This window comes from Shewanella abyssi, from assembly GCF_023284025.1.
Lineage (GTDB): Bacteria > Pseudomonadota > Gammaproteobacteria > Enterobacterales > Shewanellaceae > Shewanella > Shewanella abyssi.
The window spans coordinates 1-41,469 of the sequence record NZ_JAKIKR010000048.1 but is presented as its reverse complement, the minus strand read 5'-3'; the positions used below and the strand labels follow the sequence as shown (position 1 = coordinate 41,469).

General features: G+C 43.8%; 39 protein-coding genes. 25 read left to right on the top strand and 14 right to left on the bottom strand.

The genetic code is table 11. The annotated features are described in order from the left end of the window. Positions 1 to 425, top strand: a 425-nt coding sequence (locus L2755_RS17450; protein WP_248981955.1) for a hypothetical protein, incomplete at its 5' end; no start/stop codon positions are given. Between the two features lie 55 nt (positions 426 to 480). On the opposite strand, the gene L2755_RS17445 is transcribed toward L2755_RS17450, so the two are convergent. Both L2755_RS17445 and L2755_RS17440 read right to left on the bottom strand, forming a co-directional pair. Further along, the gene (locus L2755_RS17445) at positions 481 to 1,614 is read right to left on the bottom strand and encodes an aminotransferase class V-fold PLP-dependent enzyme (RefSeq protein WP_248981954.1); all 1,134 of its coding nucleotides are present in this window, start codon (positions 1,612 to 1,614) and stop codon (positions 481 to 483) included. 1 nt (position 1,615) lies between these two features. After that, positions 1,616 to 2,791 carry a PrnB family protein gene (locus tag L2755_RS17440; protein WP_248981953.1) on the bottom strand — a complete coding sequence of 392 codons (1,176 nt, stop codon included), beginning with the start codon at positions 2,789 to 2,791 and terminating at the stop codon, positions 1,616 to 1,618. 165 nt (positions 2,792 to 2,956) lie between these two features. Here L2755_RS17440 and L2755_RS17435 point away from each other — a divergent pair, with 165 nt between their 5' ends. From L2755_RS17435 to L2755_RS17415, 5 genes are all read left to right on the top strand, one after another. Continuing rightward, a complete protein-coding gene (locus tag L2755_RS17435) occupies positions 2,957 to 3,412 on the top strand; it encodes an Lrp/AsnC family transcriptional regulator (RefSeq protein WP_248981952.1) in 456 nt (151 codons plus the stop codon). Between the two features lie 119 nt (positions 3,413 to 3,531). Then, a complete protein-coding gene (locus L2755_RS17430) occupies positions 3,532 to 4,134 on the top strand; it encodes a TetR/AcrR family transcriptional regulator (RefSeq protein ID WP_248981951.1) in 603 nt (200 codons plus the stop codon). A 123-nt stretch (positions 4,135 to 4,257) separates the two neighbouring features. Further along, positions 4,258 to 5,415, top strand: a complete 1,158-nt coding sequence (locus tag L2755_RS17425; protein ID WP_248981950.1) for an iron-containing alcohol dehydrogenase — start codon at positions 4,258 to 4,260, stop codon at positions 5,413 to 5,415. Between the two features lie 109 nt (positions 5,416 to 5,524). Further along, positions 5,525 to 6,202, top strand: coding sequence for a type 1 glutamine amidotransferase domain-containing protein (locus L2755_RS17420; RefSeq protein WP_248981949.1), 678 nt, complete (start codon positions 5,525 to 5,527; stop codon positions 6,200 to 6,202). 92 nt (positions 6,203 to 6,294) lie between these two features. Beyond that, positions 6,295 to 6,918: a glutathione S-transferase family protein gene (locus L2755_RS17415; protein WP_248981948.1), complete on the top strand. Its 624-nt coding sequence runs from the start codon at positions 6,295 to 6,297 to the stop codon at positions 6,916 to 6,918. 54 nt (positions 6,919 to 6,972) lie between these two features. On the opposite strand, the gene L2755_RS22245 is transcribed toward L2755_RS17415, so the two are convergent. Further along, a complete protein-coding gene (locus L2755_RS22245) occupies positions 6,973 to 7,548 on the bottom strand; it encodes a pilus assembly FimT family protein (protein WP_346348102.1) in 576 nt (191 codons plus the stop codon). Between the two features lie 212 nt (positions 7,549 to 7,760). Here L2755_RS22245 and L2755_RS17405 point away from each other — a divergent pair, with 212 nt between their 5' ends. The 3 genes from L2755_RS17405 (at position 7,761) to glnG (ending at position 10,926) form a co-directional block, all read left to right on the top strand. Beyond that, positions 7,761 to 8,279, top strand: a complete 519-nt coding sequence (locus tag L2755_RS17405; protein WP_248981947.1) for a DUF4124 domain-containing protein — start codon at positions 7,761 to 7,763, stop codon at positions 8,277 to 8,279. Between the two features lie 179 nt (positions 8,280 to 8,458). Next, a complete protein-coding gene (gene glnL, locus L2755_RS17400) occupies positions 8,459 to 9,499 on the top strand; it encodes a nitrogen regulation protein NR(II) (RefSeq protein WP_248981946.1) in 1,041 nt (346 codons plus the stop codon). A gap of 17 nt (positions 9,500 to 9,516) precedes the next feature. Then, the gene (gene glnG / locus L2755_RS17395; protein ID WP_248981945.1) at positions 9,517 to 10,926 is read left to right on the top strand and encodes a nitrogen regulation protein NR(I); all 1,410 of its coding nucleotides are present in this window, start codon (positions 9,517 to 9,519) and stop codon (positions 10,924 to 10,926) included. A gap of 90 nt (positions 10,927 to 11,016) precedes the next feature. On the opposite strand, the gene L2755_RS17390 is transcribed toward glnG, so the two are convergent. From L2755_RS17390 to L2755_RS17380, 3 genes are all read right to left on the bottom strand, one after another. Continuing rightward, the gene (locus L2755_RS17390; RefSeq protein WP_248981956.1) at positions 11,017 to 11,550 is read right to left on the bottom strand and encodes a porin family protein; all 534 of its coding nucleotides are present in this window, start codon (positions 11,548 to 11,550) and stop codon (positions 11,017 to 11,019) included. A gap of 156 nt (positions 11,551 to 11,706) precedes the next feature. Beyond that, entirely contained in the window at positions 11,707 to 12,576 is an 870-nt protein-coding gene (gene fieF, locus L2755_RS17385) for a cation efflux pump FieF (protein WP_248981944.1), read from the bottom strand. 106 nt (positions 12,577 to 12,682) lie between these two features. Next, on the bottom strand, positions 12,683 to 13,165 hold the full coding sequence (locus L2755_RS17380; RefSeq protein ID WP_248981943.1) for a Spy/CpxP family protein refolding chaperone: 483 nt from the start codon (positions 13,163 to 13,165) through the stop codon (positions 12,683 to 12,685). 270 nt (positions 13,166 to 13,435) lie between these two features. Between L2755_RS17380 and L2755_RS17375 the strand changes: the two genes are divergently transcribed. Together L2755_RS17375 and L2755_RS17370 are read left to right on the top strand one after the other, a co-directional pair. Further along, entirely contained in the window at positions 13,436 to 14,119 is a 684-nt protein-coding gene (locus tag L2755_RS17375; protein WP_248981942.1) for a response regulator, read from the top strand. Further along, positions 14,120 to 15,487 (top strand): ATP-binding protein, encoded by a 1,368-nt coding sequence (locus tag L2755_RS17370; protein ID WP_248981941.1) that lies wholly within the window; start codon positions 14,120 to 14,122, stop codon positions 15,485 to 15,487. A gap of 22 nt (positions 15,488 to 15,509) precedes the next feature. Here L2755_RS17370 and L2755_RS17365 read toward each other — a convergent pair whose 3' ends face one another. After that, entirely contained in the window at positions 15,510 to 16,547 is a 1,038-nt protein-coding gene (locus L2755_RS17365) for a helix-turn-helix domain-containing protein (protein ID WP_248981940.1), read from the bottom strand. Positions 16,548 to 16,591: 44 nt separating this feature from the next. Continuing rightward, the gene (locus tag L2755_RS17360; protein ID WP_248981939.1) at positions 16,592 to 18,193 is read right to left on the bottom strand and encodes an SLC13 family permease; all 1,602 of its coding nucleotides are present in this window, start codon (positions 18,191 to 18,193) and stop codon (positions 16,592 to 16,594) included. 323 nt (positions 18,194 to 18,516) lie between these two features. On the opposite strand from L2755_RS17360, the gene L2755_RS17355 reads away from it, so the two are divergent. The 8 genes from L2755_RS17355 to L2755_RS17320 all read left to right on the top strand — a co-directional run bounded on the left by L2755_RS17355 (position 18,517) and on the right by L2755_RS17320 (position 27,259). After that, on the top strand, positions 18,517 to 19,152 hold the full coding sequence (locus L2755_RS17355) for a hypothetical protein (RefSeq protein ID WP_248981938.1): 636 nt from the start codon (positions 18,517 to 18,519) through the stop codon (positions 19,150 to 19,152). A gap of 21 nt (positions 19,153 to 19,173) precedes the next feature. Next, positions 19,174 to 19,644, top strand: coding sequence for a CYTH domain-containing protein (locus L2755_RS17350; protein ID WP_248981937.1), 471 nt, complete (start codon positions 19,174 to 19,176; stop codon positions 19,642 to 19,644). A gap of 5 nt (positions 19,645 to 19,649) precedes the next feature. Further along, on the top strand, positions 19,650 to 20,993 hold the full coding sequence (locus L2755_RS17345; RefSeq protein ID WP_248981936.1) for a hypothetical protein: 1,344 nt from the start codon (positions 19,650 to 19,652) through the stop codon (positions 20,991 to 20,993). 286 nt (positions 20,994 to 21,279) lie between these two features. After that, positions 21,280 to 22,632 carry an OprO/OprP family phosphate-selective porin gene (locus L2755_RS17340; protein ID WP_248981935.1) on the top strand — a complete coding sequence of 451 codons (1,353 nt, stop codon included), beginning with the start codon at positions 21,280 to 21,282 and terminating at the stop codon, positions 22,630 to 22,632. 13 nt (positions 22,633 to 22,645) lie between these two features. Then, a complete protein-coding gene (locus tag L2755_RS17335) occupies positions 22,646 to 23,473 on the top strand; it encodes a hypothetical protein (protein ID WP_248981934.1) in 828 nt (275 codons plus the stop codon). A gap of 99 nt (positions 23,474 to 23,572) precedes the next feature. Next, positions 23,573 to 24,241: a DUF47 domain-containing protein gene (locus L2755_RS17330; protein ID WP_248981933.1), complete on the top strand. Its 669-nt coding sequence runs from the start codon at positions 23,573 to 23,575 to the stop codon at positions 24,239 to 24,241. Positions 24,242 to 24,252: 11 nt separating this feature from the next. Continuing rightward, a complete protein-coding gene (locus L2755_RS17325; protein WP_248981932.1) occupies positions 24,253 to 25,296 on the top strand; it encodes an inorganic phosphate transporter in 1,044 nt (347 codons plus the stop codon). Positions 25,297 to 25,339: 43 nt separating this feature from the next. Further along, positions 25,340 to 27,259 carry a methyl-accepting chemotaxis protein gene (locus L2755_RS17320; RefSeq protein WP_248981931.1) on the top strand — a complete coding sequence of 640 codons (1,920 nt, stop codon included), beginning with the start codon at positions 25,340 to 25,342 and terminating at the stop codon, positions 27,257 to 27,259. A gap of 48 nt (positions 27,260 to 27,307) precedes the next feature. Here L2755_RS17320 and L2755_RS17315 read toward each other — a convergent pair whose 3' ends face one another. After that, positions 27,308 to 27,955 (bottom strand): TetR/AcrR family transcriptional regulator, encoded by a 648-nt coding sequence (locus L2755_RS17315; protein ID WP_248981930.1) that lies wholly within the window; start codon positions 27,953 to 27,955, stop codon positions 27,308 to 27,310. Positions 27,956 to 28,076: 121 nt separating this feature from the next. On the opposite strand from L2755_RS17315, the gene L2755_RS17310 reads away from it, so the two are divergent. Beyond that, on the top strand, positions 28,077 to 28,940 hold the full coding sequence (locus L2755_RS17310) for a LysR family transcriptional regulator (protein WP_248981929.1): 864 nt from the start codon (positions 28,077 to 28,079) through the stop codon (positions 28,938 to 28,940). Positions 28,941 to 29,040: 100 nt separating this feature from the next. On the opposite strand, the gene L2755_RS17305 is transcribed toward L2755_RS17310, so the two are convergent. The 3 genes from L2755_RS17305 to ardA all read right to left on the bottom strand — a co-directional run bounded on the left by L2755_RS17305 (position 29,041) and on the right by ardA (position 32,433). Continuing rightward, complete coding sequence (locus L2755_RS17305) at positions 29,041 to 30,249, bottom strand: DcaP family trimeric outer membrane transporter (RefSeq protein ID WP_248981928.1); 1,209 nt, start codon at positions 30,247 to 30,249, stop codon at positions 29,041 to 29,043. A gap of 281 nt (positions 30,250 to 30,530) precedes the next feature. Next, positions 30,531 to 30,884, bottom strand: coding sequence for an acrylate reductase cytochrome subunit ArdB (ardB, locus tag L2755_RS17300; RefSeq protein WP_248981927.1), 354 nt, complete (start codon positions 30,882 to 30,884; stop codon positions 30,531 to 30,533). 28 nt (positions 30,885 to 30,912) lie between these two features. Continuing rightward, the gene (ardA, locus tag L2755_RS17295) at positions 30,913 to 32,433 is read right to left on the bottom strand and encodes an acrylate reductase flavoprotein subunit ArdA (RefSeq protein WP_248981926.1); all 1,521 of its coding nucleotides are present in this window, start codon (positions 32,431 to 32,433) and stop codon (positions 30,913 to 30,915) included. Between the two features lie 464 nt (positions 32,434 to 32,897). Between ardA and L2755_RS17290 the strand changes: the two genes are divergently transcribed. Further along, the gene (locus L2755_RS17290) at positions 32,898 to 33,830 is read left to right on the top strand and encodes a LysR family transcriptional regulator (RefSeq protein ID WP_248981925.1); all 933 of its coding nucleotides are present in this window, start codon (positions 32,898 to 32,900) and stop codon (positions 33,828 to 33,830) included. Between the two features lie 84 nt (positions 33,831 to 33,914). On the opposite strand, the gene acuI is transcribed toward L2755_RS17290, so the two are convergent. Further along, positions 33,915 to 34,895 (bottom strand): acrylyl-CoA reductase (NADPH), encoded by a 981-nt coding sequence (acuI, locus tag L2755_RS17285; protein WP_248981924.1) that lies wholly within the window; start codon positions 34,893 to 34,895, stop codon positions 33,915 to 33,917. A gap of 236 nt (positions 34,896 to 35,131) precedes the next feature. Between acuI and exaC the strand changes: the two genes are divergently transcribed. The 3 genes from exaC to L2755_RS17270 all read left to right on the top strand — a co-directional run bounded on the left by exaC (position 35,132) and on the right by L2755_RS17270 (position 39,296). Beyond that, a complete protein-coding gene (gene exaC, locus L2755_RS17280; RefSeq protein WP_248981923.1) occupies positions 35,132 to 36,652 on the top strand; it encodes an acetaldehyde dehydrogenase ExaC in 1,521 nt (506 codons plus the stop codon). A gap of 207 nt (positions 36,653 to 36,859) precedes the next feature. Further along, positions 36,860 to 38,413 carry a YjjI family glycine radical enzyme gene (locus L2755_RS17275; RefSeq protein WP_248981922.1) on the top strand — a complete coding sequence of 518 codons (1,554 nt, stop codon included), beginning with the start codon at positions 36,860 to 36,862 and terminating at the stop codon, positions 38,411 to 38,413. A 7-nt stretch (positions 38,414 to 38,420) separates the two neighbouring features. Beyond that, positions 38,421 to 39,296, top strand: coding sequence for a YjjW family glycine radical enzyme activase (locus L2755_RS17270; protein WP_248981921.1), 876 nt, complete (start codon positions 38,421 to 38,423; stop codon positions 39,294 to 39,296). Between the two features lie 16 nt (positions 39,297 to 39,312). Here L2755_RS17270 and L2755_RS17265 read toward each other — a convergent pair whose 3' ends face one another. Further along, positions 39,313 to 40,245: a LysR family transcriptional regulator gene (locus L2755_RS17265; protein ID WP_248981920.1), complete on the bottom strand. Its 933-nt coding sequence runs from the start codon at positions 40,243 to 40,245 to the stop codon at positions 39,313 to 39,315. 234 nt (positions 40,246 to 40,479) lie between these two features. Here L2755_RS17265 and trmL point away from each other — a divergent pair, with 234 nt between their 5' ends. Beyond that, positions 40,480 to 40,941 (top strand): tRNA (uridine(34)/cytosine(34)/5-carboxymethylaminomethyluridine(34)-2'-O)-methyltransferase TrmL, encoded by a 462-nt coding sequence (gene trmL / locus L2755_RS17260; protein WP_248981919.1) that lies wholly within the window; start codon positions 40,480 to 40,482, stop codon positions 40,939 to 40,941. Positions 40,942 to 41,469 lie beyond the last annotated feature (528 nt).

Genomic DNA, 41,469 nt, shown 5'->3' with positions numbered 1-41,469 from the left:
CTGCGAAGCTTGACGCGGAAAAGAGTAAGCTTGCCATCATTAATGAAGTCGTAAGGTTTTTTCTCATTATTCTACCCTTGATAAAGTGTGACGTGTGTCACATTTTTATCAAGGGTAGAATAATGAGAAAAAACCTTACGACTTCATTAATGATGGCAAGCTTACTCTTTTCCGCGTCAAGCTTCGCAGAGATGAACTCGGTAGCACAATGTAACGACTGCTCTAATACAGCAGCATTAGAAGCGGCAACAGCACTTAAAAGTGATAATGTTTATGTGGTTGATTTTGTAAATAGAACCGCTAAAAAGTATGTCTCTGACAATAACGGAAATACTGTCGCTGCCAATATGAGTTTAGGTGAAATCACCCGCTTAAATCAGCGGTTTGATTATCGTAAAAGCTATCTTCATGCTGTTAAGCACTAATGTAAAAGTTGGCCTATTTGCTCTTTTGCCTTTGGCTAGAGAGCAATAATCCTAATCACTTAACTGCTGTTCTTACTAATTCCAATAACCGCAAGATATCCGCTTCATCATTGTAAATATGCGGTGACACTCTTATACCTTGGCTACGCGCATCAACACTGATGTTGGCACTTTTCAGGGTCGACATTACCTGTGGCTGCCGCTGACCAAAATTCAGGATCATAGTGCCACTGCGCTTATCTTGCTCTCGGGGAGATACCAGTTCACTATCGAGCTCATTGGCCACCAGCTCAATTAAATGCTGATTATGTTGCCGCAGTTTGTCTGAGCCTAGCTGACAGAAATAATCAATACTATGGGCCGCTATCGCATAGGGCGCCACAGAAGGCGTTCCCCCCCAAAACTTAAGCGCACTGCTATGGTATCTAAAATCATGAATATCGAACTCAAACGGGTTTTCATGACTAAACCAACCCACATCCTTGGGCTGGCAATCCGCAATATGCTGACTGTTAACCCATAAGTAAGCGGCGCCTGGGCCACCACATAGCCACTTAACACTTGAACCAATCATAAAGTCAGCCTGCAGAGCCGCTAAATCCATTGGCACCACTCCCGCAGATTGAGCGATATCGATCAGGGTTAAAATACCTCTCGATTTTGCTGTCGAAACAATGTCATGCACAGGAGATAACTGCCCGGTATTGGAATAGGCATGACTCACAAATACCATATCGATATCCGTCGTTAGGTGAGCATCCCACACATTTGCATCAGTAATATCCTGTTCTTTTGGGATAAACCGCAGCTCACAGTTTTTTGGCAACGCTTTTTTCAGTGCAAAACCCATACTGGGGAAATCAATCTCACTCATCAAGATCACGGCACCATCACGCTGTAATCGTGCCACCGACATCACCAATTTAGTCAGTGCGCTCGAGAGATTAACTTGCGGACAAAATTCGCTGGCGGGGGCATTAAACATTTTCGATAAACCCTTGGTAAAAAGCTCAATAATGCCAAGCCAGTCTCCCCACGGTTCGACGCCAGAGTCTTGCCATGGCGCAAAAAACTGCTGCCTAAATGCAGCTTCAGCGGTTTTGAGCGGTCTGCCAACCGAGTGATTTAGCAGGTAGCTTCCAGGTGCGAGCATAAAATCGTGCTTATGGTTATTGGTTAAATCATCCATATTAACTGGCCTCTAAACTTGCTGTCAGCGACTTAATATCATCATAGCGAGTATTGATATCACTGCGCTGCGCTGCTGCGCGCCTGTCGCGCAATTTTTCCAACGCATTAAGCAGCACTGGCAGCGGCGGACCACTTGCTGTGACCTTATCCATATGTTGCTGTTCCATGGTTTTAGAGGGGATAGCAATATACTTGTTAACTAACTCATTATGATGTTGAATCGCCGTTTCACCGTGTAGTTCACACACCTCAAGAAACAGCCTTACGTTCTCTTTAAACCATGCTTCATGGTTTAAATGCTGCAGCGCTAGCAGATCATCCATGAAGCTGGAGCGGCGCATGCAGTCACGTAGAATACTTTGATCTTCAGGCATCATATAAAGAAACTTATCCACCAACATTTGTGAATAACCGGGTTCATTGGCCGCGCAAAGCCCAAGTAGCATATCGATAACATTGATCCCGGCAAAGTCACCGGCATTTGCGCCACGGTAAACCTGAATGCCTACGCGATACGGTTTGTAATATGGCCTAACACAATAGAAAAAGTCATCGGCATCTAGCTTTTTAAATAACTGTTTATTCGATTCTTTTACATCTATAAGTGCTTGCTTGGCGACGATGAGTAGATCTGCGGCTATGGGATGAGAAATGCCAAGAGGCTGTATTTTTAATAATGCATCTGCAGCCCGCTTATAAGCGAGAATGCCTTTAGTATTGTAATCAATGAACAGCTGTTCAGCAGGCAAGCTGGTAAAGCGCTTATATAGGCCATTTTTAGCACTGTTATGGGTGGTTAAGTGTGCTGTGGCAAATCGAGGCGTGACACCAATAGAGGCACCGATATGCATCGCTAGCGCTGACGCTTCCGTTAATGGCGATACTTTCTCCCGTGATGGTTCCGTTATCTCATGGCGGCGACATGCGGCCATATATAAGCCCACATTACCCAATAAGCCAAAAGCATGATCAAAGCCTTGGTCGGTATTCCCCTCAGCCAACAATGTCGCAATCATCTCTCGACCTTCTGCTTCCAATGCTATTTTAAGAGACTCGCCAATACCTTCGACATTTGCGCGATCAACTTGATCTGCATACAGCAGCTCTAACTGGGTATTAAGCTCGACAAAACGGCTACGGATCCAGTGGTCAAAAGCCCGAGTATTCAATGTCATCTAGCGACTCCAATTATTGTTGTTATTTTGTTAAGTTAGCCTATCAGCATCTCCAAGGTTAAAATCATCATTTCCCTGTCTATAACTTCCATTTATGATCGGAATCCACTATAAATTGAAGCTATATTATTGAAATTAACCATAGAACTGAATTTGGAGTTTTCCTTGGACAGTAAAGATCTCAATATCCTCGCTATTTTGCAGAAACAGGGCCGTATTGCTATTTCCGAGCTCGCTGCAAGGCTAAATATGTCTGATACTCCTTGCCTTCGTAGAGTCAGAAAGCTCGAGCAAACGGGAGTGATAAGCGGTTATGCAGCGCAAATAGAACCTAAGGAGGTCGGGCTCAATGTGGTGGTGTATGCCTTTGTGCGGCTCACTGAAAATTCAGATCATCACGCTGAACGGTTCGAAACTGCAATGCAAAGTCTAGAGCAAGTGATGGAATGCTCAGTCGTCACCGGCGCACATGATTACGTTCTAAAAATTGTCGCCAGCGATCTCCTCAGCTATGAAAGCTTCGTTAAAAAATCTTTGGGCAGTTTAAATTGTATTGCCGGAATTGAATCCACTGTGGTGCTCAAACAAAACTTTTCAAGGAACACCCTGCCGTTAAAATAAACTAACATTCAATATGTTATCGAGAATTCGATTAAACTAGAGCAAATAAAAAACACTTAATTCTACCAATATCGGAAATTCACTAGACGACCGGTCTAATAGCATTTAAACTAGCGGCTATGAAAATTGAATCTCAACAAACACGTCAGCATATTATTGATTCTGGTTATAGCTTAATTTCGAGTAAAGGTTTCTCGAACGTGGGCTTGTCACAGATCCTAAAGTTTGCCGATGTTCCAAAAGGCTCTTTTTACCACTACTTCAAATCTAAGGAGCAGTTTGGTGAAGAGATCATTAACAGTTACTTCAAGGGATACCTACGCAGTATTGATGAACTGTTTGACGCCAAAAACGGTTCCGGTCTTGAGCGACTCATGAGCTATTGGCTGCACTGGCAGGCAACTCAGAGCGATTGCAGTATTGACCAAAAATGCTTAGTGGTTAAGCTCAGTGCCGAAGTGGCTGATCTATCGGAGTCGATGCGACTTGCGCTCAATAAAGGCTCATCGGCCGTTATTGCGCGGCTTGCCCACTGTATTGAAGCTGGCATCAACGACCAATCACTGCCAGTAATGCAAGCTAACATTACTGCAGAAACCTTATATCAACTTTGGTTAGGCGCGAGCTTAAAAAATAAACTGTCACGTGATCCAAATGCAATTGGACGCGTATTGCAAGTAACCAAAGCCCTGTTGGCACAGCCTCTCCCAGTGCTGAAATAGCCAACAGTTTTATCTCATCCCGCCTACGCTTAAGGCGGGTATTTTTTAACTATTTACTAGACGACTGGTCTACTAAATATCTCATACTCATTCGATAACACGTGTCGATAGATAGGAAAGATTATGAACAGCTTTGACTACTACAACCCAACTCATATCAGCTTTGGTGAAGGCAAGATTGCCGAACTAGACAATTTAGTCGCAAAAGACGCAAAAGTATTAATACTGTTTGGCGGCAATAGCGCCAGAAGCACTGGCACCTTAGATGAAGTAAAAGCAGCTCTTGGACAACGTGATGTTGTGGAGTTTGGTGGTATTGAAGCCAATCCAACTTACGAAACATTAATGCTCGCAGTTGATGTTGTTAAACAGCAGAATATTGATTTTCTATTAGCCGTTGGTGGCGGGTCAGTGATTGATGGCACTAAATTTGTTGCCGCTGCCGCACTGTTTGAAGGTGAACCTTGGGACATTCTTTTAAGCTGGGGCGCAAAAGTGACTCAAGCTCTGCCATTCGGCACGGTATTAACCTTGCCAGCCACGGGTTCGGAAATGAACAGCGCTAGCGTTGTGACTCGTAAAGAGTATCAAGCAAAGCTCTCTTTCATGAGCGATCATGTCTATCCAAAGTTTTCAGTTTTAGATCCAAGTAAAACCTTTACCCTGCCTGAGCGCCAAGTGGCCAATGGGGTTGTCGATGCTTTTATTCACATCACAGAGCAGTACCTAACCTACCCAGTTAACGCCCCAGTACAAGACCGATTTGCCGAAGGTTTACTACAAACCTTGATCGAGCTTGGACCCAACGCCCTCAGTGAGCCAAAAGACATTGATGTTAGAGCCAACCTGATGTGGGTGGCCACCATGGCGCTAAGCGGCGTCATCGGTCGCGGCGTTCCCCATGACTGGGCAACCCATATGATTGGCCATGAGCTGACTGTGCTGTATGACATCGACCACGCTCGCACTATCGCTATCGTGCTGCCAGGTATGCTCGATTGTCGCCGTGAAGCTAAGCAGGAGAAGTTATTACAGTATGCGGATCGTGTTTGGGGCATAACTCAAGGCACTAACGATGAAATTATCGATGCAGCCATCGCTAAAACCCGTGAGTTCTTCGAAGCCATGGGCATTAAAACCCGTCTTTCTGATTACGGTTTGGATGCTAATAGCATCGACCAAATCATGGCACAACTAGAAGCTCACGGAATGACGGCATTGGGTGAAAAGCAAGATGTTGATTTGGCCATGAGTCGCAAGATTTTAGAGCGCAACCTTTAGTAACTTAAGCGCACTTTAGCTTCAATCTACCTGCTCTAGTGCGCTTATAACAAATACATTTTTTGCAATCAGGTTTTTAACTAAACGATTAAATTACAGAGGATTATAAATGAACGTATTAATGGTACTGACCTCACACGATAAATTAGGCGATACCGGGTTAAAAACAGGCTTTTGGTTAGAAGAGTTTGCCAGCCCTTTTTACCGCTTTAAAGACAGTGGTTTTAACGTCACCCTAGCTTCTCCGGCCGGCGGCCAGCCACCGCTTGATCCAAGCAGCGAACAAGCTGATTTTCAAACTGCCGCGACAGATAGATTCAATAAAGATAGCGACGCACAACAGCTACTTGCGACAACTCAGGTACTGGCTGACCTTAATGCTGCAGATTACGATGCCGTGTTCTATCCTGGTGGGCATGGGCCATTGTGGGATCTGACCAATGATGCCAACTCTATCGCATTGATTGAAAGCTTCTATCAAGCGAGCAAGCCTGTCGGTCTCGTGTGTCATGCTCCTGGTGCACTTAAAAATGTCAAAGCCGCTGACGGTACTCCGTTAGTTGCAGGCAAGAGGGTGACCGGCTTTACCAACACTGAAGAAGCAGCGGTGCAACTCACTGACATCGTTCCTTACCTTGTTGAAGATATGATGATTGCCCATGGTGCGCTATACAGTAAAGGCGATGACTGGACGAGCTACTTAGCCGTTGATGGCAATTTGATCACAGGTCAAAACCCAGCATCTTCTGAAGTCGTTGCCGATGAGATAATCAAGCAACTAGGCTAATTGTAGGCCATCGCGCTTACGTAAACGGGTATATTATTAAATATGCCCGTTTAGCCCTTTTTCAGCTCAAAGCATTTTCACTAGGACAGCCAATGATCACCTTGCATCACTTAAACAAATCTCGCTCTAAACGTATTATCTGGCTACTCGAAGAGCTAGAGCTTGATTACCAAATCAAAGCCTACCAAAGAGACAAAGACACTTTTCTTGCACCACCAGAGCTTAAAGCCATTCACCCACTCGGTAAATCACCGGTGATCGAATATAACCAGCAGGTTATAGCAGAATCAGGTGCCATTACTGAGTATCTAATTGACACTCATGCAGCTGGAAAGCTAGCACCAGAAAAAGGCTGTAGTGATTATGTCGAGTATTTGCAATGGCTACACTTTGCTGAAAGCTCGGCAATACTGCCGTTGTTGCTCAGAATGTTTGTCGCCAAAGACGGTTGTCAAACCAATTTTCTGGAAGGCTACGCCGCGGTTGAAACTGAAAAAGTGCTGAGCTATGTCAATCAGGCTTTAGCGGGTAAGCGCTACTTGGTGGCGGATAAACTCACTGGGGCAGATATCATGATGTCGTTTATCGTAGAGTTGTTAGTGGCCAGTGGTGAGACGGAAAAATACCTCAACATTGCGACTTACGCACAGCAGTTAGCCCTGCATGCTAATAGTACTAAAGCTGGCGAGATTGAGCAGCAGTACGATAATCGTTAAGCGACTACAAAAAAGGCAGCCCACTGGCTGCCTTAAATTTAAACCAAATGACAACTAATTAACACAATCAGTCAAATCCAACTCAACCACCGGTAGCACTCCAGTTTTGGGTTCATTACGGGCATTTGGAGTAAAATAATATAAGTAACAACGGTCTATATTAACATCGTTACCTTTAGGAAAAATGACAAACCCCCGCCCGACCGTTGAATCCGCATAACCACGACTACTAAACCAAGCCAAACCACGGTGACGCGCACACCAACTCGTATCTTCGTCACATTGATTTGAAGTGATATAGGTGACAGCATCAAAATCAACCAAATATATAAAAGCGTTATTCCAGCGGCCTTCTGGGTAATTAGCTGTGACAAAAATATCCTGGCCATTTTCTAACGTAAAACTATTTTGAGTATTGTTAAGGTTAAGGTTTTCCGGTCGTAGCACTATCTGTGCCCCAACAAGATCACGAGCGGATTTTAAGCTGCCTTGCATGCCTTTCAACACTGAAAGTTCAGCATCGGTTCTTAGATCTAGGAATTTAGGCGCTGCAATAACCGCCAATATTCCCAGTATAATAATAACCACCACGAGCTCTATTAAGGTAAAACCACGATATATTTTACTCACACCAAATTCCCTACCTTTGAATTCCTTTTCCAAAACATACATAGCTATCAGTTCACCACATACCCAGTATCAACACTAGTACAAAATAGCGCCCTCGGCTAACGAAGCTAACTTTATGAATAAAAATGGATAATCATCACTAACAAAGTTCATGATTTATTGCTGAAAAGGCGCTAATCTGAGTGAGATAATGTGTCACAAAGGAAATCACAATGCGTCTAGTTTTATTGGTTTTAATACTACTTGTCAGCCCACTTATCCATGGGACTGTATATAAATGGGTAGATCAGGACGGCAAGGTACACTTTTCTGATCAGCCAGTAAAAAATGCAGAAGTGGTCGAGTTTAACAAAAATACAGAGAACCAAGTAAAGCTTCCCCCACCGCAAAGTCAATCAGAGCGTAATCTATCGCCTACTGCCGATAAAATTAACTACAGCTTGCGTATCACCTCTCCTACCGAAGAGGAAACAATAAGAAGTAACCAAGGTCATATTGCTATCGCACTGCAGATTGAACCTGAACTCGCTGCTTCACATCTATTAGTGCTGTTTATGGACGGCAAGCAACAAGGTGAAGCACAACAAAGCGGTTTGTTCCAAGTGTCGAATGTCGACCGCGGTGAACATACTTTTGTTATTAAAGCACTGGCACAAGACGGCAAACTACTTGCATCTACTCTGCCAAGGAAAGTATTTCTTCATCGGACAATACAAAACAGAGCAAGATAGTGACAACTAAAGCTCAGAAACAACTATTTAACACGTTTAAATACATACTCTTAGTAGATTCTATATAACGTTATTACTCCGATGAGGCCGAGTTGCAAGCTGCACCACTTTGGTGCACCATAGTGGTGCAACCGAGTTAGAACCCCAAAATGGTGCAACTGATTAAAGCGGAGTAGCTGATGGATACCGATTTATTGCTCAATCATCTAGTCACTGCAGTGCTCGTTATCAATGACGAGCTAGAACTGCTTTACACTAATGTCGCTACTGAGCAGCTTTTGGGCGTGAGTAATAACAAGCTCCTAGAGCTGAGTCTGCCTGAACATTATCAGACATTGGCCGTTGACCTGCAGATGTTGCAATTAGCCATTAAAAATAACCAAGGACTCACCGTCAATACCGTTTCACTGGTCACTCTTGACGGCCAACAACACACTGTAGATGTGACACTAACCCCTATAGAACAAGAATATAGACAAGCTTTATTAGAGCTGCGACAAGTCGACCAACAGAGGCGTATCCACCAGCAATTAACCCAAGATGCCCAGCAGCAAGCAGCTCAGTTTCTAGTTAGAAATCTCGCCCATGAAATAAAAAATCCGCTTGGGGGATTAAGAGGCGCTGCACAACTGTTATCTCGGGAGCTCAAAGAGCCTGAACTCAAAGAGTTTACCGACTTGATTATTGAGCAAGCTGACCGCTTAAGAGCTCTGGTAGACCGACTCTTGGGCCCACAGAAACCGACACAGCACAGCCTTTATAATATCCACGAAGTCATTCACAAGGTATTGCAGCTGGTCAATTTAACTCTGCCTGACAATGTTACTTTGACGCAAGATTATGACCCTTCAATACCTGACATCGAAATGGACCCAGACCAACTGCAACAAGCGGTGCTTAATATCGTGCAAAATGCAGTTCAGGCTCTGGATATGGCGGGCGGTAATATCCGTATAAAGACGCGCACTCAGCACCAGGTAACGATTGGCACAATACGCCATAAATTGGTATTGATGTTGTCGGTCATCGACAACGGCCCCGGAATTAACCCTGACTTAATGGATACGCTCTTTTACCCCATGGTCACTGGACGTGAGCAAGGTTCTGGCTTAGGGCTATCGATTGCCCATAATTTTGCCCGATTACATGGCGGTCGAATTGAATGTGACTCCTCTACAGGACGCACCGAATTCACCATCACTCTACCCATCAATAGTTAAATGAGGAAAACAACAACATGACTGAACAAGTATGGGTCCTCGATGATGATAGCTCTATTCGCTGGGTACTTGAGAAATCGTTACAAGGCGCCAAACTCAGTAGTGCAAGCTTTGCTGCTGCCGAGTCACTATGGGACGCCCTAGAAACATCGCAGCCCAAAGTCATTGTGTCTGACATTCGTATGCCGGGTACCGACGGCTTAACGCTACTCGAACGCCTACAAAATCATTACCCCCACATTCCGGTAATCATTATGACGGCTCACTCTGACCTTGATAGCGCAGTCAGTGCTTATCAAGCTGGGGCATTTGAATACTTGCCTAAACCCTTTGATATTGACGAAGCCATCTCGCTCGTAGAGCGCGCTATTACTCATGCTAACGAACAAAGTAATAGCAGTACACCTGCCGAGCCAGTTATCGCCACTCCAGAAATCATCGGTGAAGCACCCGCAATGCAAGAGGTGTTTAGAGCCATCGGCCGCTTATCTCGTTCATCGATTAGCGTACTCATTAATGGCCAATCTGGTACAGGTAAAGAGCTTGTCGCCAGCGCCTTACATAAACACAGCCCGAGAAAAGGTAAGCCTTTTATTGCGATTAATATGGCGGCAATACCGAAGGACTTAATCGAGTCGGAACTTTTTGGTCATGAAAAAGGGGCATTTACCGGGGCGGGAAGTGTTCGCCAAGGCCGATTTGAACAAGCAAATGGTGGCACGCTGTTTTTAGATGAAATTGGCGATATGCCTTTAGATGTGCAAACCCGCTTATTGCGGGTGTTAGCCGATGGTCAGTTTTATCGCGTCGGCGGCCACTCCCCGGTGCAAGTTGATGTGCGTATTATTGCCGCAACCCACCAAAATTTAGAACAACTGGTGCACAAGGGTGATTTTAGAGAAGATCTGTTTCACCGTTTAAATGTGATTAGAGTGCATCTGCCACCTTTATCGCAGCGACGAGAAGATATTGCTCAACTGGCACGTCACTTTTTAATCATCGCAGCAAAAGAGATCGATGTAGAGCCAAAAATACTGACGAAAGAAGCAGCTAATAAACTTGCAACACTGCCTTGGCCCGGTAATGTTCGCCAGCTAGAGAACACCTGTCGTTGGTTAACCGTTATGGCGTCAGGGCAGGAGATTTTGCCACAAGATCTGCCACCAGAGCTAATAGAGGAAACCACAGCATCTCATAATGAACATACAGCGACCAACGACTGGGAAACGGCACTAAAACGATGGATAGATCAGCGCTTAGCCGAGGGAGAAAGTGACTTACTCACTGAAGTCCAACCTGCTTTCGAGCGCATTTTGCTAGAAACAGCCCTAAAACATACTAACGGCCATAAACAAGAAGCAGCCAAACGTTTGGGCTGGGGGCGTAACACCTTAACCCGCAAGCTAAAAGAGCTGGCGATGGAATAGCCTCATTAACAAATGCTGCTAAGCTAGCAACAAAAAAGGATATCATTTGATATCCTTTTTTGTAGGTCAATTTAGTGCGCTCAAAGCTGACTAGAAATGGTAATGCATTCCTAAGGTCACGTTTGAGTACTCAGCATCAACATCGCCCAGATCATCAATTTCAAGTGTAGTAGAGGTTAAATCATAACCTAAACGAATGGTTAGTTTTTCAGTTAGCGCAGCATTAATGCCGGCGCCAACGACCACACCGTTCCCAGTGAAATCCAACTCTTCTGAGCCGCTCTCAAAAACCAATGCAGCAGACGCTAGACCGACTTTCCCGTATAAAGAAAACGTATCGTTAATCACCCATGTGAACTTGGGTGCAACCGAAAATGAAGTGGCGCTAACACTAATACCATCCTCTTCGAGAATGTCATTGGTCCCATATAGCACAGCCTCTAAACCAAACCACTCATTGAAGTTGTAACCGCCATAAAGACCATAGCTTTGGCCTGATTCAGATAACTCTTCAACGTCAGCTGAAAAGGCACCGATTTGACCACCTACATATGCTCCAACACGATCCGTCTCTGCAGAAGCAACATTTGAAGCCGTTAATCCTAAAACCGCTAATGCTACAATTGATAATTTTTTGATGATGATTCCCTTACATCGTTTTTGATGGGGTGGAATCTAGCACAGCGAAGATACAAATTGCGACACAGTGAGTATAAATAACTATCTCTATTAGTAAATTTCAATATCACGATATGCTTGCAAACACATTATTAGCGCTATTTACACTGGGTCTTGGTGAATAATCACCTCAGCATTACCAAACTCATGCCGGATCCTAATAGACGTATCAACGGCTATGGTATGAGCGAGTTCCAAACTCAGCGAACCATCTAACTCTAGGTGAAATTGAATAAACATCGTCTTACCAGACTCCCTTGTTCTAAGATCATGGATCCCTTTAACCTGTGGGTCAGCGATGGCGATCTCGCTGATTTTAAGTCGGGTATCATCATCTAACTCTCGGTCTAACAATGATTGTACTGACTTATACGCTAAGCCGATGGCTTGCTGGCCAATGAAAAGGGCAATCAGTACAGCAAACAAACCATCGGCCCACCACCAGCCATATTGCGATAACACCAATGCCAATAACACGGCGGCATTCAAGAACAAGTCCGACTTATAGTGCAGCGCATCAGCCTCAACTATCGTGCTTGAGGTCGCCGCTAATGCTCTTTTCTGTAACATCACCAGGGCAAAGGTAAGCACGATTGCAATAATAGAGACAATCACCCCAAGCGTGACATGCTTTACCTCAACAGGATTGATGAGCCTTTCACCACCGTGGAAAAACAGCAGAAATGCAGATCCGAGAATAAACGCTGACTGAGCAAGTGCGGCTAACGGCTCAGCTTTACCATGACCGTAGCGATGATCTTGATCGGCGGGAACGATTGCATAGCGGATAGCAATAAAATTGACGATAGATGCCAAAGCATCAGCAAAAGAGTCTGTTAAAGAGGCCAACATACTGGCTGAACCAGAATACATCCATGCGGCTAACTTTATAATGATAAGGGTTAAGGCTGTAGCAACTGCAGCGCGGCTAGCAAGCTTAACCCAAAAATCATATTGGGAAGTGTCATTCATAAGATCTGTTTACGCGTCAATGTAAGGGAAGTCCAGATCTTAAGTTTATATTAAACGGAGGGAAAACGGATAACTCCCCTCATGTTTAATGTCTATTTTATGTAAATTATCTTTTGTGGTGTTTACTCTTAGCAAAACGTTTCTTAAATTTTTCTTGCTGCTCTGGTGTCAGCAGTTGATAAACTTGGTTTTGCAGCTTCATCATATTGACGGCTTTTTGTTGACGATCTTCCTGTTTAGCCGCTAATGCTTGCTTAACTTCAGCCTCATTGAAACTGTCCGCAGTGATAAACTCCAGCATCTGTGCTTTTTGCGTTGCGCGATCTTCTTTCGATGGGCGGTTCAGCTCCATCTCATCACGATGGGAACTCAATATCGCCTTTACTTGGGTTTTTTGTTCATCCGATAGATCTAATCCGCGGAACATCTTACGCATTTTATCATGATGCTCGCCGCGCTCACCTTTCATCTGATGATGCTCTTGCTGGTTGCTCTCAGGCTGCTCATCCGCTGCTCGCACTGCAACGGTGAGTAATGCGCTACTGACTACTAACGCCAATAAGCCTGCTTTCAAAGTATACTTTTTCATCTGCTAGCCCTTCTCTATTAAATTTAGCGCCATAACGCTAAACTATTTACCAAGATTAATAGTGTAGTCATTGCAATGTAAGTGAGGGTTTCTGTTACGTAAAACACTGTAAAGCAAACGCAGCAAACGTTAATAGCCATTGCATTAACTATTGTTCTCCTCAGTGGAAATAAGGATGACGCCCTCCTTTACATTGAATTACACTCCTAAACGGCAATTGACATCAAACAGGGTATACTGCTGATATTAAGTGTAAGGAAAAGGGTGAGCATGAGCCGCATACTGTTGATAGATGATGACTTAGGTCTGTCTGAATTACTGGCACAACTACTAGAACTAGAAGGGTTTGAGCTGACATTAGCCCATGATGGCCAGGCAGGACTCGATCTCGCATTACAGCAAACTTTTGATCTTATTTTGCTCGACGTAATGCTACCTAAACTCAATGGTTTTGAAGTATTACGTGCATTGCGTACCAAGAAGCAAACTCCAGTGCTGATGTTAACGGCACGAGGCGATGAGATAGACAGAGTTGTCGGCCTAGAAATTGGCGCAGATGACTACCTCCCCAAGCCATTCAATGACCGCGAGTTAGTCGCACGTATTCGCGCCATCATCAGACGAACTCATATACAAGCCAATGATAATGCTCAAACGATACAGTCCTTTGGCGATCTCAGTTTAGACCCAGCTCGTCAAGAAGTGCATTGCCAGGAGCAACTTATCATTCTGACCGGTACTGAATTTAGTCTGCTGTTTGAATTAGTACAAAATGCAGGTGAGCTAGCAACTAAAGAGATACTTAGTCAGAAAGTCCTCGGCAAGAAACTGATGCCATTTGACCGAAGTTTAGACATGCATCTATCTAACTTACGTAAAAAGATGCCTGAACGTAGTGATGGTCGTCCACGCGTTAAGACCATTCGCGGCAAAGGTTATATCTGGTTACCCTAAATGTCATTGAGAAAAAGCCCCAATAATATTTTTGTAAAATTGCTACTCGGTTTTTGGCTGTGTAGCTCGTTAATCTTTGCTCTAGTCGCTGTTTTGCCCCTGGTGCAACAAAACCATGACCAATCAGAACTACCGCCACAGCTTGAAGAGATGCTCTCCAAGCTAGCAAACCGCATCATTGACAATCCTAGAATACTGCAACCGGAAAACATGAGACGTTGGAATCGTTTCAAAGAAAAAAAAGGCCGACCGTATCGAGCCTTTCTGGTCGATGAAAATTCAAATGTGCTTAATAGCCGCAAACCTTCACGAGCGCTACGGCAGTTTATGCTGATGGCTGATGAAGCAGGCAAGCCAATAAAACACCAATTTCGTAATGAATTCTTTTTTGGCCCTTACCTATTTAAGGTTGAAAACAAACAATATGCGCTTTATGGCACGTTACCAGAGCATCATCCACGACCTTGGTTTTTATTTTTTATTGACAATAAAATCCTCACGCTAAGCATTGCCATCTTATTGTCAGGGCTGCTCTGTGGCTTATTTGCATGGCATTTAGGTAAACCGTTACGCTCGCTAAAACGCAGCGCCGACGCTTTAGCCAATGGCGATTTAAGTAGCCGTGTCGATCGCGCTACGGCCAAACGTAATGACGAGTTTGGGCAGCTAGCTCAGGCATTTAATGGTATGGCAGATTCTGTTGAAGATATGGTTAAAAGTCAGCAGCGGTTGATAAGCGATATATCCCATGAGCTTAGAACACCACTGACCCGCCTTAAATTATCACTGGCGCTTAGTCGTAAAAAAGGTCAAGAAACCCAAGAAACTCAGCGTATCGAATATGAAGCCGATCAATTAGAACAGATGATTGCCGAGCTATTAGAGCTGTCGCGAGTCAAGCTTAATGCTACCGAATCTAAACATAACTTAGAACTTGCGGAGACCTTAAGCCAAGTGCTGGATGATGCCGATTTTGAGGCTCAACAACAAAATAAGCTATTGCATATCGATATCGATGAATCGATACAGCTGCCGCTTTACCCAAGGCCACTTTCTAGAGCCGTTGAGAATTTACTGCGTAATGCGATTCGATATGCACAATCACAGATTATCATTCGAACTTCGGTTACTGACGAGTTAATCAAACTTGAAATTATCGATGACGGACCCGGGATCCCTGATGCTAGCGACTTAGACGCTATTTTTAAACCCTTCTATCGTCCGCAATCGGCAAGAGATAGAGAGTCTGGCGGATGGGGATTAGGTTTAGCGATTGCTGAAGCGGCGGTGACGGCGCATCAAGGTCAGATAAAAGCTGAAAATATGCAGCCCCATGGACTCATTGTGACCATTAGCCTACCGCGTTAGCGGCGATTAGCGGCTTCTGTTTTCAAGCAGAGGTCGTTTTAGTTGAAGCTTCAAGCAAATGGCGACTTAACGTTAGCACTTCTGCCGCCGTTTTCCCCAATGTATATCGTCCAGGCTGTGACTCACCTTGATTATATTGCGACTGCCATTCACTAAAATGTTCATTGAGTTGCACTATCGACGTCACTTTATTCCCCTTTAGGAAGGGCTCAAAAAATTCATTGTAGGCAAACGTTTGGAACCTAGCCGCTAAACCATTAACCACTGGACCATTGTAAGCTCTCATTTGAATATGCTTAATCTTCTGCGCAGTAAGAACAGCATTAAACGCGATGCCTTTCTTACCTGAGAACTCCGTTCCTCTATCGGTCAAAACACTATTAATCTTTATCTGATTATCTCGATACCAAGGCAAAACAATATCCGATAGAAATGCCGACACTGACGCAGAACTATTATCAGGCATTACGGCTGCAATCGCATATTGACTATAGCCATCCACAAAAGTGTGCTGATATACCGAGCCTAAAGGCGCAATGTCACCTAAATCAAATGTATCCTGCACGCAAATATCGCCGGGGAATAAGCACTCTATCATAGGGTCATCTGGCGCCAGCTTATACAGCTGCTCTAAGTGCTGCTGCTCCAATGGCGACCAGTCTTTCTCCTGCTTTAGTTTGGCATTTAACGCCAATAAGCGACTTTTTTTAGTCTCGAGATTATGACGTACCCAAATGGTTCTAACACCACTAGCCGATATCACACATCCCCTAGCAGAAAGTAACTCAGCGGCTTTTGCCTGGCCATAATTCGGGTAATCAAGCGCAATTTCAATCACCTGATCTTCAATGGCAGCAGATACACGGTTTTTAATTGCAGGCTTTTTCCGTGACAAGTTTTTCAGACCACGCTCGCCAGCAGTGGCATATTGCTTTTTAAAGCGATAATAACTATCACGACTGTAACCCATAATGTCACAAGCCTTACTAATGCTACCTAACTCTTCAGCCAGTTGTAGCAACGCAAGCTTACTGCGAATTTCATTGTTCTTAGCACTCATATTCTATCTCGCTAACGCAGGTAAAGTCACAGCTACCTCTAATGTTACCAGAACACACCATTAGGCACATAACCCAACCATTTAAACCAAGTTTCCCCCATTAAGATACTGGCAGCCCAGCCAATCATCAACATCGTAAAACCAAATTTAAAGGTATCACTTAGACTGTAATGGTCAGTGGAATAGAGTAGCAATGCAGGCTTACTATTAAACGGCAAAACGTACACATGTTCAATCAGCAATGCTACTGGCAATGCCAAACTCATAATAGGAAAATCAAACCGCTGTGCAATGCCAATCGCAATGGGGACAAACAACATTGTACGCATAGTCTTCGATTGGAACACCAAAGAACTAAGTAACATTGCCCCCGTAAGTGCAATATAAAAAACACTAAACGGTGTGGTTTCATCCAAGCCAAAATACTCTAGGCTAAAATTGACGGCCAGGTTGGGTAGATCTGTTTGCTTAAATCCAGCCCCTAACGTGTACGCCCCTGCCGAGAACAATAGTAGATGCCATGGCACATCGACTTCGTTCCAGTTGACGACGCCAATGCGTGGACAAAGCGCTACTATCGCACCAATAAATGCTATCGCGGTAGCACTAACGCCATGATATTTGTCTGTTGCCCAAAAGGCCAGAATAGTAATGAAAATCACCAGAGATTTAATTTCTCTGCAGCTGATTTTTCCCATTTTGTTTAACTCTTGTTGCAGACGCTCCATTCCCCCTTCAATTTGTGGCAGACGTTCTTCTGGCGCCAATGGAAAAAATATTTTCGTTGCCACCAGCCAGCCGATAACCACCATACATAGTACTATTGGTAACGCGACGATCATCCAATCGGCAAAGAAGAAACTGCCTCCAATAGCGCCCGCAATCAAACTAGCAGCTAACAGATTAGCCCCTGAACCCGTCACAAATGCGCCTGCACACAAATTAATTTGCAGTAAGTTTTGCAGTACTAGATTGCGGCCAAAGTTATTTTTGTTGTCACCGCCACGTGCACCATAAACCGCCGCAATGACCATAAAAATAGGCATCAGTATCGCAGCCTTTGCTGTGGTGGCCGAAATAAACGCCGATAACACTAAGTTAATCACCATAAAACTGTAAAATATGGGTGTTGCACTGGTGCCAAAGCGACAAACAAACCACAAGGCAAAACGTTTGGCAGCGCCAGAGGTCACCAACATAGAAGCAAGAATAAAAGACAATATATTCAGCCACATGATTGGGTGCCCTAACTGAGCGTAGGCCACTTTTTCTGGTAATACACCGGTCAATACCATGGTAATGATGACCATTAGCGACGTTAAATAATTGGGGATCGGTTCACTTATCCACAAAATCACCGCAGCACAAAAGATAGCAAGCATGGCTGCACCTCGGGCACTAAAGATACTTAAACCATTAGCCTGAAAGCTTTCAAATGCAGTTTTACTCAATGTCTGCGGATCAAAATCAACTAAGAAAACAGCGGGCTCAGACATAATAATTGCAACAAAAACGATCAACGCTACCCATATCCCCCCTCTCGCTAGCCATTGCTCAAAATTACTTTTTGAACGTACAGGCAACGTTTCCATTCGATATTGACTCATATCGAGAGGGTCGGTCTGAGATACTGTTTCTTTAGACATTATTATTATTCCCTACGCTTGATAACCTTTATGTAAACCTTAACGATTAATATCAATAAAAAAGCCGATCAAGATCAACAAAACATTCATTTAGTTTTAATATAAAAATAAACCAGCAATAGGCAGTAAACCAATACAGATGATAACTGCATGTATTTTAATAAGTAATTATAAATCACAACGATAACACCGGTAAAAAACGTAAGATCAGGTCTAAACTTATTGGTTATAATATTGATCTAGATCTGCTTTTTAATGACTCATTATGAGTACTGTAATAACGATCCTAATCAAATAACAATCTACCTCCAAAGGAATCTGTAATGTCAGAGTTAAAAATCGGTGAAATTTCTAAGCCACGTTTTGAGTTCCGCACTTTTGGTCAAGACTTCACAGAATCGGCAGAGCGCATGGCTCGCCTCTCTATGCCTATTCCTGAAAAAGTTTGGCACCGTGAAAGTGACGAAATCTACATTATGTCTCGCACAAACGATTTAAATAATACTAAGATCCGCGACGGTAAAATGGATGTGAAATCCTATGTGACAACCACTGATGGCTTAGAACAGTGGGATCCTAAGCTAAAAGCTGAGTTCCCAATCAGCAAGCAGCAACTGGTTGATGAAATATTTCCCGCCTTCATGGTGGAACTTCCTGAATTAACCGAAGTTGAATACAGTTTTGATGCCTTTATTGCACTTATTGATAGTCACCCCGATCTACAAGCCGTAAAAATTCACAAAGAGCGCTTTGGCTATATGGTGAACAATACGATTTGTGAAGTGGCAAATGTACTAGTAAATGGGGCTAAAATTGTCAGCATTAATAGCGAATCAACTGAACTGGAAGATATTCAACAGACTATCAAAGACGTAAAACTCGTTGGCGTCGAGAACATTAACTACTTACAAGCAATCAAACGCATTATCGGTATGAAAAACCTACCTCTAGCCAACTAATTTAATTCGGAGAAGATACTAATGGCTCAAGAAATTGAAAGAAAATACCTCGTAAAAAATGAAGAGTTCAAAACGCTAGCAGCACGTTCAGTACGTATTATTCAAGGGTACTTAAGCTCAGTGCCAGAGCGCACTGTTCGTGTACGAATAAAAGGTGACAAAGGATATCTAACCATAAAAGGTATCGGTAATGAATCGGGTGCTTCACGCTATGAATGGGAAAATGAAATCCCAGTTTCTGAAGCAGAAGAGCTATTAAAGATCTGCGAAGCTGGCGTAATCGATAAAACGCGTTACCTAGTTGATTACGCAAACCATATTTTTGAAGTAGATGAGTTCTACCAAACTAACCAAGGTTTAATTGTTGCCGAAGTGGAGCTTACCGACGAAGCTCAAACCGTCAGTAAGCCAAGCTGGTTAGGTGAAGAGGTGACGGGTGATGCTAGGTATTACAACTCTATGTTGATGAAGCAACCTTACACCACTTGGTAGATCCAATGACCGTGTCGCTATTTCAAGCTGATCAGTACCACCTAAACGTGAAGGCGGATTTTCCGCCTCACATAAAACATGCTCAGTTAAAGGTACATTTCTTTCTTCCCCCCCAGTTGGCAGAGAATAGCGACATTATTAATCCGGCCAGTTTTTATCAGAATCTATTGCAAAAGCAGTTACTGAAATCAACAACAACACCCAGTATCACGTCACTACAGCAAGAGCTATTAGTATTAAAGCAAACAGCCTATGCCCAAGCAGCCAACAAGATTAGCCTTTATCGCAAAGCGCTATCGCATTTTGTCACCGACACTCGCATTATTGTGGTCCAAGCAGATAGAGGCACATTGTTCTTAGTGGATGAATGTATCGAAACGTTTTGCACTATTCATGACAATGAATCTAAGCTTACCGAGAGTCGCCTTTACAGGTTAGCCCTGCACCAAATCATCTATTATTTCTATCAGTCACTATTACAACTAGCACGCAGTCTACAACCTAAAGCTGATACCAATATTGATCGACTGATAGAGAAAATAAAACACTTTGCAGAAATCAATAATCTAAAACTACACGATGTAACAGAAGAGGGGCGGGAGCGTTTATTAAATAAGCTCCATATCGCTCGCAAAGTTATTAATAGTCCTTATAAAGTAAAGCGTAAGAAACTTAAAAATGGCGAATTGGCCGAACAGTTCATTTTTGGATTAGCTGCGGCCTTTGCCATGGCGTTTGCTACCGGTGTCGCTTTTGCTACGCAAAGAGCATTCGGCAATTTTTCGACCCCCTTTTTCTTCTCCTTAGTCCTGTCGTACATATTTAAAGATCGCATCAAGGAGTTAGGTAGAAACTACCTCATGGAAAAATTTTCTTCACGTTACTTTCAACATCAATCACGGTTTTATCAAGGCAATAGTTTGCTTGAAATTGCCCACACTAAAGAAACTTTTTATCGGCAAAAACGCAGTCAACTGCCGAAAAAAATTCAGTCGATTCTAAAACGGTTATCACCTCAAGACTCTACTGACTCGCAAGTACATTGGGTATACCAAAGAAGTTACAACTTCAGCGATTACAAGCAACAAAACGACAGCGAAAAGTTTATAGATGAACTGACAATAAACCTAAGTAAAACCCTCAGATCTCTACCCAAAATATTGAGTAACCACTGCTACCATTCTGAGCAAAAAATACGCGTTACCACCGTGCATAAAGTACACACGATACAGCTCTTTGTGAGTATCACGACTGACGGTATCACTGACTATTCTCAATATCGAATCGTGTCCAGCAGAAAAGGAATACATGGTGTTTACAATATTAATATCAATAATGTAGACAAGTAGCACTCGCTAATCAACATTTTAAAAAATCACTGCATCTATCTCATAAGGTCGCGGTCTGCTACCGCTATTCCCATTAGAAAGCACAAGCAAACAAATGGCTTTACCTTAGCAATCCCTCTCATCACCACTTAATGAAAAATTAGACGCGACCTGTACGATTAAGTTGGAATTAGTAGATCTGGATCATGTTTTTATTTTAAATATGTCTCTACTATTAACGCATCAGGGAACACCAAGCCTTTACACCGCGTTAACACTAATAAGAATGACATTAAGGATAAGAATTATGGTGAACAAAAACGTATTTTCCCCATCTCGTGTTGCACTTGCTATCTCCGCATCACTACTTTGTTTTTCATCGGCTGCGATGGCTGGCGAAACAGATAAAGTGATGGAGCTTGAAGAACGACTTAATGCGCTAGAAATTGAACTAATTGAAGCTAAAGACGCCGCTAAAGACGTAGATCGTATTAAATTTGGCTCCGGCAATCCATCACCTGAAATGATCTCCAAAGATGGTCAATCAACGATGCAGTTTACCGGCCGTATCCAATTGGATTATGTCAATGCAGACCCATTCTATACCGGTAGCAAGAACGAATATGAAGACGGTATTAATGAAGTCAGCTTTCGCCGTGTGCGCTTTGGTGTAGAAGGCTATTTCTCAAACGTGTGGAAATACTCGTTAGAATTTGATTTTGATGGCGTGTCTGAAGTTGAAGTAAAAGATGCCAATGTCAATTATCGCGGATTTGATAACTCTGAAATTAAAATTGGTTTCCAGAAATTTGGTTTCGGTTTAGAGGCCTCGGGGAGTTCTGCTCACCTTGCCTTTTTAGAGCGTGCATCAACCGATACCTTCTCACCTGAACGTGCGGTAGGTGCGTCTTGGCTATATTATGGCGACGGTTATAACTTCACCGCAGGTTATGGTATTACGGCGTTGATTAATGACGACGACTTAAATGAAAAGCAAGACGTCTTCAATACTCGTTTTACCATGACACCGATTAAGAATAGCGACCACCTATTACACATTGGTGCCAGTGCGTTATACACAAAAAATAACAGTAATACGCAAGAGATTCGTTACCGAGCCCGTCCAAATACCAAAGCGACGGGTCGCTTAATCGATACTGGAAAATTTGATACTGAATCGACACAGCACTATGGTGTAGAGGCTGCATACCAACATCGTAACTTTTTAATCCAAGCTGAATACATGATGGCGAAAACCGATGTGGATGACGAAGGCTCAGCCACATTTATGGGCAGTTATGCTCAAGCAGTTTATACCTTAACAGGGGAAAGCTGGAGCTACGGTAGCAAGAAAGGCACCTTTAAAACGGTTAAACCCGACAATGCCATTTCTGCTGGCGGCTATGGCGCATGGGAAATAGCAGCTCGTGTGGATTACGCCGACTTTAATGACTCCGGTGTCGATGTGTATGGCGGCAAGAAAACAGACTATGTTCTCGGTCTAAACTGGTATTTAGAAGATAATCTAAAAGCACAATTAAACTACGTTCACACCCAAGTAGATTACGACGAAGGATTTGAAAGCCAAATGGATCCAGATGTCATGCTTTATGAACAAGACGGTAATATTTTCCAAGCCCGTGTCCAGTTTAGATTCTAACGGAGGTAAGACGATGAGAAATAATCTACTACTCGTTGGCTTAGTGAATTTATGTTTAAGTTCTAGTGCTTATGCTTTATCACCAGAGCAATTCACCTCGCTTGAGTATCATGTCAACACAGGTGTGGGTAAAACCCTACCCTATGCTGCAGACAAGATAACGCCAGAATTTAGAAAAGCATTTAGCTTTATTAAATTTGATGAAGATACGTCAATTAAGCTAGTGACCTACATCGACACACCGAATCGTGCTTTTAAAGAAAAAGCCATCAACATTCGTGTTCGAGAGCATGTAACCAAACCAAGAAAGAGCAAGATAACGGTTAAGCTACGTGCCGCGAACCCAGAAGCATTTGGTGATGTCAGTAGCTACAAAAAAGCCGAAATAGACTACACCAATGGCAAAGCGGCTTATAGCGTCAGCTACGATATTCCCTTCTCACCTGGCGATATTGATGTCAAAAAAGTGGACTACGAGCAAGTCTTCAAGATTTTAAAAGGCAACAGCACAGTATGGGAAATTGTTGGTGACATTTATGAAGCCAACAAAAAAGACTTGGCCCAAACTGTTGTCATGCGAACTCATGGCTGGGAAGGTAAGTTGGAAGACAAGCGTTTTGATGATATCGAAATTGATTTTCAACTATGGACGCCCTACTACCGCCAACCAAGGGTCAGCTTCACAGAGTTTTCATTTAAGGGCAGCTTAAAAAAGAAAGAGCGACTTAAAGAAGCTTATGACTACCTATTTGAACAGGTCAATGCCGTTAATTTAGGCGAAGGCGATAATCAAGGTTCAAAAACCACCGCAACATTTAAGATGAGTAAAGCATTTAAGTAATACCGCAGCACCTTTATTGCAGACTTGGCGGCACACCGCTCCCGTGCGGCCTTGTTTGCAACCCTCCCCTAATCTGTATCTAACTTTAAGGAGATGCCAATGTTTGGCTTTTCTCGGCTCACTACGCTTCTTTCTCAGAGCGAATCGACTGAAACCAAGGTCTATCTTTTTTTTGAGCAAGTGACATTGTCCCATCAAAAGTCCATTCAAATGTGGAAAAGCTACTTAACTTATGGCCCAAAAAGCCCAGAGTTTGGCGAAGCATTAATGGAATTACAAAGTATTGAACATCAAGCCGATATTTTAAAAAGAGAAATAGAACAAACACTTTATCGTAAAACACTGATCCCGGACTTACGCTCTGATGTAGCATCGTTAATTGATCTCACCGATCGCTTGATCAATAAACAAGAAACCATTGGTTTACACTTAAAAATAGAACAGCCTCTCATCCCTCAAGCCATTGGTGAAGAGCTACTGACATTGCTAAACACCGTAGGTGATACTATCGACCACACCTTACTGTGCGCTAAAAGTTTCTTCACCGATCTACAGCGAGTGCAGGAATATCATACCAAGGTAATAGCATTTGAAAGCGAGGCTGATCGGCTGTGTACTCGCACCAAAGTGCTGCTATTTGATACCGAACTGCCTCTAGTTAACAAAGTTCAGTTGCGCTATTTTTGCGACCGTATCGATCAAGTGGCCAATCTAGCTGAAGACATCAGTGATCGCATCGCCATCTTCACGCTTAAACGTGTGCAGTAAGGAGGAACATTATGGATATCGCAATCTGGATTTTTCTCTCTAGTGGCCTGTTTCTCGGTTGGTCATTAGGGGCAAATGATGCGGCGAATGTGTTTGGCACTGCCGTGGGTTCCAAAATGGTCAAGTTCTCAACGGCAGCAATGATCTGTTCCGTGATGGTCATATTGGGGGCGGTGATCAGCGGTGCCGGTGCCTCACACACCTTAGGCGCATTAGGCAAAGTGTCCGCAATAGGTGGGGCCTTCACCGTGGCGTTATCGGCCGCGACCACCGTTTATTTTATGACAAAATCGGGATTACCCGTCTCGACAGGACAAGCCATCGTTGGCGCCATCATTGGCTGGAATCTGTTTAGTGGCATGCCTACCGACTCTGAAGTACTCACTAAAATCATGGCCACTTGGGTGCTATGCCCTATTCTCGCGGCAATCACGGCTGTACTGCTGTTTAAAGGAGTAACAGCAGCCATTGCTCGGCTACGACCAGGTCTTTTTCAACTCGATAAATGGACCCGTATAGGCCTTATTGTTGCTGGCGCGTTTGGCTCATACAGTTTAGGGGCCAACAATATTGCCAATGTCATGGGGGTGTTTGTATTAAGTACTCCCATCGATGCAATGACCATTTTAAGCATTGAGTTCTCAGCAGCAATGCAGCTATTTTTCATTGGTGCCATCGCCATCAGCATTGGTGTATTCACCTACTCAAAGAAAGTGATGCTGACGGTAGGAGACAACCTCATTGCGATGACACCAGTGACTGCATGGGTCGTAGTGATGGCGCATTCCATCGTACTGTTTATCTTCTCTTCACAAAGCTTATCCAATGCTTTTGTGTCGATAGGCTTACCTCCGATTCCGCTTGTCCCTGTATCGAGCTCCCAAGCGGTTATTGGTGCTGTCATCGGCATTGCACTCCTCAAGCGTTTACCTGTGCAATGGAAGGTTCTGTCTAAAATTCTTATGGGGTGGGTGATCACACCGATCATGTCGGCAATCGCCTGCTTTATCGGCTTATTCATCATACAAAACCTTTTTAAACAGGTGGTTGTATAGCGCTATACCGCTTTCAGCTCTGTTTAAATCAATAGGGGTATTTATGAAATTACGCCATAGGTTTAATGCCTTATTAATACCTTTAGTGACGTTAGGCTTTATTGTCATTGCTTATGTCACGATTACTGTCAGTTTAAATGCGATGGAGCGCGCATCAAGAAGTACTATTCAGGGAAGTGCCGCGCTATTAAAGAACAATATTGCGGGTTGGGTAGATGGCCATCTAAACACCATCAATGCGCTAGCAAAGAGTCCATTTATTTTGATGGCCATTGATGACCCTCAATACCTGCAAGCAACATCTGAACACCTTAACGCAATCGCTCAACAGGTTGGCGCGCGTAATATTGCGTTATTGAGTGGTAAAAAAATCGCTATTGCCGCCAGTAACACCCAACGTATTGGCAAGGATTATGCGAACATGAGCTATGTTATTCAGGCTCAAGAAAACCAACATGCGCAGATATCAGATCCAGTAAAAAGTAGAGTGGACGGTAAACTGTTGGTTACTTTTGCAGTCAAGGTTGCCGACAACAATGTGTTATTTATGAGTTTACCGTTAGATGATTTTTATCAAGACTATGTCAACATTGGCGAGGTAAACAAACACAGCAATACTTTTATTCTATCGAAAAAATGCCTATTGGTAGCGCATCATGCTCTGCAAAGCCAGCCCGAAAACATGGCTAACTTTAACCAAATATGCCAAGCTAACAATCAACTTGTGAGCTTTGAGGAGCAGCACCAATCGTACATGGGCTGGGCAGTAGCGGAGCCTCTTAGTGGCTGGATAATTGTGAGTGCAGTCAAAACCAAGGTCATTAAAGAGAGCCAACGTCAACTCGTGACGTTTAGCGCCATCGTAGCCTTGGTCGCGATTATTATCGTGGCCTTTCTAGTCGTAAAACTAGTCAACGTAGTCACTCGAAATTTGAGTACTATATCAGTGGCAATTGATGATTTGTCTGAAGGTGATATCAAGCTCTGCAACCTAAACCCGACTGCATGGCAAGCCACACTCATCCGCAAAGATGAACTCGGTCATATCGCCAAGGCGCTATCACGTTTAATTGATATTCAACGCCAACAAATCAATACCGCAGAACAAATTGCTCATGGCGATCTGTCTCGCCAAGTAACCTTGGCCAGTGATAAAGATGCACTTGGGCTTGCGCTTAATAAAATGCGGCTGAATCTTTCTGAGATCGTGCATTCAGTTAAAACGTGTACCGATGCTATTCAACTGACTTCTAACTCACTTAACTTCGACAGCTCACAACTTGCCAGTGGTGCAAACCAGCAGTTGTCCTTTGTTTCCTCAATGAGCTCTGCACTGCTGGAAATTGACAGTCAAACGCAAGCGACGGCAGATTCATCCAATACGATGAGTAGTAAGAGCAATCAAACTTTGACGCTAGCAAATAACGGCCACCAGCGCATGCAATCACTGATTAACTCGCTCAAAGACATCAACCATTCGGGTAATAAAATTGCCCATATCATGCATGAGATCAGTAACATTGCCGCGCAAACTAATTTGATAGCACTCAATGCAGCGATAGAGGCAGCTAGAGCTGGCGAGCATGGAAAAGGGTTTTCAGTGGTGGCCGATGAGGTACGAATTCTCGCCAATCGAACTGCTGTGGCAGCCTCAAAAAGTATTGATTTAGTGGAGGGTTCACTGCTTGAAATGTCACAAGGAAATGAAATAGCCGAACACACTGAAGAGGCTTTTCATCATATTGTGAAACAAGTGCAGGACTCTACAATACAGTTAGCCTCCGTCGCTTTAGGGGGCCAGGAGCAAGCATTAGCGACCACTGAACTCACTAAAAATTTGGGACAGATAGAGGAGGTCAGTCAACATGTCGCCTCTATTTCTGACAAAGTGGCAATTCAATCACTACAGCTCGGAAAGTTAACCGAGCAATTACAAAAAGACAGCGGTCAATTTAGTGTCTAATACCTAACAGAGCGCAGATCTGCCACCACTTTAATATTACTTAGTTTACTAAGCCGCGCTTGCCGTCAATTCTAATGACGCAAGCCAGTTTTTATAGTCGCTCAACTTGGGGATGCGCTTATCAGAATGTCCCATTAATTGTGACAATGCGTAACTAAACTGGTGGTATAAATTAGCATCATTATAGTGCTTACCCGCATCATCACAGTTGATCTGAGCGCCACGTAGATAGTTGGCGACTAGTTCGGTTCTATTAAAACCCTCAACGATACCAACAGCTTTGATTAATTGATGATTCCATTGAATATAGTCGCCATAAACTTGTTCAAACGCGCAACGACTGTCGTCAGAGGCTAGTGCTAGAAGTTCAGGATTTGGCATCACTCTTGAGATAATAAAACGGTCATGCAAGAGGTCGTCACGAATTGACCAGCAATGGTGCATTAAAAAGCGTGTTAAACAGTCTTGATACAGGCTCTGGTCGATAACGGCTCTTTCCAAGCGCCTTCTAAAGTGCGCCGTAGCCACCGTTACCATTAAATCTGCTTCGCTTGGAAAATGATTGTAGATAGTGCCTTTAGAGATCTGACTCGCACCAACCAAATGAGAACGGCGTAGATCAAAGCTTTTATGACCACGCAGGCACCGCTCCGCAACGTCAGTTAAGTAGCGTTCTCGCTGTTGCCAATTACTCATGTCGACCTCTTCACAGTTTTAACATTTCATCTATTTGCAGTTCACAACCATAAGGTAACAACCTATTAGTTTCATCGATATTGAGTAATACTGATGGCATCATGAACAAACTCAATAGCCCATGCTGAAAATAGAACTTTTGGAAAGCTTTATCGCGGTAGTTGAATCTGGAAACCTTTCTAAAGCGGCTGAGAAACTTTGCCGCACACAATCCACTATTAGTCTGCAAATCAAGAAGTTAGAAGAGACTGTTGGTCAACCTTTACTGCTAAGGGACAATAAGGGAGTCTCCCTAACTGAATCAGGAAAAACCTTACTCAGCTATGCCTATAAGATGATGCAGCTCAGCTCTCAAGCACTTGATGAGCTAAAAGATTGTCGAAACCGTGAAGTGATACGACTTGGGGTACCAACGGATTACATCCACCGTTATCTCGGTAGCTGCTTATTGGAGTTTATTCGTGAGTTTACCTGCATTGAGTTAGTGATTGATACTGACGTCAGCGGTAACCTTTATAAGCGACTTCATAACGGTGAGTTCGATGTGATTGTTGCCACTCACTGGCAAGTTCCCGCCGCAGGTCATGGTGAACTGTTATTTGAGCGTCGTTTTCACTGGGTAGGTGCTAAAGGGGGCAATGCCCACAAGCGTGAAACCGTACCAATGGCGCTATACCCAGAAAACTGCCCTATTCGTGCGCAAGTATTTGCTAACCATCAGATCTCAATGCGCCCAATGAGTGTGTTACTTTCAACACCATCGCCAACAGCACTTTGCATGGCGGTTGAGAATGATTTAGTGATTGCCCCTATTGCAGAGTTTCGCATTAATGATCAAATGGAAATACTCGATCCTATTGAGCATAACATTCCACCATTACCGATGTTTAATGAGTCACTGTACCTAAATCCAGAGACACAAACAGAAACAACCAACCAGCTCATCTCATTGATCAAAGCAAACACTGAAAAATATCAACAGTAGTCAATATCTCTGCGTTTAGGAATGCCTAAAAGGAGGCCTTAGGCCTCCTATGTTATTTAGACATCGTCATAATGTGGTTATAAATAATGCCTCAAGTTAGCTAAAGTGCGTATTTGGCAGAAAACATCACTCGGTTAAGCTCACCTTCAATACCACTTTCCTTACTGTTCTTAGCATACATATACTCGACCCCGAACGTTAACGGCTTAATAGGGGAGTAGAGCAAGTTAACATAGCCAGAAAATGAGTCTTTGTTGACATTTTCATCCATCAAACTGACATTATTATCCGCACTAAATGCTGAAGCTGTCACACTTGTGCGCCATTTTTCATCCCACCAATGGCGGTAAGCAATAAAACCACCATAGGAGGTAATAGCCTCAATATCGCCATCAGCATTGATCACACCAGCATTCACATAGTTAAGAGCCATGTAACGCCCCAGCCCATCACCGTATGTGGCCGTAAACTTAATATCATCTTTACCAACAGGTAAGATACCACTGAAGCTCACACCATAGCCCAATGCAGTCGAATCCAGTTGGCTAGTCTCTACATTTAGCTGTCTTGCAATACCAGCAATTGATAGTTTGGCCCCTCCTTCCGTCTTAATATTATAACGCGCAACAAAATCAGGAACCATGCCACTGCCACTCACTATCCGCGACGCACTTTGGTACTCATTTAGGGTCGTTTCAGGATTTTCTACTGAAAATTGGAAGCCACCATTGGTGTAACGTATTTGGGATTGGCGTACAAAGGGAGTCCCCTCTGCCGCTCCGACAAAATCTAAGTTCTCAGGTAAGGCTGCTGGATTTTGAAAAGTGGTCCATGATTGCCCGAAGGTCCAATGATCATAGCTTACGAATGCATGACGAATTCGAGGAGAATAACTGTTGGAAACCCGTTCATTACCGTCTGCATGCGTCATGAAGTCGAGCTCAATGAAAGCTGTCAGCTTATGGCCCTCTAAATTTGAGACTGTTTTGAAATTAAATCTAGATTCTCTAGCTTGAAAATCAATAACTTGCTCACCATTGCCTGCAGTACCATATATAGCCCCCGGTACATAGAACTGCCTAGAAATAGCACCAGAGCCTGGAGCACCATTACTATAATCACTTAGCATTGCATCGACTTTAATATAGCCACCGAATTGCACCTCGGTACTCTCTAAAACCGAAGCGTTCACACAGGGTACTGACAGAGCACTAACTACCAGAATTCCAATGATACTCAATCTGCTATTGTCTTTATCGCATGGGTTATTCACTGAGTTTGTTTTGACTGAACATGTACTTTGTTTCATCACATCACCATTATTTTTATTGTTAAAATAACCTTCCCTAAAAGAGATGACGAAGAGAAGGCGCTTCACATTGAAACCATTCAGCCGCAATAAGCAACTGCCGTCGCTTCTTGTACTGGTAGGCGTTATCAAACACCTAGATCAAAAACACTTTTGCAGGGAGCAATAGATCTGATGTTTGTCATTATGAAAAATCCAACCATATTCAGAAGACACACTCTAAATATGGTTGGTCGCTTCGGTACTAGCCGGAGGCGGGAGAATCACTAAGCTTAAGTAAACTACTCTTTATGCTTATCGAACTTGAAGGTATGGCAGTTGTTGCACATTGGTTTCTTAGGCTGATGTTCGCCATGACATTCCTGGCACGGTAGCTCTTTGCCGTAATGAAGGTTGTTATGTGGATTTTGCCACTGATCTTCTTCGCTACGGGCTGTTTGCTCGGCTAAGTCATCAATATCATGGCACTGTAAACAAGCCTGATCCGATGGGAACTGCTTAATGCCATTGTCATGACAAGTTTTACAGTCCTTTCCAATCACTTCCTTATGATATTCACGTTGCTCAACCGCTTGAGCAGATAGCGTCAATAGGCAACCGAATGTTAGCGCCAATACGGCTTTTAATTTAATCATCACTCATTCCTCTTATTATCTGGCTGATTTAGGCTTGCATAACACTGCGTGCAGCTGTCATACCCATCACCATGCATTCAGGAATTGAGCAACTACCTAACCGGCTCACACCATGAACACCACCACACACTTCACCCGCTGCATACAGGCCTTTAATTGACTGCCCAGTAAAGCTGTCCTTCACTTCTGCCTTAGCATTGATCTGCACACCGCCTTGGCAGTAGTGAACTTTTGGCCATAGACGAACCACGGTAAATGGCGCTTCGATAAACTTGTCTTTGGCCTTAGTCATGTTCTTACCGAACTGCTTATCATCACCAGACTTAACGTATTCGTTGTACTCTGCGATCTGAGTTTTAAGGGCTTTAAGCGGCACATCAAAATGTTTAGCAAGCTCTTCAACTGAATCAAACTTCCAACCTACGTTGTATTTAATTACTTTCTTGGTATTTGGATGCTTCTTAGAATCCTTATAGCTAGTAATCAAGATTGGCGGTAAGGCTTCACCTTTGGCATCACGACAGGCCAGCTCTGCGTCAGCACGCGTCTTTCGGTCGGCTATTTCGTTCATGAAGCGCTTACCCGTTAAACGGTTGACGGCCATTGAATGAGGGAAGTTATAGATAGAGTAATTTGACACATAACCAAAACCACCTTCATCAGGTGACGCCCATGGGCCAGACTGGATGTGAGCTAAATGTACAGGAATTGCCCCTAAGCGGAACATCTCATACATACCTTCGCCCGTTGCACCTGGTGCATTAGTACAACCCACTTCAGCGGTTAAGGTTGGATCTTGTGCCATGCGTAAATCAACATTCTGTGCAAATCCGCCCGTCGCCATAATAACGCCACGTTTTGCGCGAATATTAGTAACGTCACCAGGTTGATCTTCACCAAAGTGATAGTTCTCACGCATTTTAACGCCAACAACCTCGCCCTTCTCACTCACTAAGAAGCCTTCAAACTTCGTACGATTATGAGTATGAACGCCGAGTTTGCGACATTCTTTAAGTAAGGGCTGAGTAATACCAGCACCACAACTTACAGTTGTTTGGTAAGTACGAGCAACTGAATGACCACCTAATTGTTGTAGATATGGATGGAATTCAGAGCCTGCGTCCATTGTCATTTGCAGTGCTTCAACCGCATGCTCTGCGACGTGACGTAATAAAGCTTCATCAGCAATACCACGACCCGCTTTCATCTGATCATTGACCATTCTATCTACAGAGTCTTGTACGCCTTCAGTCTTTTGCATCGGCGTACCCGGTGCTGCAAATAAGCCACCGTTGATGGCCGAATTACCACCGAAGTACGACATTTTCTCGAAGATATGCACATCTTTTGCGCCTTTACGCGTCGCTTCGATTGCCGCCGCTAAGCCTGCAAAACCTGAACCTATAATAAGGACTTCTACTTCTTTGTCCCATTTAACACCGTCCGCTTTTTCAGAAATGGCCATTGCTGGCGCTGCCATTGCAACACCTGCAGCAGCTCCCATTCCTTTAATGAAATTGCGGCGTCCTAGCAGATCTTTATTACTCATCTGTCATCACCCTATTAGTTTTATTAGACGCAACAATGATAAGACTGGAATGAGTTCCAAAACGGGAGTTAAGCGGATGTTTATTTAAAACAATATGACAACATTCAGAAACTAAAGCATAGATCTAATGTTTAAGATTTTTACTACTTTTGGGGTGTTTTGGAATGAGTTCCAAATGATGCGCCACTGCTAATTACCGTTCAACAAAACCGATATAGCGCTGATTTATCACACTTTGACTTGCTTTATACCATTCCTCACAAATAACGATAACAAGTACGTTACGACTACATTTATAACAAGCCTGCTAACGTTACTTTACTGTAAACAACACACCAACTTTGGGTCTCCAGTATCCAAACCTTATCGATATAAAACAGAAAATTACCGAGCGGTAAGCTTCTATGTCATCATGATACTCATATTAGTAAAGAAGCGACTTGATTGGGTGTACAAAGAATATTATGGAATTAGAAGAGATCTACCGCCAAGATCTAAGCCTGTTAATCGCCCTGCAAATTCTGGTTGAAGAGCGCAGTGTCACGCAAGCAGCCAAGCGATTACACTTAAGTCAATCTGCAACAAGCCGCATTCTTGCTCGACTCAGAAATATGTTAAATGATCCGCTATTTTCCCGGGTTGGCCAACATCTTGTCCCTACCCAGTTTGCACTTGATTGCTACCAGCAGTTACAACAACCTACCGGACAACTCATTAGCTTATTAACCCCGAAGGCATTTGTTCCATTTGATTGTGAACAACAGTTTTCGATTGCAGTCACTGACTATGCGATGCAAGCTTTAATACCTTTTATTCTACCAAACATTTATCAACAAGCCCCAAATATTAGACTTGAAATACTGCCAGTTCAACATAAGGAACTGCAGGCACAACTCAGCGTGAAAGGTGCCGATATGGCGATTTGTCGCGCGATAAGTCAAAGCGGACAACTGCAACATACCTTCTTGGGTAAAGTCGGTGTCAGCTGTTTATTGTCGCCTAACCATCCATTGGCAGACACCGATATCACGCTCGATGATTATCTACATTATCCCCACGCAACCATTGCAATAAGTGATGGCGTTAAAGCCTTGCTCGACGACGCCATAAGCCAGTATCCAGCGCGCACAGAGTTACTGAGGACACCTCATCTCGATACCGCCTTAGCTTTACAATCAATTAACCCTTTAATTATTACGCTACCTGAAGGCATGGCAGAGATAGCAGCACAGCGACACAGATTAAAGGTTAAACCGCTGCCCTTTAAACTTCCGAATTTAGATTACAACTTATTCTGGCACTCACGCAGTGAACAAGATAAAGCGCAGCAATGGCTACGTAACGAGATCACCGCTGCCACTCAAAGCTTGCTGAGTCAGTCGCCACAGAACTGTTAGAGCTTCGCTTAAAAGAGGAGAAGACTAATAAGTGGACATAAAAAAGCCCAGCTATTAACTGGGCTTTTTTATATAGCGAAAGAATTAAAGCTTAACCAGCACTCGACCTGTGACTTGGCCTTTAATTATGCGTTGCGCAAACTCAGGTACCTGTTCAAGTGCGATAGTCTCGCAAGCATCTTGATAGTAGCTTGCAGGAAGCAATTTAAGCACATCTTCCCAGGCTGCTTGGCGTTTCTCAAACGGACAAGATACAGAATCAACACCTAGCAGGTTTACCCCACGTAGGATAAATGGCATCACGGTAGTTGGCAGTGCAAAGCCGCCAGCAAGACCACAAATGGCTGCCGCGCCACCATATTGCATTTGTGCTAATGCTGTTGCGAGTACCTTGTTACCGACAGTATCAACAACACCGGCCCAACGCTGCTTCTCTAACGGTCTGGCATCAATTTCAAGCTCGCTGCGCTCTATCACTTCGCTCGCACCTAGCTTTGTCAGTAGAGAGCCATTTTGCTCAACACGACCAGTGCTTGCCACGACGCGATAACCTAACTGCGCTAGCAAGGTCACCGCAATACTGCCGACACCACCACTGGCGCCAGTAACTAATACATCACCATCACTGGGTTTAATACCTGCTTGCTGTAATGCTTGTACACACAGCATTGCCGTTAAACCTGCGGTGCCAATTTGCATCGCTTTGGCTGCATCGCAGTTCGTTGGCATAGGGACTAACCAATCAGCTTTAACACGCGCTTTCTCAGCTAAGCCACCCCAGTGGTTTTCACCGACGCCCCAGCCCGTTAAAATAACCTTGTCACCCGCTTTATAGCGCTCGTCACTTGATTCAACTACAGTCCCAGCAAAGTCGATACCCGGCACCATCGGAAAGTTACGGATGATCCTACCGACACCAGTAACCGCGAGGCCATCTTTGTAGTTCAGTGATGAACAGGCAACATCAACCAAAACCTCACCTTCAGGCAAGTCTGCCTCTGAAATTTGACGAACATGAGCTTGGGTAAGCTTTTCTTCTTGGGTCAAAACTAGCGCGTTAAACATGACAAGTTCCTATTTAAACTGATGGGAGAAGCATAGGCCATAAACCTATATGACTAAAGTGCATATTTTGCATGGAGACAATGCACAGAATGCATGTAGTACGAAAATTTAAACTGCCGAGCAGTAATATAGCGAATTAACCTAGCAGCGGACTACTCGACTTTATTCCTATACCTCAACGGTTACTTTGAGGCTACACTGAGTTGTCGCATAAAAAACGTACAAGGAATATAAGTATGATTTATAGCAAACCAGGAACACCCGATGCCATCATTAATTTCAAATCACAATATCAAAATTTTATTGGTGGTGAGTGGATTAAACCCGTCAATGGTGTCTATTTTGATAACCCTTCACCCGTCGATGGCAAAGTGTTCTGTCAGATCCCTCGCTCAGATGCTAGCGATATTGAACTTGCACTCGACGCCGCCCACATCGCTAAAGATAGCTGGGGCAAGACCTCAGTCACCGAGCGCTCGAATATCCTACTGCGGATTGCCGATCGTATTGAACAGAATATAGAGCTGCTTGCCGTAGCCGAGACTTGGGATAACGGTAAAGCCGTACGCGAAACGCTGGCTGCAGATCTGCCGTTGGTTGTCGACCACTTCCGCTATTTTGCGGGCTGTATTCGCGCCCAAGAAGGCAGTGCCGCCGATATAGATGCCAATACTGTTAGTTATCATTTTCCGGAGCCGTTAGGCGTTGTAGGGCAAATTATTCCTTGGAACTTCCCTATCTTGATGGCGGCCTGGAAAGTTGCGCCCGCATTAGCCGCGGGCAACTGTGTGGTGTTAAAGCCCGCCGAGCAGACCCCAGCCTCGATTCTTGTGATGCTCGAGTTAATTGAGGACCTGCTACCTAAAGGTGTACTTAATGTGGTGAATGGTTTTGGCAAGGAAGCGGGGCAGGCACTTGCGACCAGCAGTCGAATTGCTAAACTGGCATTTACCGGCTCAACTGAGGTGGGTCACCACATTTTGAAGTGTGCGGCAGAGTCATTGATCCCATCAACGGTTGAGCTTGGTGGTAAGTCGCCCAATGTCTATTTTGCTGACGTTATGGAGCATGAAGACGAGTATCTCGACAAAGCGGTGGAAGGCATGCTTCTAGCCTTCTTTAACCAAGGTGAAGTCTGTACTTGTCCGTCACGAGCATTGGTCCAGGAGTCAATTTACGACAAGTTTATCGCTAAGGTGATTGAACGCTGCAAAACCATTAAACAAAGTAATCCACTCGATACCGACACTCAAGTCGGTGCTCAGGCGTCGCAAGAGCAGTTCGATAAAATCCTCAGCTACCTACAAATCGGCAAAGATGAAGGTGCACAGATACTGGTGGGTGGCGATATCTGTAAGCTTGAAGGCGAACATAGCCAAGGGTTTTATATCAGCCCGACCATTTTAAAGGGCACTAATGATATGCGGATCTTCCAAGAGGAGATCTTCGGCCCGGTGATTTCAGTCACCACCTTTAAGGATGAAGCCGAAGCCTTAGCTATTGCCAATGATACCCAGTTTGGCCTTGGCGCAGGGGTATGGACACGTGATATGAATACCGCTCAAAGAATGGGGCGCGGAATTCAAGCCGGCCGCGTATGGATCAACTGTTATCACGCTTATCCGGCTCATGCCGCCTTTGGAGGGTATAAGAAATCTGGTATTGGTCGTGAGACCCATAAAATGATGCTAGATCACTACCAAAATACTAAGAACCTCCTTATTAGCTACGATATTAATCCACTCGGATTCTTCTAAGTAACATCAGTATTTTAGCCACATCAAAAACCAAATATAGCGGCTGACTTCACTGCTGCTATGTTTGGCTTTGCCATCATCGTTAAAAGCGAGATCTACCTTGCTAGATTTCCATAATGGAAATACCACCTTGCCCGCTTTTCACTATAGAGATCCCTTGACTAAGCCTTAATATAGTACCCATAAAATTTTAATGGATATTGCGCCATGACCTTACAAGAAAGACTTTCTCAGATCACCCGTGACCCAACACTTTCTCCAAAGCAAAAATCTAACTTCTTAGCGCTAGAAGCAGATTCCAGCTTGCCATATGTTGCGGTGTCTGAGCCTGTTAAACAGGCTATGGAGTCGGGTATTATCGGCGATATGTTTGAAGGTCATGCACCATTTAAACCTCGATATGTTTTGCCTGATTATGCAAAATATCTACAACAAGGCTCTGAATATTTAGAACTTAGCCCAGCGCAAAACCTAGATGAGGCACTAATTGCGCTAACCATCATTTACCATCACGTCCCATCAGTGACAAATATTCCGGTGTTTCTAGGCCAGCTCGATGAAATTTTACTGCCCTTCTGTCAGGGACTCGATACCGAAAGCCTATATCGTAAACTGAAGCTATTTTGGATAATGCTAGACCGCACCCTGCCTGATGCTTTTATGCACGTTAATATTGGGCCAACCGATAACATTGTCTGCCGCACCATTTTAAGAATTGACGCCGAGCTTAAACAAATCGCGCCGAATCTGACTTTTATGTACGACCCACAAGTGACACCCGATGAACTACTGCAAGTTGCAACCACCAATATTTGTGAGTGCAGTAAACCGCATATTGCCAACTATCCAATGCACGCCAATGCTTATGATCAAAGGGGCTTTGGCATTGTAAGCTGTTATAACTCACTACCATTGGCAGGCGGAGCTAATACCTTGGTTCGACTTAACCTCAAAGAGGTTGCATTGAAAGCTAAAGACATTAATGATTTCTTTGACAATATCTTGCCACAATACTGTCAGTTAACTTATGAGCTAATTAATGCTCGCTGTAGTTTCTTGCATAAAGAGTCTAACTTCTTCAACAGTTTCCTAGTCACAGAGGGGCTTATTGAAGAGTCTCGCTTTGCCCCGATGTTCGGAATTTTCGGCATGGCAGAAGCGGTGAATATTCTGCAAGGTAATCCAGAGCTAACTGAATCCCATGCGGAGAAACCAAGTCCGCACTACGGCCACCATCAAGCGGCGAATGAGCTTGGACATAAAATATCAAAAGCACTGGATACCATCGTCAAATCGACTCCAGTTGACTATGGCTATAACGGCCGGGCACTGCTACATTCTCAAGGCGGTATTAGCCTAGATAAAGATGTCACGCCTGGCGTGCGTATTCCTTATGGCACAGAGCCAAATCCAATAGCACACATTAAAGCACTTGCCGAACATCATCAGTATTACACCTCTGGGATCAGCGATATTCTCACGATTGATGAAACGGTTAAATCAAATCCACAAGCCATGTTCCAACTCTGTAAAGGCGCATTAAATCTAGGTTTCCGCGAGTTTACCGCTAACGTGGCCTCTAACGACTTGGTCCGTGTCACAGGTTACATGGTTAAACTATCTGACATTGCCAGATTCAAAGAGGTTGGTTCACGAACCAATACCACAGGATTAGGTGCAGAAGCGGCTGTAAACACTAAGATCCTTGAACGACAGCCACGAGTCGTTGCCCATGAAATGGCGCCAAGCTACGCGAAGTAATGCCAACTTGAATAAAGTCGCAATCGTTAATCAAATTATTCCTTTCTCTTGTGTCGATGGGCCTGGCAGCAGGCTTGTCATCTTCCTGCAAGGGTGTAATTTTAACTGCAAAAACTGCCATAATCCTCACACAATAGACTTGTGTGATAGTTGCGGTGATTGCGTACCTACGTGCCCAAAGAAAGCCCTGACACTCATTGCTGATGATAATAACAATAGGGTAATTTGGGATGAGAGCTTATGCAGTCAATGCGATATTTGTCTATCGGTCTGTCCTAAGCAGTCAACACCAAAAACACAGCAGTACAGCGTTAGAGAAATACTCGACCTTATACGCTCTCAAGTACACTTTATTAATGGCGTCACTGTCAGCGGGGGCGAAGCGAGTCTACAACTGCCGTTTATTATTGCGTTATTTCGAGCGATGCAATCAAGCCCTGATTTATCACACCTAAGCTGCATGATAGACAGTAACGGCAGTCTAAGCCTAAATGGTTGGCAACAAGTATTACCCTTTATACAAGGTGCCATGATTGATCTTAAAGCTTGGCAACAAGATACCCACCACTATATTACTGGACGAGGTAACCATCGTATTTTCAGCACATTAAAGATGCTAGCAGAGCTGGGGAAGTTGTATGAGGTGCGTTTATTGCACATTCCACGAGTAAGCGACTTTGACAGCGAAGTCGACGCCGTAGCTCACTATTTAACTCAACTGCCGTCGAATGTACGCGTAAAGCTAAATGCATTTCAACATCATGGCGTTACAGGAGAAGCATTAATGTGGCCAAGTTGCACTGAGGCGCAAATGCGACAACTTGCCAATGATCTGACTCAGCGTGGCGTCAATAACCTTATTTTACCTGACATCTATCTATAGGCTCCTATCCATAACGTTACTGGAACTGCTGCCGTGTAAAGGCTACCAGCTGTTCATAGAACCACCGCTGAGCTGGATCGTTCATGCTCTGCTTGTGCCACACTAAACTGTAAGCAACCTCACCGTAATCGAGTGGTAGCGCCTTAGTCACTAATCCTTGAGCCTGAATCGCATTTTCGGCCCAATGGCGTGAGCAGGTAAATAGCAGCTCGCTGTGATGGCACATTAGCGCTGCGCTACCAAAATCTGCCACAGTCAAGGGTACCGCTCGATTACGCGCTTGCTGTGCCAGTTTCATTTCAAAAAAGGGACGATTCAGATCCGTATCACTAATACCGATATGGCTATATCCGAGATAGTCATCTATAGAGATGCTGTTCTGGCTAGCCAAAGGATGAACTGGATTCATTAAACATATCATCTCATCATTTATTAAGGTCTCCCACACCAATTCATGCAGGGCTATAGGCGGCTGGCTGCGATCATGGGGCAATACGATAAAATCCAAGCTGCCTTTAACTAACCCGTCAAAACCGAAACTGTCCTTAGCAAAAATATCGAGGCGAATATTAGGAGCTAATAGCAGTATATGTGCAGTTAATTTGGCAGCGAGTAACTCAAAGGTGCTCTCTCTCATCGCTAGTGAGAACCGACCTCGATAAGCCACAGGGCTAAACGCTTCCTGATTCACTAGCAGGTTCATATCACTGATGATCTGATGTACGTTTGGACCTAAACGACGCGCTAGAGGGGTAGCGACGAGTTTGTTTCCATGCCGGTAAAATAGATCGTCACCTAGACTTTGACGCAGCTGGCTTAGTGTTTTACTTACCGACGAAGGACTTAAGCATAACCGTTCTGCACTAACAGTCACGCTCAACGTATCGAGCATCACATGTAAAGTGATCAAGTGTTTCATACTGATCCGTGAGAGTTTGGTGAGATCCATAACAATGCCCAAGGTAAAACGTGTATCGACATACTCGAATATAGAGATAAATAAGCTTTAGGTATATCAGCAATCCCCATAATCTAGACGTCCTTCACGCTGAATGGCTATTTTCCGCGAACCAGTTTTTACCGTATAATGCACTATTCATTGAGTCTTGATCGAATAACAGCATTCGAACTCTTCTTTGCAGATTAAAATAATCTCAGCTCATACATTTTTAGGCAGGCCAGCATGTTTCATATAGCGCTTTACGAACCCGAAATAGCCCCAAATACCGGTAATATAATCAGATTAATCGCTAATAATGGCTGCAAGCTGCACTTGATTGAGCCATTAGGATTCGATTTAGAAGATAAAAAGCTGCGCCGTGCTGGGTTAGATTATGCAGATCTGGCCAATGTAATTCATCACAAAAACTTCGAGTCGTTTCTTGAAGCAATGCAAGGCAAGCGAATTATGGCATGTACTACTAAAGGTAGCCGCCCACATTCAGAGCTCAGCTTTAAACAAGATGACGTGTTGCTGTTCGGGCCTGAAAGCCGAGGCCTCCCTGCCGATATTATTGATTCAATTCCTACTGAGCAACGCCTGCGTATTCCGATGATGTCGACGAGCCGCAGCCTTAACCTATCAAATGCAGTCGCTATCATCAGTTATGAAGCTTGGCGACAACTAGATTACCAAGGTGCGTAATCACTAAGCTGATCTAGATACCTGCTTATGTAGCATTCATACACCAATCTTTAATCCAAATGGTCGCAGCCTACACTTACCGATAATACGATAAAGCCTTTCTCTTCAAGGCTTCATCGTATCTAGACCACCCTAAACCCGACATTTCTTTCTATTCCCACGCCGATAAGAAACAATTACAACACTCCATCGTTATCCTGCCTACTGTATTGATGCAAATCGCTGATAGTTTCTAAATCCATTGATCTAAAATCCACTCACCGTTGTCTCTAAAGACTCAAATCGCAGACTTAAAAAAACAATTGCGTTAGCAACGGGCTACTCACTCTCTTACGAGACCAATATTGGAAAGAGTAGGCGCCTGGAAATGGCCTACTCTTTATTATCCTCGAAAGGAGCATATCGGCCACACTGATAATACCAATTACATTAAAGGTATGATCTAATAAGTCACCATTAATAAACCGTAAAACTTATGAAGTTCCCTGATTTTGCATCACTCGCTAAAAATGAAAAAGTAGCACGTAA

Coding starts and splice junctions, on each gene's coding strand:
- L2755_RS17445 (WP_248981954.1), bottom strand. CDS start 1,614: ATGGATGATTTAACCAATAACCATAAGCACGATTTTATGCTCGCACCT.
- L2755_RS17440 (WP_248981953.1), bottom strand. CDS start 2,791: ATGACATTGAATACTCGGGCTTTTGACCACTGGATCCGTAGCCGTTTT.
- L2755_RS17430 (WP_248981951.1), top strand. CDS start 3,532: ATGAAAATTGAATCTCAACAAACACGTCAGCATATTATTGATTCTGGT.
- L2755_RS17425 (WP_248981950.1), top strand. CDS start 4,258: ATGAACAGCTTTGACTACTACAACCCAACTCATATCAGCTTTGGTGAA.
- L2755_RS17420 (WP_248981949.1), top strand. CDS start 5,525: ATGAACGTATTAATGGTACTGACCTCACACGATAAATTAGGCGATACC.
- L2755_RS17415 (WP_248981948.1), top strand. CDS start 6,295: ATGATCACCTTGCATCACTTAAACAAATCTCGCTCTAAACGTATTATC.
- L2755_RS17405 (WP_248981947.1), top strand. CDS start 7,761: ATGCGTCTAGTTTTATTGGTTTTAATACTACTTGTCAGCCCACTTATC.
- glnL (WP_248981946.1), top strand. CDS start 8,459: ATGGATACCGATTTATTGCTCAATCATCTAGTCACTGCAGTGCTCGTT.
- glnG (WP_248981945.1), top strand. CDS start 9,517: ATGACTGAACAAGTATGGGTCCTCGATGATGATAGCTCTATTCGCTGG.
- fieF (WP_248981944.1), bottom strand. CDS start 12,576: ATGAATGACACTTCCCAATATGATTTTTGGGTTAAGCTTGCTAGCCGC.
- L2755_RS17380 (WP_248981943.1), bottom strand. CDS start 13,165: ATGAAAAAGTATACTTTGAAAGCAGGCTTATTGGCGTTAGTAGTCAGT.
- L2755_RS17375 (WP_248981942.1), top strand. CDS start 13,436: ATGAGCCGCATACTGTTGATAGATGATGACTTAGGTCTGTCTGAATTA.
- L2755_RS17370 (WP_248981941.1), top strand. CDS start 14,120: ATGTCATTGAGAAAAAGCCCCAATAATATTTTTGTAAAATTGCTACTC.
- L2755_RS17365 (WP_248981940.1), bottom strand. CDS start 16,547: ATGAGTGCTAAGAACAATGAAATTCGCAGTAAGCTTGCGTTGCTACAA.
- L2755_RS17360 (WP_248981939.1), bottom strand. CDS start 18,193: ATGTCTAAAGAAACAGTATCTCAGACCGACCCTCTCGATATGAGTCAA.
- L2755_RS17355 (WP_248981938.1), top strand. CDS start 18,517: ATGTCAGAGTTAAAAATCGGTGAAATTTCTAAGCCACGTTTTGAGTTC.
- L2755_RS17350 (WP_248981937.1), top strand. CDS start 19,174: ATGGCTCAAGAAATTGAAAGAAAATACCTCGTAAAAAATGAAGAGTTC.
- L2755_RS17345 (WP_248981936.1), top strand. CDS start 19,650: ATGACCGTGTCGCTATTTCAAGCTGATCAGTACCACCTAAACGTGAAG.
- L2755_RS17340 (WP_248981935.1), top strand. CDS start 21,280: ATGGTGAACAAAAACGTATTTTCCCCATCTCGTGTTGCACTTGCTATC.
- L2755_RS17335 (WP_248981934.1), top strand. CDS start 22,646: ATGAGAAATAATCTACTACTCGTTGGCTTAGTGAATTTATGTTTAAGT.
- L2755_RS17330 (WP_248981933.1), top strand. CDS start 23,573: ATGTTTGGCTTTTCTCGGCTCACTACGCTTCTTTCTCAGAGCGAATCG.
- L2755_RS17325 (WP_248981932.1), top strand. CDS start 24,253: ATGGATATCGCAATCTGGATTTTTCTCTCTAGTGGCCTGTTTCTCGGT.
- L2755_RS17320 (WP_248981931.1), top strand. CDS start 25,340: ATGAAATTACGCCATAGGTTTAATGCCTTATTAATACCTTTAGTGACG.
- L2755_RS17315 (WP_248981930.1), bottom strand. CDS start 27,955: ATGAGTAATTGGCAACAGCGAGAACGCTACTTAACTGACGTTGCGGAG.
- L2755_RS17310 (WP_248981929.1), top strand. CDS start 28,077: ATGCTGAAAATAGAACTTTTGGAAAGCTTTATCGCGGTAGTTGAATCT.
- L2755_RS17305 (WP_248981928.1), bottom strand. CDS start 30,249: ATGAAACAAAGTACATGTTCAGTCAAAACAAACTCAGTGAATAACCCA.
- ardB (WP_248981927.1), bottom strand. CDS start 30,884: ATGATTAAATTAAAAGCCGTATTGGCGCTAACATTCGGTTGCCTATTG.
- ardA (WP_248981926.1), bottom strand. CDS start 32,433: ATGAGTAATAAAGATCTGCTAGGACGCCGCAATTTCATTAAAGGAATG.
- L2755_RS17290 (WP_248981925.1), top strand. CDS start 32,898: ATGGAATTAGAAGAGATCTACCGCCAAGATCTAAGCCTGTTAATCGCC.
- acuI (WP_248981924.1), bottom strand. CDS start 34,895: ATGTTTAACGCGCTAGTTTTGACCCAAGAAGAAAAGCTTACCCAAGCT.
- exaC (WP_248981923.1), top strand. CDS start 35,132: ATGATTTATAGCAAACCAGGAACACCCGATGCCATCATTAATTTCAAA.
- L2755_RS17275 (WP_248981922.1), top strand. CDS start 36,860: ATGACCTTACAAGAAAGACTTTCTCAGATCACCCGTGACCCAACACTT.
- L2755_RS17265 (WP_248981920.1), bottom strand. CDS start 40,245: ATGGATCTCACCAAACTCTCACGGATCAGTATGAAACACTTGATCACT.
- trmL (WP_248981919.1), top strand. CDS start 40,480: ATGTTTCATATAGCGCTTTACGAACCCGAAATAGCCCCAAATACCGGT.